This is a genomic window from Stenotrophomonas sp. NPDC047960, assembly GCF_043204395.1.
Classification (GTDB): domain Bacteria; phylum Pseudomonadota; class Gammaproteobacteria; order Xanthomonadales; family Xanthomonadaceae; genus Stenotrophomonas.
This window is the reverse complement of the sequence record NZ_JBIDBX010000001.1, coordinates 387,624-443,462: the sequence shown is the minus strand read 5'-3', so window position 1 is coordinate 443,462 and position 55,839 is coordinate 387,624. Positions and strand designations below refer to the sequence as shown.

General features: G+C 66.6%; 49 protein-coding genes and 1 tRNA gene (2 of these 50 running past the window's edge). 19 read left to right on the top strand and 31 right to left on the bottom strand.

The features are described 5' to 3' along the window. On the bottom strand, nucleotides 1-927 hold the 5' portion of the coding sequence (locus tag ACGFZ3_RS02275) for an OsmC family protein (RefSeq protein ID WP_392915837.1). The gene continues 264 nt to the left of window position 1, outside the view; only the first 927 of its 1,191 coding nucleotides appear in the window; the start codon lies at nucleotides 925-927; the stop codon falls past the left edge of the window. A gap of 174 nt (nucleotides 928-1,101) precedes the next feature. Here ACGFZ3_RS02275 and ACGFZ3_RS02270 point away from each other — a divergent pair, with 174 nt between their 5' ends. The 4 genes from ACGFZ3_RS02270 to katG all read left to right on the top strand — a co-directional run bounded on the left by ACGFZ3_RS02270 (nucleotide 1,102) and on the right by katG (nucleotide 7,565). Beyond that, nucleotides 1,102-1,506: a barstar family protein gene (locus ACGFZ3_RS02270; protein ID WP_392915834.1), complete on the top strand. Its 405-nt coding sequence runs from the start codon at nucleotides 1,102-1,104 to the stop codon at nucleotides 1,504-1,506. Nucleotides 1,507-1,816: 310 nt separating this feature from the next. Continuing rightward, a complete protein-coding gene (gene mutS / locus ACGFZ3_RS02265; RefSeq protein WP_392917538.1) occupies nucleotides 1,817-4,372 on the top strand; it encodes a DNA mismatch repair protein MutS in 2,556 nt (851 codons plus the stop codon). Nucleotides 4,373-4,558: 186 nt separating this feature from the next. Beyond that, a complete protein-coding gene (locus ACGFZ3_RS02260) occupies nucleotides 4,559-5,158 on the top strand; it encodes a DUF937 domain-containing protein (protein WP_392915831.1) in 600 nt (199 codons plus the stop codon). A 169-nt stretch (nucleotides 5,159-5,327) separates the two neighbouring features. Further along, entirely contained in the window at nucleotides 5,328-7,565 is a 2,238-nt protein-coding gene (gene katG / locus ACGFZ3_RS02255; RefSeq protein ID WP_392915829.1) for a catalase/peroxidase HPI, read from the top strand. 96 nt (nucleotides 7,566-7,661) lie between these two features. Here the strand turns inward: katG and ACGFZ3_RS02250 are convergent, their stop codons facing one another. Next, nucleotides 7,662-8,072, bottom strand: coding sequence for an RNA-binding S4 domain-containing protein (locus ACGFZ3_RS02250; protein WP_392915825.1), 411 nt, complete (start codon nucleotides 8,070-8,072; stop codon nucleotides 7,662-7,664). A gap of 9 nt (nucleotides 8,073-8,081) precedes the next feature. Then, nucleotides 8,082-8,336, bottom strand: a complete 255-nt coding sequence (locus ACGFZ3_RS02245; protein WP_392915822.1) for a hypothetical protein — start codon at nucleotides 8,334-8,336, stop codon at nucleotides 8,082-8,084. A gap of 64 nt (nucleotides 8,337-8,400) precedes the next feature. Here ACGFZ3_RS02245 and ACGFZ3_RS02240 point away from each other — a divergent pair, with 64 nt between their 5' ends. Next, a complete protein-coding gene (locus ACGFZ3_RS02240) occupies nucleotides 8,401-9,855 on the top strand; it encodes an MATE family efflux transporter (RefSeq protein WP_392915820.1) in 1,455 nt (484 codons plus the stop codon). A gap of 187 nt (nucleotides 9,856-10,042) precedes the next feature. Here ACGFZ3_RS02240 and rplS read toward each other — a convergent pair whose 3' ends face one another. From rplS to ffh, 7 genes are all read right to left on the bottom strand, one after another. After that, nucleotides 10,043-10,450: a 50S ribosomal protein L19 gene (rplS, locus tag ACGFZ3_RS02235; protein WP_339445816.1), complete on the bottom strand. Its 408-nt coding sequence runs from the start codon at nucleotides 10,448-10,450 to the stop codon at nucleotides 10,043-10,045. Nucleotides 10,451-10,688: 238 nt separating this feature from the next. Then, the gene (gene trmD, locus ACGFZ3_RS02230; protein WP_392915815.1) at nucleotides 10,689-11,432 is read right to left on the bottom strand and encodes a tRNA (guanosine(37)-N1)-methyltransferase TrmD; all 744 of its coding nucleotides are present in this window, start codon (nucleotides 11,430-11,432) and stop codon (nucleotides 10,689-10,691) included. Between the two features lie 3 nt (nucleotides 11,433-11,435). Continuing rightward, complete coding sequence (gene rimM, locus ACGFZ3_RS02225) at nucleotides 11,436-11,948, bottom strand: ribosome maturation factor RimM (RefSeq protein ID WP_392915811.1); 513 nt, start codon at nucleotides 11,946-11,948, stop codon at nucleotides 11,436-11,438. A 42-nt stretch (nucleotides 11,949-11,990) separates the two neighbouring features. Then, on the bottom strand, nucleotides 11,991-12,251 hold the full coding sequence (rpsP, locus tag ACGFZ3_RS02220) for a 30S ribosomal protein S16 (protein ID WP_068850278.1): 261 nt from the start codon (nucleotides 12,249-12,251) through the stop codon (nucleotides 11,991-11,993). A gap of 236 nt (nucleotides 12,252-12,487) precedes the next feature. Further along, a complete protein-coding gene (locus ACGFZ3_RS02215; protein WP_392915807.1) occupies nucleotides 12,488-13,273 on the bottom strand; it encodes an aminotransferase class IV in 786 nt (261 codons plus the stop codon). Then, the gene (locus ACGFZ3_RS02210; RefSeq protein WP_392915805.1) at nucleotides 13,270-14,346 is read right to left on the bottom strand and encodes an NAD(P)H-dependent flavin oxidoreductase; all 1,077 of its coding nucleotides are present in this window, start codon (nucleotides 14,344-14,346) and stop codon (nucleotides 13,270-13,272) included. Before ACGFZ3_RS02210 ends, ACGFZ3_RS02215 begins: the two co-directional genes overlap by 4 nt. A gap of 97 nt (nucleotides 14,347-14,443) precedes the next feature. Next, entirely contained in the window at nucleotides 14,444-15,823 is a 1,380-nt protein-coding gene (gene ffh, locus ACGFZ3_RS02205) for a signal recognition particle protein (RefSeq protein ID WP_392915802.1), read from the bottom strand. Between the two features lie 96 nt (nucleotides 15,824-15,919). Here ffh and ACGFZ3_RS02200 point away from each other — a divergent pair, with 96 nt between their 5' ends. Continuing rightward, the gene (locus ACGFZ3_RS02200) at nucleotides 15,920-16,714 is read left to right on the top strand and encodes an inner membrane protein YpjD (protein WP_392915799.1); all 795 of its coding nucleotides are present in this window, start codon (nucleotides 15,920-15,922) and stop codon (nucleotides 16,712-16,714) included. Between the two features lie 30 nt (nucleotides 16,715-16,744). On the opposite strand, the gene ACGFZ3_RS02195 is transcribed toward ACGFZ3_RS02200, so the two are convergent. The 3 genes from ACGFZ3_RS02195 to radA form a co-directional block, all read right to left on the bottom strand. Further along, entirely contained in the window at nucleotides 16,745-19,051 is a 2,307-nt protein-coding gene (locus tag ACGFZ3_RS02195; RefSeq protein ID WP_392915796.1) for a hypothetical protein, read from the bottom strand. Nucleotides 19,052-19,096: 45 nt separating this feature from the next. Then, nucleotides 19,097-20,953 (bottom strand): ATP-binding protein, encoded by a 1,857-nt coding sequence (locus ACGFZ3_RS02190; protein WP_392915793.1) that lies wholly within the window; start codon nucleotides 20,951-20,953, stop codon nucleotides 19,097-19,099. A gap of 85 nt (nucleotides 20,954-21,038) precedes the next feature. Beyond that, on the bottom strand, nucleotides 21,039-22,415 hold the full coding sequence (gene radA, locus ACGFZ3_RS02185; RefSeq protein WP_392915791.1) for a DNA repair protein RadA: 1,377 nt from the start codon (nucleotides 22,413-22,415) through the stop codon (nucleotides 21,039-21,041). Nucleotides 22,416-22,586: 171 nt separating this feature from the next. Here radA and ACGFZ3_RS02180 point away from each other — a divergent pair, with 171 nt between their 5' ends. After that, the gene (locus tag ACGFZ3_RS02180; RefSeq protein ID WP_392915789.1) at nucleotides 22,587-24,644 is read left to right on the top strand and encodes a putative bifunctional diguanylate cyclase/phosphodiesterase; all 2,058 of its coding nucleotides are present in this window, start codon (nucleotides 22,587-22,589) and stop codon (nucleotides 24,642-24,644) included. 97 nt (nucleotides 24,645-24,741) lie between these two features. Here ACGFZ3_RS02180 and cyoD read toward each other — a convergent pair whose 3' ends face one another. Genes cyoD through cyoA form a run of 4 tightly spaced genes read right to left on the bottom strand, consistent with a single transcriptional unit; the run spans nucleotide 24,742 to nucleotide 28,779 of the window. After that, entirely contained in the window at nucleotides 24,742-25,092 is a 351-nt protein-coding gene (cyoD, locus tag ACGFZ3_RS02175; RefSeq protein WP_282245983.1) for a cytochrome o ubiquinol oxidase subunit IV, read from the bottom strand. Beyond that, on the bottom strand, nucleotides 25,092-25,733 hold the full coding sequence (gene cyoC / locus ACGFZ3_RS02170; protein WP_392915785.1) for a cytochrome o ubiquinol oxidase subunit III: 642 nt from the start codon (nucleotides 25,731-25,733) through the stop codon (nucleotides 25,092-25,094). The genes cyoD and cyoC overlap by 1 nt, the downstream gene beginning before the upstream one ends. Beyond that, nucleotides 25,730-27,733 (bottom strand): cytochrome o ubiquinol oxidase subunit I, encoded by a 2,004-nt coding sequence (gene cyoB / locus ACGFZ3_RS02165; RefSeq protein WP_392915782.1) that lies wholly within the window; start codon nucleotides 27,731-27,733, stop codon nucleotides 25,730-25,732. The genes cyoC and cyoB overlap by 4 nt, the downstream gene beginning before the upstream one ends. Before the next feature lie 2 nt (nucleotides 27,734-27,735). After that, nucleotides 27,736-28,779, bottom strand: a complete 1,044-nt coding sequence (gene cyoA / locus ACGFZ3_RS02160; protein WP_392915779.1) for a ubiquinol oxidase subunit II — start codon at nucleotides 28,777-28,779, stop codon at nucleotides 27,736-27,738. 896 nt (nucleotides 28,780-29,675) lie between these two features. Between cyoA and ACGFZ3_RS02155 the strand changes: the two genes are divergently transcribed. Further along, the gene (locus tag ACGFZ3_RS02155) at nucleotides 29,676-30,008 is read left to right on the top strand and encodes a SymE family type I addiction module toxin (RefSeq protein WP_392915776.1); all 333 of its coding nucleotides are present in this window, start codon (nucleotides 29,676-29,678) and stop codon (nucleotides 30,006-30,008) included. 13 nt (nucleotides 30,009-30,021) lie between these two features. Here the strand turns inward: ACGFZ3_RS02155 and ACGFZ3_RS02150 are convergent, their stop codons facing one another. Next, entirely contained in the window at nucleotides 30,022-31,026 is a 1,005-nt protein-coding gene (locus tag ACGFZ3_RS02150) for a 2-hydroxyacid dehydrogenase (RefSeq protein WP_392915773.1), read from the bottom strand. Nucleotides 31,027-31,147: 121 nt separating this feature from the next. Between ACGFZ3_RS02150 and ACGFZ3_RS02145 the strand changes: the two genes are divergently transcribed. Next, the gene (locus ACGFZ3_RS02145; protein WP_392915770.1) at nucleotides 31,148-31,453 is read left to right on the top strand and encodes a hypothetical protein; all 306 of its coding nucleotides are present in this window, start codon (nucleotides 31,148-31,150) and stop codon (nucleotides 31,451-31,453) included. 399 nt (nucleotides 31,454-31,852) lie between these two features. On the opposite strand, the gene ACGFZ3_RS02140 is transcribed toward ACGFZ3_RS02145, so the two are convergent. Further along, a tRNA-Thr gene (locus ACGFZ3_RS02140) sits at nucleotides 31,853-31,928 on the bottom strand. 112 nt (nucleotides 31,929-32,040) lie between these two features. On the opposite strand from ACGFZ3_RS02140, the gene treA reads away from it, so the two are divergent. Then, complete coding sequence (gene treA / locus ACGFZ3_RS02135) at nucleotides 32,041-33,663, top strand: alpha,alpha-trehalase TreA (protein WP_392915768.1); 1,623 nt, start codon at nucleotides 32,041-32,043, stop codon at nucleotides 33,661-33,663. Between the two features lie 138 nt (nucleotides 33,664-33,801). On the opposite strand, the gene ACGFZ3_RS02130 is transcribed toward treA, so the two are convergent. The 7 genes from ACGFZ3_RS02130 to murJ form a co-directional block, all read right to left on the bottom strand. Further along, nucleotides 33,802-34,497 (bottom strand): lysoplasmalogenase, encoded by a 696-nt coding sequence (locus ACGFZ3_RS02130; protein WP_392915765.1) that lies wholly within the window; start codon nucleotides 34,495-34,497, stop codon nucleotides 33,802-33,804. After that, nucleotides 34,494-36,377, bottom strand: a complete 1,884-nt coding sequence (locus ACGFZ3_RS02125; protein WP_392915762.1) for a M61 family metallopeptidase — start codon at nucleotides 36,375-36,377, stop codon at nucleotides 34,494-34,496. The genes ACGFZ3_RS02130 and ACGFZ3_RS02125 overlap by 4 nt, the downstream gene beginning before the upstream one ends. Nucleotides 36,378-36,720: 343 nt before the next feature. Then, on the bottom strand, nucleotides 36,721-37,671 hold the full coding sequence (ispH, locus tag ACGFZ3_RS02120; RefSeq protein ID WP_392915759.1) for a 4-hydroxy-3-methylbut-2-enyl diphosphate reductase: 951 nt from the start codon (nucleotides 37,669-37,671) through the stop codon (nucleotides 36,721-36,723). 53 nt (nucleotides 37,672-37,724) lie between these two features. After that, nucleotides 37,725-38,231: a signal peptidase II gene (gene lspA, locus ACGFZ3_RS02115; RefSeq protein WP_392915757.1), complete on the bottom strand. Its 507-nt coding sequence runs from the start codon at nucleotides 38,229-38,231 to the stop codon at nucleotides 37,725-37,727. After that, nucleotides 38,231-41,062 (bottom strand): isoleucine--tRNA ligase, encoded by a 2,832-nt coding sequence (gene ileS / locus ACGFZ3_RS02110; RefSeq protein ID WP_392915754.1) that lies wholly within the window; start codon nucleotides 41,060-41,062, stop codon nucleotides 38,231-38,233. Before ileS ends, lspA begins: the two co-directional genes overlap by 1 nt. Beyond that, nucleotides 41,059-42,006 (bottom strand): bifunctional riboflavin kinase/FAD synthetase, encoded by a 948-nt coding sequence (locus tag ACGFZ3_RS02105; RefSeq protein WP_392915752.1) that lies wholly within the window; start codon nucleotides 42,004-42,006, stop codon nucleotides 41,059-41,061. Before ACGFZ3_RS02105 ends, ileS begins: the two co-directional genes overlap by 4 nt. A gap of 75 nt (nucleotides 42,007-42,081) precedes the next feature. Further along, entirely contained in the window at nucleotides 42,082-43,686 is a 1,605-nt protein-coding gene (murJ, locus tag ACGFZ3_RS02100) for a murein biosynthesis integral membrane protein MurJ (RefSeq protein ID WP_392917535.1), read from the bottom strand. A gap of 116 nt (nucleotides 43,687-43,802) precedes the next feature. Between murJ and rpsT the strand changes: the two genes are divergently transcribed. After that, on the top strand, nucleotides 43,803-44,072 hold the full coding sequence (gene rpsT, locus ACGFZ3_RS02095) for a 30S ribosomal protein S20 (RefSeq protein WP_017354922.1): 270 nt from the start codon (nucleotides 43,803-43,805) through the stop codon (nucleotides 44,070-44,072). A gap of 142 nt (nucleotides 44,073-44,214) precedes the next feature. Here the strand turns inward: rpsT and cgtA are convergent, their stop codons facing one another. The 3 genes from cgtA to rplU form a co-directional block, all read right to left on the bottom strand. Then, a complete protein-coding gene (gene cgtA / locus ACGFZ3_RS02090) occupies nucleotides 44,215-45,264 on the bottom strand; it encodes an Obg family GTPase CgtA (RefSeq protein WP_392915748.1) in 1,050 nt (349 codons plus the stop codon). 140 nt (nucleotides 45,265-45,404) lie between these two features. Beyond that, entirely contained in the window at nucleotides 45,405-45,665 is a 261-nt protein-coding gene (gene rpmA, locus ACGFZ3_RS02085; protein WP_019184517.1) for a 50S ribosomal protein L27, read from the bottom strand. A 15-nt stretch (nucleotides 45,666-45,680) separates the two neighbouring features. Beyond that, the gene (rplU, locus tag ACGFZ3_RS02080) at nucleotides 45,681-45,998 is read right to left on the bottom strand and encodes a 50S ribosomal protein L21 (protein ID WP_392915743.1); all 318 of its coding nucleotides are present in this window, start codon (nucleotides 45,996-45,998) and stop codon (nucleotides 45,681-45,683) included. Between the two features lie 266 nt (nucleotides 45,999-46,264). On the opposite strand from rplU, the gene uvrA reads away from it, so the two are divergent. Both uvrA and ACGFZ3_RS02070 read left to right on the top strand, forming a co-directional pair. Next, on the top strand, nucleotides 46,265-49,270 hold the full coding sequence (gene uvrA / locus ACGFZ3_RS02075; protein WP_392915740.1) for an excinuclease ABC subunit UvrA: 3,006 nt from the start codon (nucleotides 46,265-46,267) through the stop codon (nucleotides 49,268-49,270). Continuing rightward, entirely contained in the window at nucleotides 49,270-49,677 is a 408-nt protein-coding gene (locus tag ACGFZ3_RS02070; protein WP_392915737.1) for an acyl-CoA thioesterase, read from the top strand. Before uvrA ends, ACGFZ3_RS02070 begins: the two co-directional genes overlap by 1 nt. 278 nt (nucleotides 49,678-49,955) lie before the next feature. On the opposite strand, the gene ACGFZ3_RS02065 is transcribed toward ACGFZ3_RS02070, so the two are convergent. Next, nucleotides 49,956-50,414 (bottom strand): copper chaperone PCu(A)C, encoded by a 459-nt coding sequence (locus ACGFZ3_RS02065; protein ID WP_392915734.1) that lies wholly within the window; start codon nucleotides 50,412-50,414, stop codon nucleotides 49,956-49,958. Nucleotides 50,415-50,448: 34 nt separating this feature from the next. Between ACGFZ3_RS02065 and ACGFZ3_RS02060 the strand changes: the two genes are divergently transcribed. The 4 genes from ACGFZ3_RS02060 (at nucleotide 50,449) to ACGFZ3_RS02045 (ending at nucleotide 54,116) form a co-directional block, all read left to right on the top strand. After that, nucleotides 50,449-51,228 (top strand): enoyl-CoA hydratase/isomerase family protein, encoded by a 780-nt coding sequence (locus tag ACGFZ3_RS02060; protein WP_392915731.1) that lies wholly within the window; start codon nucleotides 50,449-50,451, stop codon nucleotides 51,226-51,228. A 188-nt stretch (nucleotides 51,229-51,416) separates the two neighbouring features. Then, entirely contained in the window at nucleotides 51,417-52,325 is a 909-nt protein-coding gene (gene tesB, locus ACGFZ3_RS02055; protein WP_068850178.1) for an acyl-CoA thioesterase II, read from the top strand. A 6-nt stretch (nucleotides 52,326-52,331) separates the two neighbouring features. Beyond that, nucleotides 52,332-52,841 (top strand): putative signal transducing protein, encoded by a 510-nt coding sequence (locus tag ACGFZ3_RS02050; RefSeq protein WP_392915727.1) that lies wholly within the window; start codon nucleotides 52,332-52,334, stop codon nucleotides 52,839-52,841. Nucleotides 52,842-52,901: 60 nt separating this feature from the next. Continuing rightward, nucleotides 52,902-54,116: an RNA polymerase sigma factor gene (locus tag ACGFZ3_RS02045; protein ID WP_392915724.1), complete on the top strand. Its 1,215-nt coding sequence runs from the start codon at nucleotides 52,902-52,904 to the stop codon at nucleotides 54,114-54,116. A gap of 66 nt (nucleotides 54,117-54,182) precedes the next feature. Here ACGFZ3_RS02045 and ACGFZ3_RS02040 read toward each other — a convergent pair whose 3' ends face one another. Further along, complete coding sequence (locus ACGFZ3_RS02040) at nucleotides 54,183-54,764, bottom strand: EF-hand domain-containing protein (protein WP_392915721.1); 582 nt, start codon at nucleotides 54,762-54,764, stop codon at nucleotides 54,183-54,185. Nucleotides 54,765-54,919: 155 nt separating this feature from the next. On the opposite strand from ACGFZ3_RS02040, the gene ACGFZ3_RS02035 reads away from it, so the two are divergent. Both ACGFZ3_RS02035 and ACGFZ3_RS02030 read left to right on the top strand, forming a co-directional pair. Further along, on the top strand, nucleotides 54,920-55,675 hold the full coding sequence (locus ACGFZ3_RS02035; protein ID WP_392915718.1) for an arginyltransferase: 756 nt from the start codon (nucleotides 54,920-54,922) through the stop codon (nucleotides 55,673-55,675). A 37-nt stretch (nucleotides 55,676-55,712) separates the two neighbouring features. Then, nucleotides 55,713-55,839 carry the 5' end (the start) of an endonuclease/exonuclease/phosphatase family protein gene (locus ACGFZ3_RS02030; protein WP_392915715.1) on the top strand. It continues 1,079 nt past the right edge of the window, so the window shows 127 of its 1,206 coding nt (coding positions 1-127); the start codon lies at nucleotides 55,713-55,715; the stop codon falls past the right edge of the window.

Sequence of the window (55,839 nt, the reverse complement as noted above, 5' to 3'; positions counted from 1 at the left end):
AGCCTGCACTTCAAAGATGTGGGTCAGGCAGGTACCCGTCACGCCGAGCAGGTGTTCCTCAACCGTCGGGGCAAGGCCGTAGCCCAGCAGTCCCGGCGCGCTGTCGTGCAGCTGCTGGTGGTAACCGTCCCTGCCCAGGAACACCCGACGCAGCCCGGTTCGCGGCTCAACGTGGGCGCGGGCAACCAGGGTGTCCGGCTCGGCCGGCCTGGCTTTGCCCGCACCGGGCTTCACCTGCCGGGCCAGCACGGCCGGGCGCTTCTCCTCGGTGATGAAGTCGCGCAGGCCCGGCGGCAACTTCGGATCACGCTCGGCCGCGCTGTGGATGTACTCCACATCCGCATGGCTGACTTGTTGCGGACGGGTGACCAGGTCGATGGCCGAGGAGTTCTCATGCACCGCCCGCTTGAGCGCCTGCAGCTGCGCATCGGTGGCCGGCGAATTGATATAGGCCACATAGGAGAGATTGTTGGGGTAAGCGAGGGTCTCGCTCTTGCGCTCGGGGATGCTGGTGAACACCACGTCCAGGCCATCCAGCGGCACACCCTGCACCGCCGCCTGCACGATGTACTCATCCGCCACCGCGCTGGCCAGCGTTCCTACCAGCGAATCCCAGGAGCCCGCGCCAAGGTTGTAGCCGGCGTAGTTGCGGCCACTGTCGCTGATGTACTGGAATTCGCCGGTGGGCCCGATGCGCAGGCGGCGAACGCCGGAGCGGCTTTCGGCGGTGACCTTGGCATGGATCACGGTAGGCGTGCCGGGCCTGGCCGACTGGGCTTCGATGGCGTCGCGCTTGGCTGCGAGGTAAGTGCGCAGCGGCGAGGCCTGGTCCTCAGCCGAGGAAACCAGCGGCGCCAGCAGCAGCATGGCGCACAATGCGGTGGTGCCGATTACCTTGAACGGCGTCGTGCAGCGTGCGATGGACATGGGCGAACGGCCTCCGGAGTAGTCCGTGAATGGAAGCCCACTCTTTCATGTCGCATCGCCGCATTTAAATAACCGTTGGCAATTCCCATATACATGCCCGACGCCGCCGCGATTCGACGGGTGGGTGCCACTGCTAGAGTCGTGTGCTGACCAGGAATAGAGGGAAAGGACTGAATGGCCACCACCGATCCACTGGTACTGGTGCTGCAAGGCAGTGCGGTAACTGACATCCCCAGCTTCTACGCCGAGATCAACCGGGTCTTCATGGCCAACGAGGATTGGGAGCTCGGGCACAGCCTGGATGCACTGGATGACATGTTGTACGGCGGCTATGGCGTATTGGCCGGGCACGAAAGCGCGACGGTCATCTGGCAGGACATCGAGCACACCCGCAGCGCGCTGGGAGGGGAGACCACCCGCGCATGGCTGCAGGCGAAGCTGGATGCAGAAGGCACGTTCAACGTACGCACGATCGCCGCTCAGCTCGAGGCGCTCGATGCCGGCGAAGGCCAGACCTACTTCCAGATTGTCATGGAGATTTTTGCGGCGCATCCCCGAATCCAGCTGGAAGGTCGCTGAGCCTCCCTGGCCGAAGGGCCCCGATGGGTAGGGTCGATTCCCAAACGACTGCTCGTAGACGAGCAACGCGCGGTGGCGCATGGACGCGACCGGAGGAACGGTTCCGTTCAAGGTCATGCGTTACCGGGCGTGGATTTACCATCGGCAGTCGTCTTGCGACCGACCCTACCCTTCAGTCAGCCAACCGTTTAGGTGCGCAGGCCGCAGCCGCAGCTGCGGCCCTCCCCTACAATGGGGAGTCCGGCCTGCCCAAGGCCCCGCCACCGATGGACCCCGCGTGACCCAGAAGCCCCCTGAACACACACCGTTGATGAAGCAGTTCTTTGCCGCCAAGGCTGGCTATCCGGACCTGCTGCTGTTCTTCCGCATGGGCGACTTCTACGAGCTGTTCTACGACGACGCCCGCAAAGCGGCCCGGCTGCTGGATATCACTCTGACCCAGCGCGGCAGCTCCGGTGGCGCGCCGATCCCGATGGCCGGCGTTCCGGTGCATGCCTACGAGGGCTACCTGGCGCGGCTGGTAGCGCTGGGCGAGTCGGTGGCCATCTGCGAGCAGATCGGCGATCCGGCGCTGGCCAAGGGCCTGGTCGAGCGCAAGGTGGTGCGCATCGTCACCCCCGGTACCGTCACCGATGAGGCGCTGCTGGATGAGCGCCGCGATACCCTGCTGATGGCGCTGTCGCGCGGAAAGCACGGTTACGGCATGGCCTGGGCCGACCTGGCCGGCGGCCGTTTCCTGGTCAACGAGGTCGATTCCGACGACGCGCTGGAAGCCGAGCTGGCCCGACTTGAGCCGGCCGAGCTGCTGGTGCCGGATGAAGAGAACTGGCCGGAATTCCTCAAGCAGCGCAGCGGCATCCGCCGCCGCGCACCCTGGCTGTTCGATGCCGACAGCGGTCGCCGCCAGCTGCTCGCGTTCTTCAAGCTGCATGACCTGACCGGCTTCGGCATCGACGATAAGCCACGCGCCACCGCTGCGGCCGGCGCCCTGCTGGGGTATGTCGAAGAAACCCAGAAACAGCGCCTGCCGCACCTGACCTCGATTTCAATCGAAACGGCGAGCGAGGCGATCGCGATGAACGCGGCCACCCGCCGCCATCTCGAGCTGGATACGCGCGTGGACGGCGATACCCGCAACACGCTGCTGGGGGTGCTCGATACCACCGTCACTCCCATGGGCGGCCGCCTGTTGCGCCGCTGGCTGCATCGCCCGTTGCGCCTGCGCGAGGTTCTGGTGCAGCGCCACGATGCGGTGGCCACGCTGATCGACCGCGGCGCGGACAGCGATCTGCGCGACGCGTTCCGGGCGCTGGGCGATCTGGAACGCATTCTCACCCGGGTGGCGCTGCGTTCGGCGCGCCCGCGCGATTTCTCCACGCTGCGTGATGGCCTGGGCCTGCTGCCGGACGTACGTGCGGTGCTGGCGCCGCTGGACTCCCCGCGCCTGGTGACACTGCGCGAGTCTCTGGGCTCGCACGACGAATGCGCACACCTGCTGGCCTCGGCCATCGCCCCTTCGCCGCCGATGAAGCTCAGCGACGGCGGCGTGATCGCCGAAGGCTACGACGCCGAGTTGGACGAGCTGCGCCGACTGTCGACCCATGCCGATCAGTTCCTGATCGACCTGGAGCAGCGCGAACGTGCCAGCAGCGGCATCGCCACGCTGAAGGTGGGCTACAACCGCGTGCACGGCTACTACATCGAAATCAGCAAGGGCCAGAGCGACAGGGCGCCCGTGCATTACACCCGCCGCCAGACCCTGACCAATGCCGAGCGCTACATCACGGAAGAACTGAAAACGTTCGAAGACAAGGTACTGTCCGCGCGGGAACGTTCGCTGTCACGCGAAAAGCTGCTGTACGAACAGCTGCTTGATACGCTGGCGGGCGAGCTGGAACCGCTCAAGCAGTGCGCCGCCGCGCTCAGCGAACTGGACGTGCTGGCCGGCTTCGCCGAACGCGCGCAGGCGCTGGACTGGGCGCGCCCGGAGTTGGACACCGCCCCGTGCCTGCGCATCGAGCGCGGCCGCCACCCGGTGGTGGAAGCGGTGCGCGAGCAGCCGTTCGAACCCAACGACCTGGACCTGCATCCGGACCGTCGCATGCTGGTGATCACCGGCCCGAACATGGGCGGTAAATCCACCTACATGCGGCAGAACGCGCTGATCGTGCTGCTGGCCCACATCGGCAGCTTCGTGCCGGCCAGCCGCGCGGTGATCGGCCCGATCGACCGTATCCTGACCCGCATCGGCGCCGGAGACGACCTGGCGCGCGGGCAATCGACCTTCATGGTCGAGATGAGCGAGACCAGCTACATCCTGCACCACGCCACGGCACAGTCGCTGGTGTTGATGGACGAGATCGGCCGCGGCACCTCCACCTACGACGGCCTGGCCCTGGCCGATGCGGTGGCCCGCCACCTGGCGTACGAGAACCGCTGCTACACGCTGTTTGCCACCCACTACTTCGAGCTCACCGCGCTGGCCGACGAGCAGCATCAAGGCGGCACCAGCGGCATCGCCAACGTGCACCTTGACGCGGTGGAGCACGGCGAAACACTGGTGTTCATGCACGCGGTGAAGGACGGCCCGGCCAACCGCAGCTTCGGGCTGCAGGTGGCCGCCCTGGCCGGCCTGCCCCGCGCCACGGTGGCCCAGGCCCGGCGCCGGCTGGCTGAGCTGGAGCAGCGCGGCGGCGAGACCGTGGCGGCCACCATGGCGCCCCAGGCGCTGGATGCGCCCCAGCAGTTCGGGCTGTTCACCACGCCCTCCAGCAAGGCGCAGGAGGCGTTGGCGGCGCTTGATCCGGATGAGCTGACCCCGAAGCAGGCGCTGGAGGCGCTGTACCGGCTTAAAGCGCTGGTGTAGTTGGCGCCGGTCACGACCAACGGTCGTGACCTACCGGGTTCGCGGGGGTCGGGTGGGCCGAATCTGCGGTTGCGCCCGACCGTTGATCGGGCGACCGGCGCGGCCGGGCGCGTGAAGCCTTCGCATTCCCTTCGTGCACGCGGCGTTATGCTCCGCCGGTCCCATCCCGGGTCGAAGGAGTCGATCGTGAACACGAATTCGCTCACCGCATCCCTTTTCTCGCAGTTGCAGGGCACTGGCGTCCAGCAGGTCTCCCGGCAGCTCGGCCTGGACCCCAACCAGGCCACCCAGGCGGTCAGCGCCGCCCTGCCCCTGTTGATGGGCGCGCTGGGCAGCAACGCCAGCCAGCCGCAGGGCGCGCAGTCGCTGCTCAATGCGCTCCAGAAAGATCATCTCGGCGGCAGCGGCGGTGGTTTCGACCTCGGCGGAATCCTGGGGGCCGTGCTGGGCGGCGGCGGCGGAGGTGCGGCCACCAACGGCGCGGGCATCCTCGGCCACGTTTTTGGCGGCCAGACCAATCAGGCGGCCCAGGTGCTGGGCAACAAGACCGGCCTCGACAGTGGCCGCGCCGGCCAGCTGTTGGCAATCCTTGCGCCCATTGTCATGTCGTTCCTCGCCCAGCGGTTTGCCCAGCAGGGCAACGCAAACGAGCTCGGCCAAGCGCTGGGCGCCGAAGCACCACTGGCGGCTGCCGGGGGCATTGGCGGCCTGCTCAACGCGTTCGACCAGGATGGCGACGGCCAATTCGGCCTCGGCGATGTCATGGGCATTCTCGGCAAGCGCTGACCTGCCCGGGCGCCTGCCTCATGACCGTCGCCCATCGATAGTCCATCCCTATCAATTCGGTCAATTCAATTGAATTTACCAACCGCAGAAGGGCGCATAGGGTAGTCGGGCTGCCCTCGCGTCTTCACGCGGGGCCCATTCCACATTCGCCAGTCCACAGGTGCTACCCATGAAAAGCGAAGCGAAGTGCCCGTTCAACCACGCCCTTGTCGGCGATGCCACCACCAACCGCGACTGGTGGCCCAACCAGCTCCGCGTGGACCTGCTCAACCAGCACTCCTCGCGGTCGCACCCACTGGGCGCTGACTTCGATTACGCCCAGGCGTTCTCCAAGCTGGACTACGCCGCGCTCAAGGCCGACCTCACCGCGCTGATGACCGATTCGCAGGACTGGTGGCCGGCCGACTTCGGCCACTACGGTGGCCTGTTCGTGCGCATGGCCTGGCACAGCGCCGGCACCTACCGCATCGGTGACGGTCGCGGCGGCGGCGGCCGGGGCCAGCAGCGCTTCGCTCCGCTCAACAGCTGGCCGGACAACGTCAGCCTGGACAAGGCGCGCCGCCTGCTGTGGCCGATCAAGCAGAAGTACGGCCAGGCCATTTCCTGGGCCGACCTGCTGATCCTCACCGGCAACGTCGCATTGGAATCGATGGGCTTCAAGACGCTCGGCTTTGCCGGCGGCCGCCCCGATACCTGGGAACCGGACCAGGACGTGTACTGGGGCCGCGAAACCACCTGGCTGGGCGGCGATGTGCGCTACGCGCACGGCTCCGAAGGCGTGGTCGAAGACCATGGCGTGCTGGTGTCCGATGACGACGCCGACGGTGACATCCACTCGCGCAACCTCGAAAATCCGCTGGCCGCCGTGCAGATGGGCCTGATCTACGTGAACCCCGAAGGCCCGGATGGCAACCCGGACCCGGTCAAGGCCGCCATCGACATCCGCGACACCTTCGGCCGCATGGCCATGGATGACGAGGAAACCGTGGCCCTGATCGCCGGTGGCCACAGCTTCGGCAAGACCCACGGCGCCGGCCCGGCCGACAACGTGGACGTGGAACCCGAAGCGGCTGGCCTTGAACACCAGGGCCTGGGCTGGGCCAACAGGTTCCGCAGCGGCAAGGGCGGCGACACCATCACCAGCGGCCTGGAAGTGACCTGGACGCGCACCCCGGCGCAGTGGAGCCACGACTTCTTTGAGATCCTGTTCGGCAACGAATGGGAACTGACCAAGAGCCCGGCCGGCGCCCACCAGTGGGTGGCCAAGAACGCCGATGCCGTAATTCCCGACGCGCACGACCCGTCGAAGAAGCACCGCCCGACCATGCTCACCACCGACCTGTCGCTGCGCATGGATCCGGCCTATGAAAAGATCTCACGGCGCTTCCTGGAAAATCCGCAGCTGTTCGCCGATGCCTTCGCGCGTGCATGGTTCAAGCTGACCCATCGCGACATGGGGCCGCGTGCCCGCTATCTGGGTCCGGAAGTACCGGCCGAAACCTTCATCTGGCAGGACCCGGTGCCGGACGCGCCGAAGACGCAGGTCAGCGCGGGCGACGTGGCCGCACTGAAGCAGCAGATCGCGGCTGCCGGGTTGAGCGTGGCCGAGCTGGTCTCGACAGCTTGGGCCTCGGCCTCCACCTTCCGCGGTTCGGATAAACGCGGTGGTGCCAACGGCGCGCGCATCCGCCTGGCCCCGCAGAAGGACTGGGCAGTGAACCAGCCCAGACAGCTGGCCAAGGTGCTGGCAGCGCTGGAGCAGATCCAGACCGGCTTCACGGGTGAGGGTGGCGCGCAGGTGTCGCTGGCCGATCTGATCGTGCTGGCCGGCAATGTCGGCGTGGAGCAGGCCGCCAAGGCCGGTGGCCATGACATCAGCGTGCCGTTCACCCCGGGGCGTACCGATGCCAGCCAGGACCAGACCGACGTCGAATCGTTTGCAGTGCTGGAGCCGTATGCCGATGGCTTCCGCAACTACGTGAAGGGCCGCTACAGCGTGCCGGCCGAGGCACTGCTGATCGACAAGGCGCAGCTGCTGACCCTGACCGGGCCGGAGCTGACCGCGCTGGTGGGCGGGCTGCGCGTGCTGGGTGCGAACGTGGACGGCAACACCCAGGGCGTGCTGACCGATCGCCCGGGTACCCTGAGCAACGACTTCTTCGTCAACCTGCTGGACATGCGCACGCAGTGGAAGGCCAGCGGCGATGGTTACGAGGGCGTCGACCGCAACGGCGGCGGCAAGCGCTGGACCGGCAGCCGTGCCGACTTGGTCTTCGGCTCCAACTCGGTGCTGCGTGCGGTGGCCGAGGTGTATGCCAGCGCCGATGGCGAGAAGAAGTTCGTGCACGACTTCGTTGCCGCCTGGGCACGGGTGATGGAGCTGGACCGGTACGACCTGCACCGGTGATGCGGATCTGCATGGCGCACGACCAACGGTCGTGCGCTACCCGCGTCAATCGGGTCGGTTCGTCGGTAGGTACCCACCGTTGGTGGGTACGTTCCTTCAGATCGCGTCGATATCGCCCAGCGCGCGGATCAACCGCCGCGCGCGTTTGTCGGGGCGGTGCTCCGGCGGCTGGTAGCCATTCTTCGCGGCCGCACGCTGCGCGCGCAGCTCGGCGCGGCGCGCGCGGGAGGCTTCGCTTTCCTCATACAGTTGCTGCGCCACCGGCGCCGGGCCACGCAGGTCGCTCAATCCGCGCACCTGCACGTCATAGACTTCGTCGCCGCGGCTGATCTGCAGCTGCTCGCCCACGCGCACGGCGCGCGAGGACTTCGGGCGCTGCCCGGCCACGTCCACCTTGCCTGTTTCCACCGCCTGCTTGGCCAGGCTGCGGGTCTTGAAGAAGCGTGCGGCCCACAGCCACACATCCAGCCGCACGGCGGCAGGCTCGAGCGTTTTTGTTTCAATCATGCGGTGGGTTCAGCTCCCCGGCTCAGCCGGTCGTCGGTTCAGCGGTTGCGGCGCCGACGGATTGCCACGGCACCCGGTGCCACCGATCAGCACGGGTACCCCCGCATCCAGATCGCGGCGCTGGCTGCCGACCTGGCATTCCGGTCGGTCCATCGGCCGTACCTGCGCATCGCGCAGGCGGTCGTCTGTAGTCGAACATGCGGGCAGCAGCGCGGCAATCAAGAGTGCCGCGAGTGCGGGGATGAACCGGTCAGGTGTACGCATCGCGATATCCCGGTTACGGGGTTGGTGCTAGTGTGCCGCTCTCCGGGCTTGATCTCCAGAGCACATGGCCAAAGCGCCGCTTGACCTGACTACCGGCCCGATCGGGCGCAATCTGTTCCTGTTTGCCCTACCGATCCTGGCGGGCAACATTGCCCAGTCGTTGAACGGCTCGGTGAATGCGGTGTGGGTGGGCCGCTTCCTCGGCGAGGCAGCGCTGACTGCTACCGCCAACGCCAACAACATCATGTTCTTCCTGATCGGTTCGGTGTTCGGCATCGGCATGGCCGCCACCATCCTGATCGGACAGGCCATGGGCGCCAGGGACATCCCGCAGGCGCGGCGGGTGATGGGCACCAGTGCCACCTTCTTCATCGGGTTGTCGGTGGTGATCGCCATCGCCGGCTGGTGGCTGTCGCACCCGCTGCTGGCGGCGATGGGCACGCCGGCCGCGTCACTTCCGCTGGCCGAGGCCTACCTGCGCATCATCTTCCTGGCGATGCCTACGCTGTACGCGTTCGCCTTCCTCAGTTCGGCGCTCCGCGGCGTCGGCGATTCACGCACGCCGTTCCGCTTCCTGCTGCTGTCGGTGGTGCTGGATATCGGCTTCAACCCGCTGCTGATCTTCGGCATCGGGCCGTTCCCGAAGCTGGGCATCGCCGGTGCGGCGTGGGCCACGCTGATCGCGCAGACGCTGTCGCTGATCGGCCTGCTCTGGTACATGCGCAACAAGCGCCATGTGCTGTGGCTGGGCCGCAAGGACATGCGACTGTTCAGGATCGACACCGAGATCCTGCGCGCACTGGTGGTCAAAGGCGTGCCGATGGGCCTGCAGATGGTGCTGATTTCGCTGTCGATGATCATGATGATGACCATGGTCAACAGCTACGGCACCGACACCGCCGCAGCCTATGGTGCGTCGCTGCAGCTGTGGACGTATGTGCAGATGCCGGCCATGGCGATCGGTGCGGCGTGTTCGTCGATGGCGGCGCAGAACGTGGGCGCGGGCAACTGGTCGCGGGTGCGGGGTACCGCGCGCAGCGGCGTGCTGTACAACTTCCTGCTGACCGGTGTGCTTATCCTGCCGCTGATCCTGCTGGACCGTTACTCGCTGGCGCTGTTCCTGCCCAGCGGCAGCGAAGCGCTGGACGTGGCGCGCCACCTCAACCACATCGCGGTATGGTCATTCCTGTTCTTCGGGGTGAACTTCGTCATTTCCGGCGTGGTGCGCTCCACCGGTGCGGTGATACCGCCGCTGCTGATCCTGGCGGCATCGCTGTGGGGCATCCGGGTGCCATTCGCCGAACTGCTGCAGGATCGCCTCGGTGCGGACGCGGTGTGGTGGAGTTTCCCGGTGAGTTCGTTCTGCGCGATGCTGATGTCGCTGGCGTATTACCGCTGGGGCGGCTGGCGCAAGGCGCGCATGCTGCCGAGCCGCCGCGAGGAAATGGCCGCGCCGGCGGAGATTCCCGCATCGCCGCCCTCGCCGGTTGCCGATCCGGATCCGCACCCAACGCGGTAGAGCCCGCCCTGCGCGGCTGCGACGGCCAGCAGGCGCTCATGGCGCCGCACGAAGAGCAGCCACGCAGGGCGTGGCTCTACGAGCAATTCGATCAATTTGCATACATCCGGAAACGCAAACGGCCACCCGAAGGTGGCCGTCTGGTGGGGTAGGTACCGACCGTTGGTCGGTACACCACTCCAGAAGATTACTGGGCAGCCTTGGCAGCCAGGCGGGCGACCTTGGCCTGCGCAGCAGCGGCCAGATCTTCCTTGATGCGGGCAGCCTTGCCTTCCAGGCCACGCAGGTAGTACAGCTTGCCGGCGCGGACCTTACCACGACGCTTCACTTCGACCGAGTCGATGATGGCGCTGTGGGTCTGGAAGACGCGCTCGACGCCGTAGCCGTGCGAGATCTTGCGGACGGTGAACGCGGAGTTCAGGCCAGCGTTCTTGGTGCCGATCACGACGCCTTCGTACGCCTGGACGCGCTCACGGTTGCCTTCCTTCACCTTCACGTTCACGACAATGGTGTCGCCCTGGCTGAACTTCGGCAGCTCACGGGTGATCTGGGCGGATTCGAAGTCCGAGAGGATGGATTTGTTCAGCTTGCTCATGGGTGCACCGATTGTGTTCGTTCGGGTGGGCGTGTCGTTTCGACAACGTAGGCTCATGCAGTCACCGGACTGTGCTGCACGTTTTTTGTAGGGTTTCCACCGCCAGGCGTGAAAGGCCTGATGGGAATCCGCAATTCTAACCAGTTTCTGCATGTGATGCCAGTCCGGTAGCGCCGGCCGTTGGCCGGCCCACGGACCGCCAGGGCCGGCCAGCGGCCGGCGCTACCACATGCCGGCGTTACGGCAGTTCGGCCCGCGCCTGGTCCAGCAGGATCCGGTCGGCCTTGGACAGGCTGGCCTCGTCGAGCAGGTCCGGGCGGCGCAGCCAGGTCCGCAGCAGCGACTGCTGGCGGCGCCAGCGGGCGATGGCCGCGTGGTTGCCCGAGCGCAGCACGTCCGGGACATCGCCCCATTCATGGTGTGCCGGCTGGCTGAAGTGCGGGCAATCCAGCAGCCCCTGCGGGCCTTCGAAACTGTCCTGGGCGGCAGACTCGGCGTCGTTCAAGGCGCCTTCCTGCAGCCGGGTAACGGCATCCACGATCACCGCCGCACCCAGCTCACCGCCGGACAGGACGTAATCGCCAATCGAGATTTCCTCGCTGACCTCAGCCGCCAGGAAGCGCTCGTCCACGCCTTCGTAGCGCCCGCACAGCAGGATCATGCGCGGCAGCGCGGCCAGTTCCCTGACCTTGGCCTGGGTCAGCGGCTTGCCCTGCGGGCTGAGGTAGATCACCGGGGCCGGCGCCGGGTCGGCAGCCTTGGCCGCAGCCAGACAGGCCCGCAGGGGCTCGATCAGCATCACCATGCCCGGTCCACCACCGAACGGACGGTCGTCCACGCGGCGATAGTTGCCCTCGGCGTAGTCACGCGGATTCCAGCCATGCAGGTCCAGCAGGCCGCGTTCAGCGGCACGGCCGACCACGCCGAGCGCGGCCGACTGCGCCATGAACTCCGGGAACAAGGTGATGACGTCAATGCGCACCGGTCAGAACTCCGGGTCCCAGTCAACGATCACCAGGTTGGCCTCGAAATCCACCGATTTCACGAAGTCCGGCTGCACGAACGGGATCATCCGCTCGCGGTCACCCTGTACCACCACCACGTCGTTGGAGCCGGTCGAGAACAGGTGCGACACCCGGCCCAGTTCGACGCCCTCAACGGTGCGCACCTGCAGGCCTTCCAGATCGACCCAGTAATACTCGTCGGCCTTCGGCGGCGGCAGCGCGCTGCGTGCTACATAGACTTCGGTCCCGTACATCGACTCGACCACGTCGCGGTCGGTGACACCGGGAAACACCGCTACCAGATGCTTGCCGGACTGACGTCCGCGCGCGCCGGCGAGGGTGCTCTCCTGGCCGGCGGGCGAGCGCAGGATCCAGGGCTGATAGTTGAAGATGGCGGTACGCGGCTCGGTCCAGGACTCGAGCTTCATCTCGCCTCGCACACCAAAAGCGCCGACAATCCTGCCCAGCAGGATGCGGCGCTCGGTATCTTTCATCTGTATATGCCGACGGGCCGCGCCAGGCGCGGCCCTTCAGGATCAGGCCGCAGCGGCCTGGGCCTTGGTCGCTTCCTTGTACAGGTTGCGAACCTTGTCGGTCAGCTGGGCGCCGTTGGCGACCCATGCGTCGACCTTCGGGATATCCAGCACGATGCGGGCTTCGGCGCCCTGGGCAACCGGGTTGTAGTAACCCACGCGCTCGATGTTGCGGCCGTCACGCGCGCTGCGCGAGTCGGTCACGATGATGTGGTAGAACGGACGCTTCTTGGCGCCGCCGCGGGTCAGTCGGATCTTGACCATGGTGTTGCTTCCTCTGTTGCCCAGTCGCCAGGATGGCGCGGTAAGCCGGCGATTATAGCGGCGGGGTCGGGGCATTCCAAGCCCAGCGGGGGCTGTGAAGATGAACGGGGGCTTCAGGCGTCGCCTGGGCCGCCGCACGACCAACGGTCGTGCGCTACCGGGGGCGCCATTGCCCGATGTGGTGCCGGGCGTGCCATTGCCCGGTTTGGTAGGGCACGACCGTTGGTCGTGCCGCCTTACGCCAGAGGCTGCCACCCCTGCCCGCCCAACGTGGCCAACGCCTTCTGCGCCAATGCCTCGGATTCCGGGAACCGGTGATCATCAATGCTGGCTATTGGCCATACACCGGAGGCGTTGAGGCCGATGGCGGCATCGAACCCGCCCAGCTGCTCCAGGCTCACCGCCTCCAGTGTCGGTGCCCCGCCCCACCCCGCCTGCAGCAGGCGCTCATGGGTGCCGCGCAGCGCCGGTGCCTGTGGCCACACCACCTCGCCGTTGCGCGCGAACGCCACGTTCCAGGTGGTGCCTTCACTGACCCGCCCCTGCGCATCCACGAACAGCGCATCGTCGAAACCGGCCTGCAGCGCCTGGCGTCGATGCTGGAACAACGCAAAGGTGCCTACATGTTTGAGGTGCGGCAGCTCGCGCTGGTAGCGCACGCTGCACACGCGTCGCGGTGATGAAGGGGCCGATGCCGGCGGCGCCACCGCGACCAGCACGTCCACCGGTACCGGCTGCAGCGGCTGGCGGAAATCGAACGCGCGGGAAAACACCGTTACCCGCAGCGAGGCATCGACCATGCCTTCGGCCTGCAGCGCGGCGTGCATCCAGGCCTGCACCTGCGTGCCATCCAGCGTGCTGCCGAACAGTTCCCCGGTGCCCTGGCGCAAGCGCCGCAGGTGCAGGTCCAACCCCTGCACCGCACCGCCGCGCACCTGCAGGGAGCTGAAATGACCGTAGTTGACCAGTGCGCCGGCCAGTTCGTCGGCGCTGGCGCGATGGCCGTTGCAGTACACGCTCATCCCAGCAACCCGCGCGCGTCGGCCCACAGCGTCCGCAGCACGTCGGCCGCCGGCGTGTCGGGCGCCATCCAGGCCGATTGCCCGGCCCACGCCTGCATCGCGTCGATGCGGTGTTCGCGGTTGGCGTGGGCGCGCATCGGCGCGGTCAGGCCGCGCTGCACCGGGTACGGGCGCGGAGGCGGTGCGGATGGGTCGGCGGCTGCTCGTACATACGGCGTGGCAAGCCCACGGCCGAGCCGGCCGCTGAAGGCGCGGGTCGGCCAGGTGTCTTCCGGTTCGGCGGCAGCCAGTGCCTGCGACCAGGCCGGATCGATCGCGCATTCGGGCGTGCGCAGGAAGGCGGTGCCGATCTGCACTGCGCTGGCACCGAGCATCAGCGCGGCGGCGATGCCGCGGCCGTCGGCGATGCCACCTGCGGCGATCACCGGCACCTGCAGGCGGTCGGCCAGGCGCGGCACCAACGCGAACAACCCGACCAGCTGGCGTTCGGCCGCCGCCGGGTCGAAGGCGCCACGATGGCCGCCGGCCTCAAAGCCCTGCGCGACCACCGCATCGGCACCGGCCGCTTCGGCAGCCAGTGCTTCGGCCAGGGTGGTGGCGCAGGCGAACCAGGCGATGCCGGCGTCCTTCAGGCGCCGCACCTGGACGGCGTTGAAGACGCCCATGATGGTGGAGGCGACCGCAGGTTGCGCGGCGATGAGCGCATCGAACTGCGCGTCGAAATCGGCCGGACCGGCATCGGCCGCGTCTATCGGTACCTCAGGGCCCCACTGCGCGAGAAACGCACGGGTGGCGGCTTCGGCGGCGGGATCACGCACGGGCGCAGGGTCCGGGATCCACACATTGACCTGCGCCGGGCCGGAGGACTGGGCGCGGAAGGCGTCCATCCAGGCCACGATGTCCTGCGGCTGCGAAAGGACCGCGCCCATCGCACCCATGCTGCCGTGGTTGGCCAGCACGGCCGACAGCCTCACCGGGCAGGCGCCGGCCATCGGGGCCAGCAGGATGGGGGACTGCAATGAAAAACGCCGACAGAAGCTGTCGGCGCGTTCAAGGATTCGCGGGTCGGTCATGCGGGGCGCACCTTGGGGTCGACCTTTACAGTCTACGCCGGGTGCTGCGTGGACACGCATGGCGTGTCCCTACGTATTATCGCCGCATGGCGCGGGCTCAGCGGAACGGAAGGCCGCCGCGGCCGCCCATGGCGCCCATCATGCCCTTCATGCTGCGCATCATGCCCTTCATGCCGCCGCCGGCCATCTTGCTCATCATCTTTTCCATCTGCTGATACTGCTTCATCAGCTTGTTGACATCGGCCGGGGTCAGCCCGGAACCGCGCGCGATGCGGGCGCGGCGCGAGCCGTTGAGCAGGCCCGGGTTGCGGCGTTCCTTCTTGGTCATCGAATTGATGATGGCGATCATGCGCGGCACTTCCTTGCCCTGGCTGACCTGCTGCTTGAGGTGCTCGGGAATCTGGCCCAGGCCCGGCAGCTTGTCCATCAGCCCGCCGATGCCGCCCATGTTCTGCATCTGCTCAAGCTGGTCGCGCATGTCGTTCAGGTCGAACTTCTTGCCCTTGGCCACCTTCTCGGCCAGCTTCTGCGCCTTGTCCTTGTCGACCTGCTGCTCGACCTGCTCCACCAGCGACAGCACGTCGCCCATGTCCAGGATGCGGCTGGCGATACGGTCCGGGTGGAACACATCCAGGCCGTCCGGCTTTTCGCTGACGCCGACGAACTTGATCGGCTTGCCGGTGATGTAGCGCACACTCAGCGCTGCACCGCCACGGGCGTCACCGTCGGTCTTGGTCAGCACCACGCCGGTGAGCGGCAACGCCTCACCGAAGGCCTTGGCGGTATTGGCCGCGTCCTGGCCGGTCATGGCATCGACCACGAACAGGGTTTCGGCCGGGTTCACCGCCGCGTGCAGGGCCTTGATCTCGGCCATCATCGCGTCGTCGATGGCCAGGCGGCCGGCGGTATCGACCAGCAGCACGTCCACGAACGACCTGCGTGCATCATCAATGGCCGCGCGCACGATGGCTTCCGGCTTCTGGTCGGCGCTGGACGGGAAGAACAGCACACCCACCTGGTCGGCCAGGGTCTTGAGCTGCTCGATCGCGGCCGGACGGTAGACGTCAGCCGACACCACCATCACCTTCTTCTTGCGCTTTTCCTTCAGGTGCTTGGCCAGCTTGCCCACCGTGGTGGTCTTGCCCGCACCCTGCAGGCCCGCCATCAGGATGATGGCCGGGGCCGGCACGTTGAGGTTCAGGTCGGAAGCAGCCGAGCCCATCACGGCGGTCAGCTCGTCGCGCACGACCTTGATCAGCGCCTGGCCCGGGGTCAGCGACTTGAGCACTTCCTGGCCCACCGCGCGCACCTTGATGCGCTCGACCAGGGCCTGCACGACCGGCAGGGCGACGTCGGCTTCCAGCAGCGCGATGCGCACCTCACGGGTGGCCTCGCGGATGTTTTCCTCGGTGAGGCGACCGCGGCCACGCAGCCGCTCGATGGTGCCGGAGAGGCGCTGGGTCAGGGACTCGAACATGGAGGCAACCTGTTCAGAACGAAAGACAATGAGACGTACAGTATAGCGGGTCTGCTGCACTCCCCTGAGGGGCCGGGGGTATGCGAAACTGACACGATGACAATCGTTCTCATCGCCACCCTGCTCTACCTTGCCGCCACCGCCCTGCTGGTGCGCGCGGTGGTGCGCGATGACGCCAACCGCTTGCCGATCTGGCTATGGCCGGCGGTGCCGGCGATGGTCCTGCACGGCAGCTACCACGCGCTGGTGGCCCTGCACACCAGCGGCGGGCCGGACATGCACTTCTTCGCCGCGCTGTCGCTGGTGGGGCTGGGCATGGCCTGGCTGACGTCGCTGGTGGCCGCGCGCGGTCGGATGGCAGCACTGGGCGTACTGGTCTTTCCGATGGCTGCGGCGGTGCTGTGTGTCTACCACGGCCATGGGCATGCTCCGAGCCGTCCGCTGGGCTGGCAGCTGTCGACGCACGCCTGGATGGCGCTGCTGGCCTACGCCACCCTGAGCGTGGCCGCGCTGCTGGCGATCATGCTGTGGCTGCAGGAACGCGCCCTGCGCCGCCGCGATTTCCGGCCGTGGCTGCGCGCCCTGCCGCCATTGGCCGACCTGGAAGCGCTGCTGTTCCGGGTGATCGCGGTGGGGTTTGCACTGTTGACCCTGACCCTGGTCACCGGCGTGCTGTTTGTCGACGACCTGCTTGCACAGAAGCTGGTGCACAAGACCGTGCTGAGCGTGTTGTCCTGGATCGTGTTCGGCACCCTGCTGATCGGCCGCCGCCGGTATGGCTGGCGCGGCGCCAAGGCGGTGCACTGGACGCTGACCGCGATGGCGCTGCTGCTGCTGGCGTTCTTCGGCAGCCAGTTCGTGATCGAACTGGTGTTCGGGCGCGCACGCTAGCCGATAGCGGCGGCGCGCCCGGTCCAGTGCTCAGAGACCGTAACGCGTTATCACGTCAAGGTGCCGCTGCTCGTCCTGGCCACAGGCCTCGGCAAGGCGCAGCCAACACATCCGATGCGGCCACTCCGCCGTTGCCTCCAGCAGGAACTGGTGCAGTGCCAGCGGTGGCTCGTCCAGTGGCTGGGCCACGGTGAACAGCACCCCCGGCTGGGGCACCGCATCCCCTTCGCTGTCGGTGAGCTGATAGTCATCGGCGCTGTGGGCCCACACTTTCCAGCCTCGTGCCTTGACCGCGTCGGAGAAGATGGCCCATGCATCTTCCCCCGGGTGCACGCCGTCGACCAGCCAGCTCGCCGCATGGCCACCGCTCTCGAGCAGATGGACTTCGGCATGGGTCGGCATGAAGCGGCTGCGCTCCGCCTCGTCTTCGGGAACGGGGTGCACCAGCTCGGCATCGAACACCACCCAGTCGTCGACCCGCTGGCGGCGGTGGGCCGGCGCGTTCTCCACGATGCGTGCCGTCACCGGGCCGGTGCGCCGCGCGTAGTATTCGATCGGCTCGCCAGAATCCATGCAACGGATGATCACCCAGCCGAAGTCCTCTTCGACAGGCCCCTGCGTGCTCTCCAGCTGCATGCCGATGGCGGCCGCCGACGCGCGCACGGCCTCCCAGTCGCGCGCGGCGCTGGCCGCGGTCATGTGGTCCCAGTGCGCACTGCGCGGTTCCTCCAGCACTTCGGTGAGGTGGCGGTACTGCGTGGCAGCGTCCTGGAAGCGGTGCATGGCCATCAGCGCCATCGCCAGCAGGTTGCGCGCGCCGTGCGATCCCGGCGAGGCCACAAGCAATGCCGAGCAGGCGTGCTCCAGCGCGGTCCAATCGGACAGCTTGTGGGCCATCTGCGCCTGGCACCACAGTGCGAATACCGGCACCTGCGGCTGGTAGTGCCGCACCAGCCGGTCAAGCCCGGCCTGGTCGCCGCGCTGCACCAGCAGCCGCATCAACGAGTAGGCCGGCGCAGCATCCTGGTGCGCATGGCGATCAACGAACGCCCACAGCAACGCAATGGCTTCATCCTCGGCCCCGCAGGCATTGAGCGCCGATGCAGCCACGTCCAGCATCTCCGCATCGTCGGGCCGTGCCGCCACCCCCTGCAGCAGCCACTGCGCTTCGCGCTCCGGATCACGCCCTTCCCCGTTCCCGCCCTGCTCGACCAGCCAGCCCAGCAGGGCTTCGGCGGGCACGGGCAAGGCGGGTGCTGCAGGGGCGGCACCGATGCGTGCGGCCATCGCCGCCACGGCCTGCGCGGCGCCGCGGTCCTGGCGCAGCCTGCCCAGGTGTTCCCGGGCCAGCGCCAGGTGGCGTTGCGCGGTCCACACCGCGCCACGCTGCAGCGCCATGTCCACGCACAACCCCGCGATCTCGATCACGAAACGGTGCGCGCCGACCTCGGCGTAGTGCGCCAGCGTCGCGCTGAGCCGCCGGCCCAGGTCCCAACTGTTGCGCTCGGGCGCGTTGCGTACCAGCAGCGCCACCGTGTGTGCCCACATGCGGCGGTAGTTGGGCGACACCTGGTGCCAGGGCACCAGCGCTTCCAGCGCCTCGTCATCGCGCCCCAGCTGGGCCAATGCCCACGCGCGCGACAGTCTGCGCGGCACGGTGCAGTTGGCCGGCTCGGACTCGCGCTCGGCATCCACCTCGGCCTGGCGCTGCTCGATCAGCGTCAGTGCCTCGGCGGCGCGGCCGCTGGCAAGAAGGATCTTGATGCGCATTTCCGGAAAGCTGTCGTAGACCTTGCGGCCATGTGCCAGCACGGCGCCGGCCTGCACGTCCAGATAGTCCAGCGCGCCCTGCGGGTTGCCATCGTCAAGCAGGGCGTCGGCCTTTTCGCAGCTCAGGCACTGGAAGCACGCCCAGCTCGGGTCGATCCGCGCCAGCGTTTCCTCGCACACTTCCACACGTTCAGGCACCCAGCCCGGACCATCGATGTTGCCGTAGCAGGCGGCCAGGTCTTGGGTGACGCACACGGACTGCGGGCACTCCACGGTATCGGCGCGGTGCGCGCGCTCGAACAGCGCCACTGCGTCACCCAGCGCCGATTCGCCTTCCAGCCGGTTGCCGACCCGATTGCGCATCTCCCAGTGGCCGACGAACACTTCCAGCCATGGATTGCCCAGCGTTTTGCCGAGCGCACGCGCTTCGGGCAGCAATGCATCGACGCGATCCATGCGCAGCTCGCAGACCTCGTCGGTCAGCCGGGTCAGCAGCTGCGCGCTCTGCGCCTGCCCTGCCTCACCCAGATCGTCCTGCAGTTTTTCCACCCAGTTCCAGATATCCATGCGGTAATGCCGTCCTTTGTCGCCTGATGTTGTAGAAGGGAAGTGTCAGCGCGGCTGCAGCATCTGCTGCAGCGCATCGGCGATGTCGCCGAAGGCGCGATTGAGATCGCCGCTGGCCATGCCGCCGTCCTGCGTGCGCCCCTGGGCGCTGACGATCACCTTCAGCGAGCGGAGCAGGCGTGCTGCGGCCTCGGCCTGCGGGTTGCCGGCACGCATCGCGGCCAGCAGGGCGTGCACGGCGGGGTTGTCCAGGTTGAGGTACAGGCGCGAGGGTGCGCGCGCGGCGATGCGGGCGGTGAACTGACGTGCGAGCCGCAGCGCCGCCATCGAAACACGCTTGTCGTTCTCGTCGTCTTCCAGGCGCCGCTTCAGTTCGGCCTCGCGATCGGGCACCACTACCACCGGCAGCGCGGCCGGGCTGAAATGCGCCGGCAGCAGCTGTTCGCCGTCGCCTAGGTGCGTCCGCAGCCAGGCCAGCTCGGCCTCGGGCAGGGTGTCGGTACGGAACAGCGCGCGATTGCCCTTTTCGGTACCCAGCTCCACCAGGCGCATGCCCTTGGCCTGGGTCCAGCGTCGGAGGAAAGGGACCACCGCGTACCGGTTGCCATGCGCCACCGGTACGCCCATCGCACGGAACAGCATTTCCTCGAAACCACCGCCGCTGTCCAGGATCACGTGCACCGCACCGCGCGACGGCAGTTCGCTGGCCTTGATGTCGCCGTGCGAGCTTGGCACGCGCACGTGTTCGAGCAGCAGCTGGAACAGGCGGTCGTCGCAGAGCGACGCCCCCAGCAGTGCCTCGTTGTGTCGGGCCAGGATGCGCCGCCACGCTTCGGGCTGCTGCCGTGCAATGTCCACCAGCCCGTCAATGAGCGCCTCGCTCAAAGCATGCTGGACCGCGTTGTAGGTTTCATCACGCTGCAGGTCCTCCCGGCTCGCGGTGGGGGTGAGCCGGCCGGATTCGATCACCCCGCCGATGAAACCGGCCCACGGCGGCAGCAGGTCGCGCGCGTCGTCATCGAGCAGCATCCCGCGCACGAATACGGACAGGTTGCGGTTGTCGCTGGTGCCGTAGGTCGCGCCGTCCTGCACCCACAGCAGCCCGACCGCATCGCTGCCGCCTTCGGCGCGCAACGGCATGCAGGCGATCGGCTCGAAGCTGCGCTCGAAGTGCGCAGCAAACTCCAGCGCGCGCCGCTGCGCCTGCAGCGGATGCAGGACCACGCCGGCCTGCGGTCGCCACGGCGGCGGCTCGGGGTTGATCGCCTGTGCATCCTGGCCGACGTGGATCGGTTCGCCCAGCAGCGCGCAGTAACGGCCAAGGATCTCGCGCAGGTTCTGCTCCTGCGCCAGGTGCACGTAACTGCCATGCAGTTCAAGAACCACCTCGGTTCCCACCGCGCGCGCAGGGATTGGCGACACCGTGTACTGCTCGGCGTTGCTGGATACGTAGCAATGGCCCAGGCCGGGCTGCTGGTAGGAGGTGGTCCGCACGGTCACCCGGCGCGCCAGCACGAACGCGGAGAGGAAGCCCAGCCCGAACATCCCGATCAGGCCTTCATCGTCTTCACCCGCCTGGCGCAGGCCGCGGGTATAGCCCACCCCGACGGTGGCCAGGTAATCGTGGATTTCCTGCTGGGTCAGGCCAGCACCGGTATCGATGATCCTTACGATGCCGTTGACGGCATCGCCGTGCACTTCGATCCGGCCCGCCTCGTCCCAGCCAGCCTGCTCAAGGCGCCGCCGCACCAGTGAATCGTGCGCGTTCTGTACCAGTTCGCGCAGGGCCACCACGGGGGTGGAATACAGGTGCTTGCCAAGTACCGTCATCAATCCATTGAGGTCGACACCGGCGCGGCGGATCTCGCTGGCGCCCTGTGCCTCCAGGGAAGTCTCGTGCATGTAATCGTTTTCTCCGTCAGGAACGGAAAACTACCACAGCGTGGCCGCGCATTGCCTGCGCGGCGGCGCACTGGAAACGCCGGATTCAGATGGCGTCGATGGCCTCGGACAGGCGCTCTACCGCGATGACCTCCATGCCTTTCACGCTGCCGGTCTTGGGTGCATTGGCCTTGGGCACGATGGCACGCTTGAAGCCGTGCGTGGCCGCTTCGCGAAGGCGGTCCTCGCCGTTCGGTACCGGGCGGATCTCGCCGGACAGGCCCACTTCGCCAAAGGCAATCGTCTTCTCCGCCAGCGGGCGGTCCTGCAGCGAGGACAACACCGCCAGCAGCACCGGCAGGTCCACTGCGGTTTCCTGCACGCGGATGCCGCCCACCACGTTGACGAACACGTCCTGGTCGCCCACCAGTACCCCGCCGTGTCGATGCAGTACCGCCAGCAGCATCGCCAGGCGGTTCTGTTCCAGCCCCACCGCCACGCGGCGCGGATTCGACAGCGGCGAGGCATCCACCAGCGCCTGCACTTCCACCAGCAACGGCCGGGTGCCTTCGCGGGTGACCATCACGCAGCTGCCCGGCTGCCGGGTGCTGCCGCCGGACAGGAAGATCGCCGAGGGATTGGACACTTCCTTCAATCCCTTCTCGCCCATCGCGAACACGCCCAGCTCGTTCACCGCGCCGAAGCGGTTCTTGAACGCGCGCAACAGCCGGAAGCGGCTGCCGCTCTCGCCTTCGAAATACAGCACCGCATCGACCATGTGCTCGAGCACGCGCGGGCCGGCAATGCCGCCTTCCTTCGTCACATGCCCCACCAGGAACACGGCCGTGCCGGTTTCCTTGGCAAAGCGCACCAGCCGCGCCGCGCTTTCCCGCACCTGGCTTACCGAGCCGGGCGCGGCGGTGAGCGATTCGGTCCACAGGGTCTGCACCGAATCGGCCACGATCAGCTTCGGCCGCGCCGCGCTGGCGTGCTGCAGGATGGCCTCGACCTGGGTTTCGGCGAGTGCGTTGACGTTGTCCAGCGGCAGGTCCAGCCGCACCGCGCGGCCGGCCACCTGCGACAGCGACTCTTCGCCGGTGATGTACAGCACCGGCAGCGTGGCGGCCATTTTCGCCACCGCCTGCAGCAGCAGGGTCGACTTGCCGATGCCCGGGTCACCGCCGACCAGCACCACCGCGCCCTCGACCAGGCCGCCCCCCAGCACGCGGTCGAATTCGCCGATGCCGGTGCTTACCCGGAGGTGCTCGGTCTGCTGCACGTCCTTGAGCGCCATGATCTTCGGCGCATCGACCTTACCGGCCCAGCCCGAACGGCGCGCGGCCGGTGACTTGGTGGCCGCCGCGCTTTCCAGCGTGAACTCGCTCAGCACGTTCCAGGCGCCGCACTCGGTGCACTGCCCCTGCCACTTGCTGTATTCCGCGCCGCATTCGCTGCACACGTAGGCGGTAAGCCGCTTGCCCATGTCAAATCCAATTCATCGTCTGTCGGGCAGGATAGCCGAGCCGCGTCGCAGCAACCGAGACCTGCGCCCGACCGCCCGCTGAACGCCCCCGCTCAACCTTGTGCCGCCCCGGCCGATACCGTGGCGGGCGCACGCGCCTTTTCCCTTCCCCACGTCACCCCAGGCTTCTACATGACCGGCACCTACAGCCAGAGTCTCGTCTTCTTCTCGCTGCTGGTTGCCATCCTCGCTTCGTATACCGCGCTGGACATGGCCGGTCGGCTGGCCAGCACCGAAGGCCGCGTGGCCCGCTGGTGGCTGGCCGGAGGCGCTGCCGCCATGGGCCTGGGCATCTGGTCCATGCATTTCGTGGGCATGCTTGCTTTCCACCTGCCGATCCCGGTCGGCTACGACCTCGCCATTACGCTCTATTCGCTGGCCGCGTCGGTAGGCGCATCGGCCTATGCGCTGTGGCTGGTGTCGCGCCCGGAACTGCCGTGGCCGCGCCTGGTGGCGGGCGCGGTGCTGATGGGGCTGGGCATCGCCTGCATGCACTACCTGGGCATGGCCGCGATGCGGATGCAGCCTGGCATCGACTACGACCCGCTGTGGTTCACCGCTTCGCTGCTCATTGCCATCGTCGCGGCCGGCGCCGCCTTGTGGATCGCCTTCCGGCTGCGCACCCAGCAGCGCCGTACCGGGCTGCTGCGCGGGGTAGCCTCGCTGGTGATGGGCCTCGCCATCGTGGGCATGCATTACACCGGCATGGCCGCCGCCAACTTCCCGGAAGGCAGCATCTGCGGCGCCGTGTACGCCAATGGGCTGGATACCAAGTGGCTGGCGGTGCTGGTCATCGTCACCACCCTGGCCACGCTGGGCATCGCGCTGATCGCCTCGCTGTTCGACCGCCAGATGCGAACCCGCACCGGCCTGCTGGCCGATTCGCTGGCCCAGGCCAACGAAAAGCTGCTGCAGGCCGCGCTGCACGACCCGCTCACCCAGCTGCCCAACCGCATGCTGCTGCAGGACCGCATCGAACAGACCATCGAAAAAGCCAGGCGGCGCAACTTCAGCTTCGCGGTGATGTTCTGCGACCTGGACGGCTTCAAGGCCATCAACGATGCCTACGGCCACCAGCTCGGCGACAAGCTGCTCATCGAAGTAAGCCAGCGCGTCAGCGGGCTGCTGCGCGCGCAGGACACCTTTGCCCGGCTGGGCGGCGATGAGTTCGTCATCGTGTTCCAGCTGGACGTGCCCGAGGATGCAGCCGTGGTAGCCGAGCGCATCATCGCCAGCGTGGGCGAGCCGTTCGAGATCGACACGCTGGAACTGCAGGTGACCGCCAGCCTGGGCATAGCGCTTTACCCCACCGATGCCACTACCGAACGTGAGCTGATGGCGCACGCCGATGCGGCCATGTACCACACCAAGGACTCGGGACGGAACGGCTATACGTTCTTCACCGAAGCGATGCACGTGAGCGCCAACCGCCAGCTCAAGCTGCTGCAGGAACTGCGCCGGGCGGTGCAGCGCGATGAAATGGTGCTGCACTACCAGCCGAAGTTCCGCGCCGATGGCGGCGGGTTGATCGGCGCCGAGGCGCTGGTGCGTTGGCAGCACCCCGAACTGGGCCTGCTGGGGCCGGATACCTTCATTCCGATTGCCGAGCGCAGCGGGCTGATCCTGCCCCTGGGCGACTGGGTGCTGGACCAGGCCTGCGCGCAGCTGCGGCAGTGGCATGACGCCGGGCACGCGGGGTGGTCGATGGCGGTGAACCTGTCGCCGCTGCAGTTCGCCTCGGCGTCGCTGCTGGAGACAGTAAAGAAAACCCTGCAGCGCCACGATCTGGCCCCGCACCACCTCACCCTGGAAGTGACTGAAACCACGGCCATGCAGGATGTGGAAGCCAGCCTGCAGATCCTGCACGGGCTGACCGCGATGGGGGTGAACATCTCCATCGATGACTTCGGCACGGGCTATTCCAGCCTGCTGTACCTCAAGCGCATGCCGGCCACCGAACTGAAGATCGACCGCGCGTTCGTGCGTGACCTGGAGGACAACGCCGAAGATGCGGCGATTGTGTCCTCGATCATCGCGCTGGGGCGTTCGCTGCAGCTGCAGATCGTGGCCGAAGGGGTGGAAACGGCCGGCCAGCGCGATTATCTAAACGCCATGGGCTGCGACCTCCTGCAGGGCTACCACCTGGGCAAGCCGGTGGCCGCCGACGAGTTCCTGCGCAACGCCGCATAGCCGGCAGCGGTAGGGTCGGTCATCGTGCTGGAACGACTGACAAACAAAAAGGCCGCCCCTTGGGGCGGCCTTTCTGCGTGCATGCGGTCGGTGGACCTCAATGCATCATGTGCACGTTCATGTTGTGCATCACCCACAGCGTGCCGGCGACGATGATGCCGATCACCACCACGGTGAAGGCCGCCGCGCTGACGTTCCAGCGCTGTTCCGACGAACGGTTCAGGTGCAGGAAGAAGATCAGGTGCACGAAGATCTGCAGGATGGCCGCCACCACGATGATGACGCCCGTGGTGAAGACCGGCAGGCCGCCCTTCATCACCGCCCAGAAGGGAATGATGGTGAGCACCGCAGCCAACAGGAAACCGACCAGGTAGGACTTGACGCTGCCGTGGCTTTCGCCGGCGGCGCCATGACCGTGGTCGTGTGCGTGATTGTCATGTGCGGCCATTACAGCGCTCCCTTCAGGTAGACGACGGAGAACACGCCGATCCAGATCAGGTCCAGGAAGTGCCAGAACAGGCTCAGGCACGCCATGCGGGTCTTGTTGGTCGGGGTCAGGCCGTTCTGCTTGATCTGGATGAACATGATCAGCAGCCACAGCAGGCCGGCGCTTACGTGCAGGCCGTGGGTGCCGACCAGCGCGAAGAACGCCGACAGGAACGCGCTGTGGCCCGGACCGTAGCCCTCATGGATGAGGTGGTTGAACTCCCACACTTCCATGACCATGAAGCCGAAGCCCAGCAGCCAGGTCAGGCCCAGCCACAGGTACATCTGGCCAACCTTGTGCTTGTGCAGCGCGATCATGCCCAGGCCGAAGGTCAGCGAGGACACCAGCAGCAGCGTGGTTTCCCACGCTACGAAGGTCAGGTCGAACAGGTCCTTCGGACCCGGGCCACCGTTGGTGCCGCCGGCCAGCACGATATAGGTCGCGAACAGGCTGGCGAAGATGAGGCAGTCGCTCATCAGGTACACCCAGAAACCGAAGACGGTGTTCTCGCCGGTGTCGTGGTGTTCGTGGTCGTCATGGCCATGGGCCGCCGCGTGTGCGGCGTGCCCGTGGTTCACGTTGTTGGCGATAGTGCTGCTCATGCCTGCAACTCCGATTTCACCAGACCCTGCGCCTGCAGGTGACGGCGGTGCTCATTTTCGATCCGCTCCACTTCGGCAGCCGGCACGTAGTAATCCACGTCCTTGTCGAAGGTGCGCCAGATGAAGGTGCCGATCATGCCGATCATGCCAACGATGGCCAGCCACCAGATGTGCCAGATCATCGCGAAGCCGAACACCAGGCTGAAGGCGCCGATCACCACACCGGTACCGGTGTTGCGCGGCATGTGGATGTCGGTGTACCTGGCCGGGCGCTCCCACGCCTCACCACGCTGCTTGCGTTCCCAGAAGTCGTCCAGCTCGGTGACCTTGGGCAGCGAACCGAAGTTGTAGAACGACGGCGGCGAAGAGGTTTCCCACTCCAGCGTACGGGCATCCCACGGATCACCGGTCAGGTCGGCGGTCTTCTTGCGGTCGCGGATGGACACGGCCACCTGGATGATCTGGCACAGGATGCCGGCGCCGATGATGAACGCACCGACCATCGCAATGACCAGCAGCGGCTGGTATTCCGGGTTCGGGTAGCTCTGCATGCGGCGGGTCATGCCCATGAAGCCCAGGATGTACAGCGGCATGAAGGCCACATAGAAACCGATGAACCAGCACCAGAACGCGCGCTTGCCCCAGGCCTCGTTGAGGCGGAAGCCGAACATCTTCGGCCACCAGTAGGTAATGCCGGCGAACATGCCGAACACCACGCCGCCGATGATGACGTTATGGAAGTGGGCGATCAGGAACAGGCTGTTGTGCAGCACGAAGTCGATGGCCGGGATCGCCAGCATCACGCCGGTCATGCCGCCGATGGTGAAGGTGACCATGAAGCCGATCGTCCACAGCACCGGGCTGGTGAACTGCACGCGGCCGCGGAACATGGTGAACAGCCAGTTGAAGATCTTCACGCCGGTGGGAATGGAGATGATCATCGTCGTGATGCCGAAGAAGGCATTGACGTTGGCACCCGAACCCATGGTGAAGAAGTGGTGCAGCCACACGATGAAGGACAGCACGCCGATGGTGGCCGTGGCGTACACCATGCCCTTGTAGCCGAACAGCGCCTTGCGCGAGAACGTGGCGATCACTTCGGAGAACACGCCGAAGGCCGGCAGCACCAGGATATAGACTTCCGGGTGACCCCAGATCCAGATCAGGTTGATGTACAGCATGGCGTTGCCGCCACCGTCATTGGTGAAGAAGTGCGTGCCCAGGTAACGGTCCAGGGTCAGCAGCACCAGGGTGACGGTCAGCACCGGGAAGGCGGCGATGATCAGCACGTTGGTGACCAGCGCGGTCCAGGTGAACACCGGCATGTGCATCAGCTTCATGCCCGGGGTACGCATCTTCAGGATGGTAATGAAGAAGTTGATACCGCTCAGTGTCGTACCTAGACCTGCTACCTGCAGGCCCCAGATGTAGTAATCGACACCTACCCCTGGACTGAACTCCTTGCCCGACAACGGCGGGAAGGCCAGCCAGCCGGTCTGCGCGAATTCACCCACGCCCAGCGAGATCATCACCAGGCCCGCTCCCGCCACGAACAGCCAGAAGCTGAGCGAGTTGACGAACGGGAAGGCCACGTCGCGTGCGCCGATCTGCAGCGGCACCACCACGTTCATCAGGCCGGTGATCAGCGGCATCGCCACGAAGAAGATCATGATCACGCCATGCGCGGTGAAGATCTGGTCGTAGTGGTGCGGCGGCAGGAAGCCTTCGGCGCCGTTGGCGGCGATGGCCTGCTGGGTACGCATCATGATGGCGTCGGCAAAGCCGCGCAGCAGCATGACGAAGGCGACGATGAGGTACATCACGCCGATCTTCTTGTGGTCGACTGAAGTGAACCACTCCTTCCAGAGATAGCCCCAAAGCTTGAACTTGGTGATCAGGGCCAGCACGAGCAGGCCACCGATCCCCGCGCCAACCAGCGTGGAGATGATGATCGGGTCGTGCGGGATGTCAGCGAATGTCAGTTTGCCCAACGGATTCATGCTTATTCTCCCGAGCCTGCGTGGCCGGCGTGACCGGCGGCGGCGTGCTCGTCTGCAGTGTGTTCGGCATGGTCGGCCGGCATGTCATGGGCACCGGCCGGCATCTCGTGGCCTTCGTGGCTTTCGCCCGCAGCGCCGTGCGACATGCCCTTGTGATCCATGGCCTTGTGGTCCATGCCGTAGTGCTGGTTGTCACCCATGTGGCGGGCAACGACCCAGTCGAACAGACCGGTTTCAGTGGTACCGAAGTAGGTCACCGGGTGCCAGTCGTGGTTCTTGTCGGCCACCAGCGCGCCAAAGGCAGCCTGGTCCATCGGGGTGCTCTGCGCACGCACCTTGGCCAGCCATGCCTGGTATTCGGCTTCGGTCACCGAGTTGGCGTCGAAATGCATCTTGCTGAAGCCCGCGCCGCTGTAGTGCGAGGACATGCCCGGGAACGTACCGGTCTCGTTGGCGATCAGATGGAGCTTGGTCTCCATGCCGGTCATCGAGTAGATCATGCTGCCCAGGTGCGGGATGAAGAAGGCATTCATCACCGAATCGGACGTGATCTTGAAGTTCAGCGGGGTGTTCACCGGGAAGGTGATTTCGTTGACCGTCGCGATGTTCTCTTCCGGGTAGATGAACAACCACTTCCAATCCAGCGAAATGGCTTCAATCACCACCGGCTTGGTCTGCGAGTCCAGCGGACGGTACGGATCCAGCGAGTGCGACGAACGCCAGGTCAGCACGGCCAGCACCAGCACGATCATGCACGGGATCGACCAGACGACCACTTCGATCGCGGTGGAATGCGACCACTTCGGCTCATAACGGGCCTTGGTGTTGGAGGCGCGGTACTTCCAGGCGAACGCCAGGGTCATGATGATGACCGGCACGACGACCAGCAGCATCAGCACGGTGGCCGTGATCAGAAGGGTCTTCTGATCGTGGCCGACCTGGCCCTTCGGGGCCAGAATGGCCGAGCTGCAGCCCGTCATGAACACGGACAACGCGAACAGCAGGCCCGGGCGCAGCCAGCGCCCAAGGGATTTCAACGGAATCATCGGTCGATCCAATTGCGTAGGGAATGCCTTCTCAAGCGCGCCCCTCCGGCCAAGGCCGGGTGTACCGGTCCCAGGGGAGCGGCACGGAGGACGTTCATGTCAGCCCCGTAATTTTATGCCGTCACGCACCATTTAAGAAGGGCATTGACAATGATCTGGCGCAGGAAAGGCCCGGAAACGGCTGCGACACGTTGTCGCACTGCGCGCGCACTGCCCGGATCGGCACATCAAGAACGTCATGTATAGACATGAATCGTTCACGGCGGCGATCGGCGCCACCGGCCCAGCCCGCCTGCCCGACCCACTCGAACCCGCCCTCGCGCGCACTCGGGTACACCCCGGACGAACACCGGACCGCCGGGCCGGGCACGGGCACACGGTCGCCGGACACCGGGCCGCCTGGCGCCGTAGGGTCGGTTCCCAAACGACTGCCCTCGCACCACCCACACCCGGTAACGCATGAACCCCGATCAAAACCGCTCTTGATCTCACCCGCCCCACCCGCCATTCCGCGCCCACCGGACCGATTACGACGCCCCGAAACGCCCTCAAACCAAATGATGCACGTCGGCGAAAAACAATTTTTGTGCCTTTGCTCACACACAAACGACGCATTTCCCGCACTTCCGTGCCGCACCCGACACCAGTAGATAAAGCCTACTGAAATCGCGAACCCAACAGACACAATCGATTTCGCTTCTTCGTCGTCCGCGGGCAAGGTTCTCCCCGGAGCTCAAAACTCCGGTGAGCCAAAATTGAGGATGTCCCATGTCGGGAGGGTGGCTAATACAAGACCCCTCACGGGGGAATACACCCGCCGTCTGGCTTGCACGGTTTTGACCTCCCGACGCCCTCGCCCTGACCGGCGAGGGCCATTCCCTGTTGGAGGAGCGAAGATGAAACCCAAACCCGTCCAGTGGCCCGAAGACGACGAAGAAGTCATCCTGCAGCTACCCCGCTGCGCACCCAGCTACACCCCCAGCTACCACCACAACGTACGCGCCGTGCCCCAGCTGGACGAGCACGACCGCGACCGCTTCGGCCCCTACCCCATGGTCACCCTGCGCGGCGCCTGGCTGCGCAGGTTCGGCTTCGAGGTAGGTGTGCACGTACGAATCGAAGCCACTCCCGGCCAGATTCTCCTGCGCCCGCTGTGGAACGACGACCCGCCCGTCCGCGAGAGTGCCAAGAAACCCGTCGTGCGCTATGCAGAAGTGGAAGACCGGTAGTGTTCGATCAGCTTCAGCCAGCAACCACCCTGTTCTGGCATTCCGCCCCGCTGGCGAAATCGCGCAGGTTGCGCAGGGTGATGCTGCAGATCTCCTGCAGCGCTTCCACAGTGAAGAACCCCTGGTGCCCGGTGACCAGCACATTCGGGAAAGTCATCAGGCGCTGGAAGAGATCATCATCGATGATCTCGCCAGACAGATCCTGGAAGAACAGCGCGCTTTCCTGCTCGTACACATCAATGGCCAAGTGGCCAAGATGCCGCGACTTCAGCGCGCGCACCACCGCATCGGTGTTGACCAGCGCGCCGCGCGAGGTATTGACCAGCATCGCGCCGGGCTTCATCAACCCCAGCGATTCCTCGTTGATGAGGTGATGGGTCTGTGGGGTAAGCGGGCAATGCAGGGAGACGATATCCGAGCGGGCCAGCAGCGTTTCCAGCGATACGCTTTCGCCGAAGGCATCGAATGCCGGTGACGGATACGGATCGAAGCCCAGCACCGTGCAGCCCATGCCATGCAGGATGCGCGCCGTGGCCAGCCCGATCTTGCCGGTGCCCACGATGCCCGCCGTCTTGCCATGCAGGGTGCGGCCCAGCAGGCCATCCAGCATGAAGTTACCCTCGCGCACCCGGTTATAGGCGCGGTGGGTGTGCCGGTTGAGCGTCATGATCAGCGCCAGTGCATGCTCGGCCACGGCCTCGGGCGAGTACGCCGGCACCCGGGCGACGAACAGGCCCAGCTTGCCGGCGGTGGCGATATCCACGTTGTTGAAGCCGGCGCAGCGCAGCAGTACCGCGCGTACGCCCAGTGCGTGCAGGGCATTCAGCACCGGCGCGTCCAGGCGGTCGTTGACGAATACGCAGACCGCGTCGAAGCCCTGGGCCAGCCCCACCGTGGAGGCATCCAGCGCCACATCGAAATAGGCGAACTCGAAGCCCTGTTCCGTATGGTCGCGCGCATTGGCTTCCTCAAGGAAGCGACGGTCGTAAGGACGAGCGCTGAAGACGGCGGTTTTCATGGGCGAGCCTCTGCGGGTACGCCCAGACAGTAACCCGATGGCTGGCGTAGCACCAAACCGGCCATTGAAGTGCCTCCACCTGCCCCCACTGCTTCATCACCGCCCTTGGGAAGCCCCCCCGATGCCGAAGATCTCCAGAGCAAAGCTGCTGGCCGCCACCACCGCAGTGCTGGTTCTGCTGCTCGCCTGCAATCTTGAGCTGCTGCCACTGGCGCTACTGGTGGACGCCATCGGGCTGGACGTCCTGGCGCTGCTGCTGGGCGCGCAATTGGTGGCTGGGCTGCCTTGGCTGCGGGCACACGCGGCGGCAGCCTTGCGCATCACCGGCCTCGCCGGGGGAGCGATGGCTGCCGGATTCATGGGTGGTTACCTGCGGCAACTGGTGTTCTGGAATCGGCTGGCAACGGCACGCCCCCGCAGGCGCTAGCCCGGCGCCTGACCTCAAACGAGGGTCGGATACGTTCAGCCATCCAATCACTCCCTGAAGACGCCCGTGTGGGGCATACCATCCACAGCGTCCAATCGTGCATGTACAACCTCACCTTTCCGCCAAGGGCACGCATCAGCAACTGTCGCGTTCCCACTCCATTACTTGCCTGAGCGGCGCCGTGAATTCACGAAGAGGACGACGGCAACGACGACTGCAACGGGAACCGCCAGCATGATGAGCAGGATCAGCCAGTGCCAGATTGAGAAGCTTCCCATGTGGTCATGTCCCTTTGAAGTAGCGACCAACCTTATAGCTGTCTCGACCGGTTGAGAACAGTCACCTGCGCAATCGGCACAAACAATAAGCCCCGACCAAGGCCGGGGCTTTTGCTGAAACTGGTGCCGGAAATAGGAATCGAACCTACGACCTACGCATTACGAATGCGCCGCTCTACCAACTGAGCTATTCCGGCTGAGCAGGCAATTCTAAGGGGAGCGGCCGGGCGGGTCAATTGGCGGCCCCGCCGCACCCTTTGTTGACGCTCCCGCCCCTACAGTCGGGCTGTTGCCGCCTGGAAACCGCCCATGAACCCACGTCTCCGCCTGGCCGGCCTGCTGCTGGGGTCGCTACTCTATTCCGCCTCCGCCGGTGCCCAGGCGCCCGCCCAGGCCCCACAGCCGCCGGACCAGCAGTGGCAGCCCCTGTTCCAGCAGGTGCAGCGCGCCCACCTGTTCAAGGACCAGAAGACGTTCGCCGATGCGGTGCCGGCTCTGGATGCCGACGCGCTGTTGGCGGAATGGGGTCAGGCCCAGGCGCAGCCCGGCTACACCCTGCCCGCCTTCGTGACCACGCACTTCACCGTTCCCCCGGAGTCAGCCGCCTACGTGCCACCCGCCGGGGAAACCCTGCGCGCGCATATCGAGGGGCTGTGGCCGGTGCTGACCCGGACCACCGACACCGTGGACCCGCGCGGTTCGCTGCTGCCGCTGCCCAAGCCGTATGTGGTGCCGGGCGGGCGCTTCCGCGAGGTGTACTACTGGGACAGCTACTTCACCCTGCTGGGCCTGGCCTCCAGCGGGCGCTGGCAGCAGGTGCGCGACATGGTGGACAACTTCGCCTGGCAGCTGGACCAGTACGGGCATATTCCCAATGGCAACCGCAGCTACTACCTGAGCCGGTCGCAGCCGCCGTTCTTCAGTTTGATGGTGGATCTGCTGGCTACGCATGAAGGAGATGAGGCGTATCGCCGGTATCTGCCGCAGCTGCGCACCGAGCATGCGTTCTGGATGCGTGGGGCGGAAGGGTTGGCGCCGGGTGCGGCCAGTGAGCGTGTGGTGCGGATGAATGATGGGAGCCTGCTCAACCGGTACTGGGATGCGCGGGCGGTGCCGCGCACCGAGTCGTGGACGGATGATCTGGCTACGGCGGCGACGGTTCCGGATCGGGCGCCGTCGCAGGTGTATCGCGATCTGCGCGCTGGTGCGGAATCGGGGTGGGATTTCAGTTCGCGGTGGCTGGTGCATCCGGCGGAGCTGGGGAGTATCCACACCACGGAGATCGTGCCGGTGGATCTGAACAGCCTGCTGTTCCATCTGGAGACGACGATTGCGCGGGCGGGTCGTGCGGCGGGGGAACGTTCGGCGGCGCGGGATTTCGCGCGGAAGGCGGAGCAGCGCAAGCGCGCGATCAATGCGCTGCTGTGGGATGAGCGGCAGGGGTGGTATGCGGATCGGGATCTGGAGCGTGGTTCGCCCCGCCCTGCGCTTACGGCTGCGGCGTTGTTTCCGTTGTGGCTGGAGGTGGCGAGCCCGGTGCAGGCGCGGCGTACGGCCGAAGCGGTGCAGACGCAATTGGTGCGTGCGGGTGGGTTGTTGACCACCACCGAGAACACCGGGCAGCAGTGGGATGCGCCGAATGGGTGGGCGCCGTTGCAGTGGGTGGCGGTGGATGGGTTGCAGCGGTACCGGCAGGATGCGTTGGCGCGGCAGATTGGCGTGCGGTTCCTGCGGACGGTGCAGACGGTGTATGACCGTGAGGGGAAGTTGGTGGAGAAGTATGTGGTGGATGGCTCGGCCGGGGGTGGCGGTGGTGGTGAGTACCCGTTGCAGGATGGGTTTGGGTGGAGCAATGGGGTGGCGTTGGCGTTGTTGGATCGGTTGTGTGATGAAGGGAAGCGGTGCGAATCGGCGGGGGATGTTGGGCAGTGATCACGCGAAGAGCGCATCTCCGGCCTGGGTCATGCGTTACAGCAGTGATTGGCGAAGTCGGCAGTCGTTTGGGAACCGACCCTACCAGCCGTGCCATGCAGGCAGCCCCAGAGCCGGCCCCGCCACGCGCGTGCGCCGTTATCGGACCGAGCGGGCTATGCAGTATTGCGCTGCGTAGTAGGTGCTTAGTACGTACAGGGTTGCGGCTGGGAGGCCGCCGCCGAAGCGGTCCCAGGCGAGTACGGAGTCGCTGATGACGAACAGGACTGCGCCGGTTGCGGCCCAGCGGGCGCTTGTGGGCGCGGAGGGGATTGCTGCGTTCTTCACCCACGCGCGCGCCAGGGCGAGTGTGGCCATCAGTGCGAGCACTACTACGTAAACCACTACCGGGATGCGCAGGTCGTTGGGGAGCAGCGGCCATAGACCGGCCAGGTTGATGCCGGCGAATACTGCGAGCACTGCGGCCGCGAACCGCAGGCCCCGCCCTGCCCTGAAGCCTGCGCGGAAGGCGACGATGTAGCAGAGGTGTGCGAGCAGGAAGGCGATCAGCCCGGGTACGAAGGCGTCGAATGGCAGCATCAGGGCGATGTCGCCGAGGCAGGAGAACGCCATGCCGAGGAGGATGGCGGTGGAGTATGCGCGGGGGCCGGCAGATTCCGAGGTTGTCGGCCAGGGGCCGGCATTACGGCGGTGTTGCAGGATGATTCCCGCTATCAACAGTGTGGTCAGCGGCTTGGCGATCCAGTGCAGCCAGCGGCCGTCGCCATCCAGCGACGCGCCGATGATGGCGGCTAGCGCCGCCAGCACAATCGGCACGTCGCGGCGCAGGTTCATCGCGCCTTCCACAACTCGGCGAGGCGGTCGGGCTTGCCGGCGATGCGCTGCAGCGAGGGGTACTGCAGGCCGCCGTGGTAATCGAGCTTTACCGTGTCGATGCGGTCGAAGTTGCGTACCAGCAGGGTCAGCGGGGCCTTGTCGGTCTTGGCGGCGGCCACGGCGTCCTTCAGGTCCTCGCCCTTGAACACGCGGCCGTTGAGCGCCAGCACGCTCATGCCCGGGGCCAGGCCGGCGTTGAAGGCGGGGCTGTCCCAGAGCACGTCGGTGATGGCGCCAGCCTCGGTGACGGCCACGCCCAGCGAGTACAGCAGGTTGGTGTTCTTGGCGCGGGTTTCCTGCGCCTTGTAGGCATCGTTCGGGGTGTCGGTGTAGACCAGCTTCCAGCCCGCGGCTTCCAGCCCGCCGGTGAGCGGGCCGTGGCCGTCCAGGCGCTCGCGCAGGAAGCCCGCCCAGTCGTACGGAGCGATGCCGTTCAAGGTGCTGACCACTTCATCGAACGTATACGGGTTCACGTTCCAGTCGCCGTCGTGCATGCCGAAGAAGGCCTTGGCAAAATCATCGATGCTGCGCTTGTTGCCGGTCAAGCCACGCAGCTTGCCGTCCACGTCCAGCCACACCATCTGCCCGCCGGAGTAGTAGTCCTCGCTCATCTGGTAGTTGCGGAACGCCAGGGCCCGGCGCTGGGCGATGGTGGGGTCGTTGGTGGTGTCCTGCAGGTTGCGCCAGGCCAGGCCGGGGCGGCCACGGTCATAGGTGGCTGCCACGTTCGCGAGCATGTCGCGGGTCTGGTCTGTGCTCCACAGGCCCGAGCGCGCGGCCAGCACATGGCCCCAGAACTGGGTCTGTCCTTCGTACAGCCACAGCAGGCTGTCGCCCATGGGCACGTTGAAGTTGGCGGTGGTCAGGTCGGCGCCACGGCGGTACTTGCCGTTCCAGGAGTGGTTGAATTCGTGCGGCAGCAGATCGCGGCCGAGCCAGGTCTTGTCCCAGTCGGTGAAGTAGCCGGTGTCACCGCTGTTCTCGCTGGAGCGCTGGTGCTCCAGGCCGATGCCGCCGAGCTTGCTGGTGAGCGCGAGCAGGAATTCGTAGCGGTCGAAGTGTCGGGCGCCGTAGAGCTTGTAGATCTGCTGCACCAGGGCGCGGTGCGCCTGCAGCTGTTCGGGCTTGGCCACCAGCGATTTGGCGTCGTCGGCGAACACGTTGAGGCGCACGGGCACCTTGGCGCCGGGGTCGAGGTCGAACTGCTGATAGTGGCGGCCGGCGAACAGCGGCGAGTCCACCAGGTGGTCGTAGCTGATCGGCTTGAACACCACGGTGTCGCCGTCGCGGCGCTCGGTATCCAGCGCGGTGGCGTAGGCCCAGCCTGGCGGCAGGGTGACGCTGGCCTGGGCCTGGATGTTGCGGGTGATCACGCCGGCCGGATACAGCGAGTTGGCGTTCCACTGCAGGTTGAGCATTTCCGGGGTCATCACCACGCGGCCCTGCCCTGCGCCCTGCGAGGAGAGGAAGTTGAAGTTGGCGACCACCTCACTGGCGCCCTGCGGCACGTCGACGGTGAAGGCGTACACGTTGTACGGGTCGCGCTTCCAGGCCAGCGGTTTGCCGTTGGCGGTGACCACCAGGCCGGCGAGTTTATCGATGGGGCCGCTGGGCGAATGCGCGCCGGGCAGCCATTGCGGGTACAGCAGGGTCAGCGGGCCCGGTTGGGCCGGGACGGTGGCCTTGACCTTGAAGATGCGGCGGCCGATGTCGCGTGCGTCCACGTCGATGCGCAGGGTGCCCGGGAAGGCGACGTCCTGCGGCGGTGGCGTCTGCGCGTGGGCACCGGTGGCGGTGGCGGCGAGAAGCACGGAGAGGACGGTGGCGCGCAGTTTCATCGGGGGGGATTCCGGCATTCGAATTGATCGATGCTAGACCTGCGTAGCGCACAGCCCCATGGCCAAAGGTCATGCCTTCGCCGCGTGGGGCGTTGTCATCGGCGGTCGATCGGGATGCGACCCTACCGCGCCATCGGACATGTTCCGTGCGTACCGACCAACGGTCGGTACCTACCGGCAGGTGACGACCGTTGGTCGTCACGTCGGTTCGGTAGGTGACGACCGTTGGTCGTCACGTCGGTTCGGTAGGTGACGACCGTTGGCCGTCACGTCGGTGCGGTAGGTGACGACCGTTGGCCGTCACGTCGGTGCGGTAGGTGACGACCGTTGGTCGTCACTCCGGTCAGGAGATGAGGCGCAGCCTCAGCTCCTTCGGCAATGCAAACACCATCGATTCGGGCTCGCCTTCAAGTTCGCCGACACTGCCTGCACCCAGTTCCTTCAGCCGCGCGATCACGCCATCCACCAGCACCTGCGGTGCGGAGGCGCCGGCGGTGAGGCCGATGTGCTTCTTGCCCAGCACCCAGGCCGGGTCGATCTCGTCGGCGCCGTCGATCAGGTACGACTCCACGCCATCACGGCGTGCCAGTTCGCTGAGGCGGTTGGAGTTGGAGCTGTTCGGCGAGCCCACCACCAGCACCAGGTCGCAGCGCTTGGCCAGGTCGCGCACGGCATCCTGGCGGTTCTGGGTGGCGTAGCAGATGTCATCGTTCTTCGGCCCCTGCATGGCCGGGAAGCGTGCACGCAGGGCGTCGATGATGCCGCGGGTGTCATCCACCGACAGCGTGGTCTGGGTGGTGTAGGCGAAGTTTTCCGGCTGGTCCAGCACCAGGGTGGCGACGTCTTCGACGTCTTCCACCAGGTAGATCGTGCCGGTACCACGCTCGCGGCTCCACTGGCCCATGGTGCCTTCCACTTCCGGGTGACCGGCGTGGCCGATCAGCACCACGTCGCGGCCGGCACGGCAGTGCCGCGCTACCTCCAGGTGCACCTTGGTCACCAGCGGGCAGGTGGCGTCGAACACCTTCAGTCCACGCCGCTCGGCTTCCTGGCGCACGGCCTGGGAAACGCCGTGGGCACTGAAGATGACGGTATTGCCATCGGGCACTTCGTCCAGCTCTTCGACGAAGATGGCGCCCCGGCGCTTGAGGTCATCGACCACGAACCGGTTGTGCACGACCTCGTGGCGCACGTAGATCGGCGCACCCAGGGTCTCGATCGCGCGTTTGACGATCTCGATCGCACGATCGACACCGGCACAGAAACCACGCGGATTGGCGAGCAACACATCCATCGGTCAGATACTCCGGCCGGCCGGGGCCGGTTGATACAGGGAACTGGAGGGAATTATCCCGCTTTTTTCTCGGTCTTGCCGTCGAACAGGCCAAACACCGCGATACCCACGGCGCCGACCACGATCGCCGCATCGGCGATGTTGAACGAGGGCCAGTAGTGCTCACCCACGTACCACTGGATGAAATCGACCACGTGGCCGTGCACCTGGCGGTCGATGACGTTGCCGATGGCCCCGCCGATCACCAGGGCGTACGGCACGGCGCTGCGCCAGTGGGCACGCGGGGTACGCGACAGCCAGAAGGCCATCAGGCCGCTGATGCCCACCGCCAGAGCGGTGAAGAACCACAGCTGCCAGCCACCGGCGTCGCTCAGGAAACTGAACGCTGCGCCGGTGTTGTAGGTGCGGTACCAGTTCCAGAAGCCATCGATGACGGCCACCGGCTGGTACTCGGGCAGGCTGGACAGCACCCAGGCCTTGCTCCACTGGTCAAGGCCGATGATGGCGGCCGACAGCAGCAGCCAGACCAGCGCGCTGGGACGCGGACGTGCGGCGCGCATCAGAACCACTTCCTGTCTTCGCCGGCACCGTCGACGTTGCTTGCGCAACGACCGCACAGTTCCGGGTGGGCGGCCACGCTGCCGATGTCGGCACGGTAGTGCCAGCAACGCACGCACTTCTGCTTGGTGGTCGGCTGGGCGCTGACGAACACTTCGTCGGTGGTCGCCGGGCGCACGCTGACATCGCCACTGATGAACAGGAAGCGCAGTTCCTCCGCCAGCGGCTGCCAGCGCGCAGCGGTTTCCTCGCTGGCGGCGACGGTGATCTCTGCTTCCAGCGCGGCACCGATCGCACCGTTGGCGCGCATCGGCTCGAGCACCTTGGCCACCTGCTCGCGCAGGGCCAGCAGCTGGTCAAAATCGGCGGCGTTGATCGCGGCATCGGCCGGCAGCGGCAGCAGGCCTTCGTACCACGTGGCAAACAGCACGTTTTCCTTGCGCTCGCCCGGCAGGTAGCCCCACAGCTCATCGGCGGTGAAGGTCAGGATCGGAGCGATCCAGCGGGTGAACGCCTCGGCGATGTGGTACATCGCGCTCTGCGCCGAACGGCGGCCGCGCGAGTCGGTCGGCATGGTGTACAGCCGGTCCTTGGTGACGTCCAGGTACAGCGAACCGAGGTCCACGCTGCAGAAGTTCAGCAGCAGCTGCACGATTTCGGCCATGTTGTAGCCGGTGTACGCCGCCTTGATCTTCTCCTGCACTTCCCAGGCGCGATGCACGATCCAGCGGTCCAGGGCGACCATGTCGGCCGGGGCCACCAGGTGCCGGGCCGGGTCGAAGCCGTCCAGGTTGCCGAGCAGGAAGCGCGCGGTGTTGCGCAGGCGACGGTAGGCGTCCGCGTTGCGCTTGAGGATTTCCTGCGACAGCGACATTTCGTTGCTGTAATCGGCCGAGGCGATCCACAGGCGCAGGATGTCCGCGCCCAGGGTCTTCATGATGTCCTGCGGCTCGATGCCGTTGCCCAGCGACTTGGACATCTTGCGGCCCTTCTCATCCACGGTGAAGCCGTGGGTGAGGCACTGCTTGTAGGGCGCGTGCCTGTCGATGGCCACGCCGGTGAGCAGCGAAGACTGGAACCAGCCGCGGTGCTGGTCGGAACCTTCCAGGTACAGGTCGGCCGGCTTGCCGAAACCACGTTCCAGCAGCACGCCTTCATGGGTAACGCCCGAGTCGAACCAGACATCGAGGATGTCGGTGACCTTCTCGTAATGCGCCGCTTCATCGCCCAGCAGTTCGGCCGCGTCCAGCGCGTACCAGACGTCGATGCCGCCGGCCTGCACGCGGTCGGCCACCTGCTGCATCAGCTCGACGGTGCGCGGGTGCGGTTCGCCGGTTTCGCGGTGGGTGAACAGTGCGATCGGCACGCCCCAGGTGCGCTGCCGGCTGATGCACCAGTCCGGGCGGCCATCGACCATGCTGCCGATGCGCGCCTTGCCCCAGCCCGGGAACCAGCCGACGTTGTCGATGGCGGCCATCGCATCGCTGCGCAGGTTGGCCTTGTCCATCGAGATGAACCACTGCGGGGTGGCGCGGAATACCACCGGGGTCTTGTGGCGCCAGCAATGCGGGTAGCTGTGCACGATTTCCACGAATGCCAGCAGCGCACCGGAATCGCGCAGCACGTCCACGATCAGCGGCTGCGCCTTCCACAGGTGCACGCCCGCCAGCACCACCTCGCCGGCCGGCGGGGTGGACGGCAGGTACACGCCACGGCCGTCGACCGGGTTGATCTGGGCGGCGGTGTAGTTGTCCATCAGCCCGTACTGCTGGCTGACCACGAAATCCTCCTGGCCGTGGCCGGGAGCGGTGTGCACCGCACCGGTACCGTCTTCATCGGACACATGCGCGCCGTTGAGCAGCGGGATGTCGCGCTGCGGGTAGAACGGATGGGCCAGCAGCAGGTTTTCCAGCGCGGCACCGGCGGCATGGCCGTGGGCGACTACGTCTTCCACGCCATAGCGGCGCAGGGCGCGCTCGGCCAGGCTGGCGGCGATCACGAGCCAGCGGCGCTTGCCGGCGTGGGCCGGGCCTTCGACCAGGGCGTACTGGATGTCCGCGCCCAGCGAGACCGCCAGCGAGGCCGGCAGCGTCCACGGGGTGGTGGTCCAGATCGGCACGGCGACCTCGACATCGGCCGGCAGGCTCACGCCGAAACGCGCGGCCAGCTGCGCCGGGTCGCGCGCCACGTAGGCCACGTCGATGGCCGGCGAGGTCTTGTCCTGGTATTCGATTTCCGCTTCGGCCAGCGCCGAGCCGCAGTCGAAGCACCAGTGCACCGGCTTGGCGCCGCGCACGATGTGGCCATTGGCGAAGATCTTGGACAGCGCGCGGATTTCATTGGCTTCGAAATCGAAGCTCAGGGTCTTGTACGGGTTGTCCCAATCGCCGATCACGCCCAGGCGCTTGAAGTCGCGGCGCTGCAGGTCGATCTGCTCTTCGGCGTACTCGCGGCACTTCTGGCGGAACGCGACGGCATCGAGCTTGACGCCGACCTTGCCCCACTTCTTTTCGACCGCGATTTCGATCGGCAGGCCGTGGCAGTCCCAACCGGGCACGTAGGGCGCATCGAAGCCGGCCAGGTAGCGCGACTTGACGATGATGTCCTTGAGGATCTTGTTGACCGCATGGCCCAGGTGGATCTGGCCATTGGCGTAGGGCGGGCCGTCGTGCAGCACGAACAGCGGGCGACCCTGCGCGTTTTCGCGCAGGCGGGCGTACAGGCCCTCGTCTTCCCAGCGCGACAGAATGCCCGGCTCGCGCTTGGGCAGGTCGCCGCGCATCGGGAATTCGGTTGCCGGCAGATGAAGGGTGGCTTTGTAGTCCTGGCTCACGCAGTGGCTCGCAATCTGTGTTCGGAAAGGATGTGACGGGCCTGATCGGCGTCACGGTGCATCTGGTCGGTCAATGCCGCCAGATCATGGAACTTCTCTTCGGCGCGCAGCTTGGCGACGAATTCAACCTGGATATGCCGACCGTACAGGTCGCCCTGGAAATCGAACAGGTGCGCTTCCAGCAGCGGCTCCACCCCGTCCACGGTCGGCCGGGTGCCGAAGCTGGACACCGATGGCCACGGCTGATCGAACACGCCGTGCACCCAGGTGGCATAGATGCCCGCCAGCGCCGGCGTTTTCGGGAAGCGCAGGTTGGCGGTGGGGAAGCCAAGGGTGCGCCCGAGCTGGCGCCCGCGCACTACCCTGCCCCCGATGGAATACGGGCGGCCCAGCAGGTCGGCGGCATGGGCGAAATCGCCTTCGCGCAGCCGCTGGCGGATGCGGGTGGCGGAAATGCGCTCGCCGTGGAAATCCACCGCTTCGATATCGCCGGCGGTAAAGCCACGTTCGGCCCCCATGGCCTGCAGCAGGGCCAGGTCGCCGCGACGGCGGTTGCCGAAGCAGAACTCCGGCCCGATCCACACTTCGCGCGCGCCCAGCCGATGGACCAGCAGCTGTTCGACGAACGCTTCGGCCGGCATGGCGGCCATGGCCGCGTCAAAACGAAGCAGGCCGATGGCGTCCACGCCGAAATCGCGCAGGAGCATGACCTTGTCGCGCGCCAGGGTCAGCCGCGGCGGCGGCTCGCCCTGGGCGAAGTATTCGCGCGGCAGCGGTTCGAACGCGACCGCCACGGCGGGAACGCCCAGCGCGCGGGCACGCGCGGCCGCATGCCGCACCAGCGCACGATGGCCAAGGTGCAGGCCGTCGAATGCGCCGATGCAGACCACGCTTCCGTGCGGGAACAACGGCCCGCCTTCGATGCTTCTGAACAACCTGGTCATCTACTGGGAATCCGGCCCGTCAGGACCGATGCATTGCAAGGGATAGCCATGAAGTATAGCCGGGGTGCCCACGGATCAATGCTCGCGCAGGTGACGCGGACGGAAGCCCATGGCGACCAGGGCCAGCAGGTAGGTCAGGCCGCCGCTGCCGACCAGCAGGGCGAGGTTGCCGATCCGGTGCCATTTGTCCATGTCGGTGAAGTCGGTCATCAGCTGCAGCAGGCCCAGCAGCACCGCCACCATGGCCGCGCAGGCCAGGCCCAGGCGGGTCACGTAGCCGCCCCAGCCGGCCTTGGGCTGGTACACGTCGGTCTTGCCCAGCCAGTACCAGAGCAGGCCAAGATTCAGGTAACTGGACAGCGCGCTGGCAATGCCCAGCGCCAGGTGCAGGCCCGGCTGTTTGCCCAGCGCCACCCACACGCCCTGCGCCTTCAGCGCCTCGGGCACCATCACGTGGTACAGCACGGCCAGCAGCAGGAAATTGAAGACCATGTTGGCCACCAGCGCGACCAGGCCGGCGCGGACCGGGGTGCGGGTGTCCTGGCGGGCGTAGAACGCCGGCAGCACCACCTTGAGCAGGGCGAAAGCCGGGAGCGCAAAGCTCAGGCCGTACACCGACAGCGCGGTCATGCGGGTGTCGAAGGCGGTGAACTGGCCGTGCTGGAAGATCGTGGCGATCAGCGGCTCGGCCAGCAGCATCAGGCCCAGCATGGCCGGTACGGCGATCAGCAGCGTGGTGCGCAGGCCCCAGTCCAGTGCACTGGAGAAGCCGGCCTTGTCAGTGCTTACGTGGTGGCGGGCCAGCGCCGGCAGGATCACCGTGCCCAGCGCCACCCCGAACACGCCCAGCGGCAGCTCCAGGAAGCGGTCGGCCAGCGACAGCCAGGACTGCGAACCGTCGGTCAGCTTGGCCGCGATCACGGTATCCAGCAGCAGGTTGATCTGGGCCACCGAGGAGCCGAACAGGGTGGGCACCATCAGGGTCAGCACCTTGCGCACCCCGGGATGGGTCCAGCCCCAGCGCGGCAGGGTCAGCAGGTTGATGCCCTTCAGCGAGGGCAGCTGGAACAGCAGCTGCAGCACGCCGGCGGCCAGCACCGCCCAGCCCAGCGCCAGGATCTGCTTTTCCGGGGTGCCGCCCAGCCGCGGCGCCAACCACAGCGCACCGGCGATCATGCACAGGTTGAGGATCACCGGCGTCAGCGCGGGCATGGCGAAGCGCTGGAAGCTGTTGAGCGCGCCGCCGGCCAGGGCGGTGAGCGAGACGAACAGCAGGAACGGGAAGGTCAGCCGGAACAGGTCCACCAGCAGGCCGTGCTTGGCCGGGTCGGTATCGACCCCGCTGGAAAACAGGGTGGCCAGCTGCGGGGCGAAGATCAGCGCCAGCGCGGTGACCAGCAACAACACCGCGCCCAGGGTGCCGGCCACGCGCGACATCAGCTCGCGCAGCTCCTCATGGGAACGGGTTTCCTTCACCTCCGTGAACACCGGCACGAAAGCGGTGGCGAACGAGCCCTCGGCGAACAGGCGGCGCAGGAAGTTGGGCACCCGGAAGGCCACCCAGAAGGCATCGGTCACCGCATTGGTGCCGAACGTGGTGGTGACGGCCAGGTCGCGGACCAGCCCCAGCACCCGCGAAATCATGGTCATGCTGCTGAAAGACAGCAGCCCGCGCAACATCCTTGGTGAACTCACCCGTGTTTCCTCTTGACAATTGACTTGACGTACATTTTTCGAGCCATCATACTTTCCAGCTTGCTGTTCCCATTACACCGATTTTTCAGGAAACCACCACTGTGGCCAATATCAAGTCCGCCAAGAAGCGCGCCAAGCAGACCGTCGTGCGCAACGCGCGCAATACGGCTCAGCGTTCGATGCTGCGCACCGCTGTCAAGAAGGTGATCAAGGCGCTGGACGCCAACGATGCCGCCGGCGCCGAGGCAGCCTTTGCCGTCGCCCAGCCGATCCTCGACCGTTTCAGCTCGCGTGGTCTGATCCACAAGAACAAGGCCGCTCGCCACAAGAGCCGCCTGACCGCCCGCATCAAGGCCCTCAAGGCCGCCTGATCCGGCGCAACGCCGCGCCTGGCGCGGCGTGCGGTACAAGAACCCGGCCCTGGCCGGGTTTTTTGCGTCCCCCCATCCATGGCGGGCGCCCCCACAGAAAAACCCGGCCGAAGCCGGGTTTCCCGAGGAAGCAACGTCAGCGTCAGAGCGCGTTGCGCGCATCCGCCTCGTCTTCCTTCTGGCGGTCGAAGAAGGCCATGATGTTGGTCATGATCGGCCAGGTGCCTTCACGGCCCAGCGCCGATACCAGATACCACGGCTGGGTCCAGCCCAGCTCGGCGATGATCTGCTCGGCGGCTGCCTTGGCCTCATCCTCGAACATCAGGTCAGCCTTGTTCAGGACCAGCCAGCGCGGCTTTTCCAGCAGCTCGGGGTCGTGCTTGGCCAGCTCGCGCTCGATCGCACGGACCTGCTCGATCGGCGAAATTTCCACGCCACCTTCCATCGGGGAGATGTCCACCAGGTGCAGCAGCAGGCGGGTGCGCTGCAGGTGGCGCAGGAACTGCGCGCCCAGGCCGGCGCCATCGGCGGCACCTTCGATAAGGCCGGGAATGTCAGCGATCACGAAGCTGCGGTAGTTCTCCACGCGCACCACGCCCAGGTTGGGGTAGAGCGTGGTGAACGGGTAATCGGCCACTTTGGGGGTGGCGGCGGACACGGCGCGGATCAGGGTGCTCTTGCCGGCATTGGGGAAGCCCAGCAGGCCCACGTCGGCCAGTAGCTTCAGCTCCAGCTTGAGCAGGCGCTCCTCGCCCTCCTCGCCCGGCAGCGACTGGCGCGGCGAACGGTTGGTGGAGCTCTTGAAGTGCATGTTGCCCAGGCCGCCCTTGCCGCCCTTGGCCACCAGCAGGATGTCGCCGTGCCGGGTCAGGTCACCGATCACTTCGTCGGTGGCCACGTTCATCACCACGGTGCCGACCGGCACGGTGATGATCAGGTCTTCGCCGCCCTTGCCGTAGGCCTGGCGGCCCATGCCGTTCTCGCCACGCTGCGCCTTGAAGATGCGCTCGTGACGGAAATCGACCAGGGTGTTGAGGTTTTCGTCGGCGCGTATATACACGCTGCCGCCATTGCCGCCGTCGCCACCGTCCGGGCCGCCCAGCGGAATGAACTTCTCGCGACGGAAACCGACGCAGCCGTTGCCGCCATTGCCGGCGGTAACCTGGATTTCTGCTTCGTCTACAAGTTTCATGATTCTGGATGCCAACTGGAGGCGGTGGGCAACGGGTGCGCCCGACCGCAGAGTCTAACGTGAAAAACAAAAACCCCGCCGGAGCGGGGCTTTCGTCAGCAGCCCCACGCCGGGGCGGGGGCGCCTGCGTATCGCGACGCTCAGGCTTCGGCGACGACGCTGACGGTACGACGCTTCTTCGGGCCCTTCACCGAGAACTCCACCTTGCCGTCGACCAGCGCGAACAGGGTGTGGTCACGGCCGAGGCCAACGCCGGTACCCGGGTGGAACTGGGTGCCGCGCTGACGCACGATGATGTTGCCGGCATCGATGGCCTGGCCACCGAAAATCTTGACGCCGAGGTACTTCGGGTTGGAGTCGCGACCGTTGCGCGATGAGCCTACGCCCTTTTTATGTGCCATGACTGCTTCTCCTTATTACTTGCTGCCACCGGCGATGCCGGTGATCTCGATTTCGGTGTAGTACTGACGGTGACCCTGGCGCTTCATGTGGTGCTTGCGGCGACGGAACTTGATGATCCGGACCTTGTCGGCACGACCCTGCGAAACGACCTTGGCGGTGACCGAAGCGCCGCTCAGAGCGTCGCCCAGCTTGATGCCGTCGCTGTCACCCAGCATCAGGATTTCTTCGAACTTGATCTCGTTGCCGACGTCGGCTTCGAGCTTTTCAACGCGGAGCGTTTCGCCCTGCGCCACGCGGTATTGCTTACCGCCGGTTACCAGTACTGCGTACATGACCAGACTTCCTCTGTAGTTATTGTGGTCTATGGACTGCTGCCATCGAGGGCAGACAGGAGCGGGATCTTAATGAATCCCCCCGGCCCGGGTCAACCCACCCCCTGCCTGGGGCGGCAATCGCCTGAACCCCGTTCAGGTTCAGGGGGCGCCGGTCTCAATAGATGAGACAAGGGGCTGGCAATGTCGCCGATTGCCCCCAAATCCCAAGCTCGGTAGGCTGACCGATTGCCGTCTCCGCTTGCCCCACTTTCAACGGATCCCCCATGGCGATGGATTTCATCCGCATCCGCGGCGCGCGGACGCACAATCTCAAGAACATCGATCTCGACCTTCCCCGCGACAAGCTTATTGTCATTACCGGCCTGTCTGGCTCGGGCAAGTCCTCGCTGGCGTTCGACACGATCTACGCCGAAGGCCAGCGCCGTTACGTGGAGTCGCTGTCGGCCTATGCCCGCCAGTTCCTGAGCGTGATGGAAAAGCCGGACCTGGACCATATCGAAGGCCTGTCGCCGGCGATCTCCATCGAGCAGAAGTCGACGTCGCACAACCCGCGTTCGACCGTCGGCACCATCACCGAGATCTACGACTACCTGCGCCTGCTGTACGCCCGCGTGGGCAGCCCGCGCTGCCCCGACCACGGCTACCCGCTGGAAGCGCAGACCGTGAGCCAGATGGTGGACCACGTGCTGACCCTGGACCCGGAACAGCGCTACATGCTGCTGGCGCCTGTGATCCGCGAGCGCAAGGGCGAGCACGCCCAGGTGTTCGACCAGCTTCGCGCACAGGGCTTCGTGCGCGTGCGGGTGGACGGTGCGCTGCATGAAATCGACGCGGTGCCGCCGTTGGCGCTGCGCCAGAAGCACACCATCGAAGCGGTGATCGACCGCTTCCGCCCGCGCGAGGACATCAAGCAGCGCCTGGCCGAGAGCTTTGAAACCGCGCTGAAGCTGGGCGACGGCATGGTGTCGGTGCAGTCGCTGGATGTAGAGGATGCCCCGGCCCACCTGTTCTCGTCCAAGTACAGCTGCCCGGTCTGCGATTACTCGCTGCCGGAGCTGGAACCGCGCCTGTTCTCGTTCAACTCGCCGGTGGGCGCCTGCCCGGGCTGCGATGGCCTGGGCATGGCCGAATTCTTCGATCCCTCGCGCGTGGTGGTGCACCCGGAGCTGTCGCTTTCGGCCGGTGCCGTGCGTGGCTGGGACCGCCGCAACGCGTACTACTTCCAGTTGATCGCCTCGCTGGCCAAGCACTACAAGTTCGACACCGATGCGCCGTGGCAGAGCCTGTCCGAACCGGTACGCAAGGCGGTGCTGTACGGCAGCGGCGATGAGACCATCACTTTCACCTACTTCACCGAGGCCGGTGGCCGGACCCAGCGCAAGCACCGCTTTGAGGGCATCATTCCCAACCTGGAACGCCGGTACAAGGAAACCGAATCGGCGGCAGTGCGGGAAGAGCTGGCCAAGTACATCAGCGAACGCAACTGCCCCGAGTGCAACGGCCAGCGCCTGAACCGTGCAGCCCGCAATGTGTTCGTGGCCGACCGCGCGCTGCCGGAACTGGTAGTGCTGCCGATCGACGAGGCGCTGAAGTTCTTCAGCGGCATGACCCTGCCCGGCTGGCGCGGCGAGATCGCCGGCAAGATCGTCAAGGAAATCGGCGAACGGCTGGGCTTCCTGGTCGACGTGGGCCTGGATTACCTCACCCTGGAGCGCAAGGCCGACACGCTGTCCGGTGGTGAAGCCCAGCGCATCCGCCTGGCCAGCCAGATCGGCGCCGGCCTGGTCGGGGTGATGTACGTGCTCGACGAGCCGTCCATCGGCCTGCACCAGCGCGATAACGAGCGCCTGTTGGGCACCCTTACCCGGCTGCGCGACCTGGGCAACACGGTGATCGTGGTCGAGCATGACGAAGACGCGATCCGGCTGGCCGACTACGTGCTGGACATCGGTCCGGGTGCGGGCGTGCACGGCGGCGAAATCGTCGGCCAGGGCACCCTGCAGGACATCCTCGACGCACCGCGTTCGCTCACCGGCCAGTACCTGTCCGGCAAGCGCGCGATCGAGATTCCCGCGCGCCGGCACAAGCCCAACCCGAAGATGACGCTGCACCTGCGTGGTGCAAGCGGCAACAACCTCAAGGGTGTGGACCTGGACATTCCGTCGGGCCTGTTGACCTGCATCACCGGCGTCTCCGGATCGGGCAAGTCGACGCTGATCAATGACACCCTGTTCTCGCTGGCCGCCAACGAGATCAACGGCTCGTCGCACCCGGTCGCGCCGTACAAGGAAGTGGAAGGACTGGACCTGTTCGACAAGGTGGTGGACATCGACCAGTCGCCGATCGGCCGCACCCCGCGTTCGAACCCGGCCACCTACACCGGCCTGTTCACTCCGCTGCGCGAGCTGTATGCGCAGGTTCCTGAGGCCCGTGCGCGCGGCTACTCGCCGGGCCGTTTCAGCTTCAACGTGCGGGGAGGCCGCTGCGAAGCGTGCCAGGGCGATGGCCTGATCAAGGTGGAGATGCACTTCCTGCCGGACGTGTACGTGCCCTGCGATGTGTGCCACGGCAAGCGCTACAACCGCGAAACGCTGGAGATCCTCTACAAGGGCTACAACATCAACGACGTGCTGCAGATGACCGTCGAAGATGCGTTGAAGCTGTTCGAACCGGTGCCGGGCATCGCGCGCAAGCTGGAAACGCTCGTGGATGTCGGCCTGAGCTACATCAAGCTGGGCCAGAGCGCGACCACGCTGTCCGGCGGTGAAGCGCAGCGCGTGAAGCTGTCCAAGGAACTCTCGCGCCGCGATACCGGGCGCACGCTGTACATCCTCGACGAGCCGACCACCGGCCTGCACTTCCACGACATCGAAGCGCTGCTGGGCGTGCTGCACAAGCTGCGCGACGAAGGCAACACGGTGGTGGTGATCGAGCACAACCTGGACGTGATCAAGACCGCGGACTGGATCGTCGACCTGGGGCCCGAAGGCGGCCACCGCGGCGGCACCATCCTGGTCACCGGCACGCCCGAAGACGTGGCCGCGCACCCGGCGTCGTACACCGGCCAGTTCCTGGCCAAGATGCTGCCCTCGGTCAGCGCGCGCCCTGAACGCCCGGCGGCGGTGGCCAACAAACCCGACGCCCGGCCGCCGCGCAAGGCCAAGCCGGAAAAGCCGGCCAAGGTCGCCAGGAAGGCGGTCGCCGCCACGCGTGCGGCGACCCCCAGCAAGACCAGCCCTGCCAAGACCACCAAGGCGAAGAAGAAGTAATGAGCAGCGAACACAAGATCCTGGCCCGCGTACCGATCAGCGTGCGCTGGCGCGACATGGACAGCATGGGCCACGTCAACAACGCCAAGTACATTTCCTACCTGGAAGAAGCGCGCGTGCGCTGGATGCTGGGCGTGGAAGGCGTATCGATGACCGACCGCATCGCCCCGGTGGTGGCCGCCACCAACGTCAACTACCGCCTGCCGATCGTGTGGCCAAACGACATCATTGTGGAGCTGTTTGTCGAACGCCTGGGCAACAGCAGCGTGACCATCGGCCACCGCATCGTGGACCAGAAGAACGACAGTACGCTGTATTCGGACGGCAACGTGGTAGTGGTGTGGATGGACACCCAGACCGGCAGGAGCGCCCCGCTGCCGGACGCCATCCGCAGCGCGTCCACCTGAACCCGACAGGCCGCCGATGAGGCGGCCTGTTTCGTTCAACGGCCCATTCCGTTCGAGGTCATGCCTCACCGCTCGTGGACGCGTTACGTGCAGTCGTCTGGGGAGCGACCCTACCGGCGGGTCCGCGTGCGACCGGGATCACAGAGGCGGCAGGTCCCCGCCCGACGGGATCACCGACGCGACAGGGCAATGACGCCGGTAGAGTCGGTTCCCGAACGACTGCACTGAACTCGTCTGCGTGCGACGAACGCATGACGCTTCCCCAAGGCCGACGCTGTTTACCGCGCTGGCGACCTTGGAGCGTCAGCACGGATGATCAGCATCGCATCGATCTTGCGGCCGTGTTCCAGGCTCAGGCGCAACGGCACTTCGCCGCCGTTTTTGAGCGGCACTTCCGGCTGCATCAACATCAGGTGCAGGCCGCCGGGTTTCAGCGCCACGCTCGCATTGGGCGCGATCGGCAAACGCTCCACCGCACGCATGCGGCTCACGCCGTTGACCAGCGTGGTTTCATGCAGCGACACCTCGCCGAACGCCTTGCTGCCCGCGGCCACCACGGTCACCGGCGCCTTGCAGCCGTTGTGGATCACGCCGTAGCCGGCCGCCATCGGCGCACTGCCCGGCGGCAACCGCACCCAGCCCTCGCGCACCGTCACACACGACGGCTCGGCCGCGGCGGCTGGAGCGTCGGCCGCACACATGGCCAACAATACGCACACGAATGGTTTGGTTATCATCGCCTCAGTTCCCTGCCCGCAACGAGATCGCAGCATGACGACGCTTATCGAGGTGATCAACCATGGCCCCATCCGCGAGCTGCGACTGGCGCGCCCGCCGGTCAATGCACTGGACACCGAGCTGTGCCGTCATCTGATCCATGCCATCAACCAGGCCATGGCCGATGACGTACACGGCATCGTGCTGTCGGGCAGCGAGCGCATTTTCAGCGCCGGCATGGACGTGCCGCACCTGCTCAGCCATGGCGAGGACCGGCACAAGCTGCTGGACAGCTGGCAGGCGTTCTTCGGCGCGGTGCGCACCCTGGCCGAAAGCCGCGTACCGGTGGTGGCGGCGCTGACCGGCCATGCGCCGGCCGGCGGCTGCGTGCTGGCGCTGTGCTGTGATTACCGGATCCTGGCGCGCAGCCCGGACCCGGCCCAGCCCACGGTGATCGGCCTGAACGAAGTGCAGGTGGGGCTGGTGGCGCCGGAAGGCATCCAGCGCCTGATGCGCCGGGTGGTCGGCCACCACCGCGCCTCCCAGCTGCTGATCGGCGGTGAGATGGTGCCGGCCGAACGCGCGCTGGAGATCGGCCTGGTGGATGAGCTGGCTGCCCCGGCCGACGTGGTGCCGCGCGCGGTAGCCTGGCTGGGCCGCCTGCTGAAGCTGCCGCGCCAGCCGATGCTGCTCACCCGCGCCATTGCCCGCGAAGACCTGCACGACGCCCTGCATGCCGACCTGATCCGGCTGGACCGGTTCGTCGAGGCCTGGTATGCCCCGGATGCGCAGCAGGCGTTGCAGGCGCTGGTAGCACGGCTGGGGAAAGCGTAAGCCAGGGCCACCCGACCAACGGTCGGGTGCTACCGGCCATGGGAGAGGTACCCGATCAACGGTCGGGTGCACCGGCGATGGGGTGGTGTCCGTGGTAGCGCCCGACCGTTGGTCGGGCGGCGGCGCACGGCGCCGGCGGTTGGCCACCACCGGTATAATTCCTGTCCGTCCCATCGCAGGCCGCCGCCTTGTCCCAGCCGCAAGAACCCGTCGTTTCCGAGCTGATCGACCTGCTCACGCTCGAGCGCCTGGAAGACAACCTGTTCCGGGGCCAGAGCCGTGACATCGGAACCAAGTACGTGTTCGGTGGCCAGGTGCTGGGCCAGGCCCTGTCGGCAGCGCAGGCCACCGTAGAGAACGGCCGGCATGTGCATTCGCTGCACGCCTATTTCCTGCGCGCCGGCAACATCGACCACCCGATCGTCTACGACGTGGACCGCACCCGCGATGGCGGCAGCTTCTCCGTGCGTCGGGTCACTGCAATCCAGCACGGCAAGGTGATCTTCTTCTGTGCTGCTTCGTTCCAGCAGGCCGAAAGCGGGGCCGAGCACCAGCACAAGATGCCTGAGGTGCCGCAGCCGGAAGACATCGAACCGAATCGCCCGCTGCCGCCTGAAGTGCTGGAGCGGCTGCCGATCAAGGTGCAGCGCTGGCTCTCACGCGGCGGCCCGTTCGAGTTCCGCCACGTATACCCGCGCGACGAACTGCACCCGCCCAAGCGCCCGCCCTACCACCAGGTGTGGCTGCGCCTGAATGAAACCGTGGGCGATGCGCCCGAACTGCACCAGGCGCTGCTGGCCTATGCGTCGGACTTCCACCTGCTGGGCACCGCGACCTTCCCGCACGGCATCAGTTATTACCAGCCGCACGTGCAGATGGCCTCGCTGGACCATGCGATCTGGTTCCACCGCCCGTTCCGTGCCGACGATTGGCTGCTCTATTCGCTGGACAGCCCCAGCGCACAGGATTCGCGCGGGTTGGCCCGTGGCCAGTTCTTCACCCGCAACGGCATACTGGTTGCCAGCACCGCGCAGGAAGGATTGATCCGCGTGGTGGATGACAGTGCCGCGGCCGCCGCCGTACCGGCCAAGGAATAAGTCGATATGCGTCAGATCTTCACCAGCCAGCGCGTGGAAACCGTGGAAGGCGTGGCCAAGCTGCTGCGCGATGCCGGCATCGAGGTGCGCATCACCAACGGCCGCTCGTACCACAGCAAGCGCGGCAGCCAGTTCAGTTACCTGGACACCAGCAAGGCCACCACCCACCCCACCCTATGGGTGGTGCACGCCGACGACCAGCCGCGTGCGCGTGAAATCCTGCGCGACGCCCGCCTGCTGGAAACCACCCGCCGCGACCACCCCACCGCCGAATTCGCCTTCCGCGACCAGGCTGCTGACATCGCCCCGCGCCGCAACTGGGCCTGGCGCATCCGCATCGGCCTGCTGCTGATCATCGCTGCCGTGGCGATGGTGGTGGTGATGCGCCACCGCGCGGCGCCCACGGTGGCACCGGCACCGGTGCAGCAGGCACAACCGCAGGCCCCGGCCACCCAACCGGCGCCGGAAGAGGAAGAGGTCCGCGTCCGGATCACGCCTCCGACGAACCAACCGTAAGCCCCGGTCACATTCCCCGCCCTACCCCGTCATGGTGTCACCACCCCGGGGACCGACGCCATGACCACGCTGCCGCTGACCGACACGCTGGACCGCGAACTGCCTGCCGCCGCCGGCGGTTGCCAGCAGTCGTACGGGCGCATCGTGCTGGCCTGCCAGAACACCGTGACCGCGATCGCGCTGGCGATCACCCGCGACGTGCAGGCCAGCGAGGACATCGCGCAGGAAGCCTTCATCAAGGGCTGGCAGCAGCTCAACCAGCTGCACAACCACGCCAGCTTCCTGCCCTGGCTGCGCCAGATCACCCGCAACCTGGCCCGCGACTGGCTGCGTGCCAACCGCGGCCGGCCGCTGTCGGGCGAGGCCGCCGAGATCGCGATCAGCATGGCCGCCGACCCCAGCCCCTCCGCGCCGGAGTACCTGCAGCGGGCAGAGGAGGAAGTGGCTGCCGGAGAGATCATCTCCGCGTTGCCCGAGGACAGCCGCGAGACGCTGCTGCTGTACTACCGCGAAGGCCAGAGCTCGCAGCAGGTGGCCAACCTGCTGGGGCTGAGCGATGCCGCCGTGCGCAAGCGCCTGTCGCGGGCGCGCGCCAGCGTACGCGGGGAAATGCTGCGCCGCTTCGGCGAGTTCGCGCGTGGCAGCGCGCCCAGCGCGGCCTTCGCGACCGCGGTGGTGTCGATGGTGATGGTGGCCGCACCGGGCACGGCAAGCGCGGCGATCCTGCTGGGCACCAGCGTGGGCGTGGGCAGCAGCAAGCTCGGCCTGGGCGGTGCCAGCCTGTCCGGCGGCGCGGCGATGGGCTCGCTGGGCGCGGCGGCCAGCCAGAGCCACCTGCTCGGCCCGGAGTTCAACTGGAGCATCGCCATCGTGGCGATGGCCGGCGGCGTGATCGGCAGCTACCTCGGTGGCCGCTACCTGCTCTGCTATACCCAGACACTGGCCGAGCGCGCGGCGGTGCATCGCTTCGTGCACTACAGCACGTTCACCGCGATGCTGGTCTGCGCGGCGGTGCTGGCGCTGACGGTGCTGAATGCACCGGTGTATCTGTCGCTGGCCGCGATGGTGCTGGGCACCGCCCTGGTGAACTACCAGATCCTGGTGCCGCTGCAACGGATCATGGCGCCGATGATCGCGCGTGATGCCGCACGCAAAGGACGCGCGGGACCCAGCTGGGTGTACCAGTCGATGTACGGACGGCCTGCTTTGCTGATCACCAACCTGGTGATCGTCGGCCTGATCGTGACCGTAGCCCGCGAGCGCGGGTTGATCTGACACATGAGAAAGCGCCGGTCGGTGACCGGCGCTTTTTTGGGTTGCCGGGCAGGGCCCGGCACAACGTTACTTTGCCTTCGGCGGCATCGGCGGCTTGTCGCCGCGGTGTTCCGCGCGCGGGCCACCGAACGGGCCCTTGGCCGCGTCGAACTCGGCCTTGCTGAGCTGGCCGTCCTTGTTGGTGTCAGCCGCGGCGAACCACGCGTCACGGTGCTGCTTCATGCCCAGCTCGCGGTCGGCCTTGTCCAGGTAGCCGTCCTTGTTGAGGTCCATCTGGTCGAACCGCGCGGCCAGCTTCGGGTCGGCCTTGGCTTCATCGCGGCTGATCCGGCCGTCCTTGTTCGCGTCCAGCTTTTCGAGGCGCTCATGCCCGCCACCCGGGCCACGCCCGTGACGCTTGCCATGCCAGCGCGGCAGTTCCTCGCGGGACAGCTTGCCGTCCTTGTTGGTGTCCAGGCTGTCGAACTTTTCGGCCAGGCGCGGCGCCTTGGCGGCCTCGGCACGGTCAACAAAACCGTCGCCATTGGTGTCCAGCGCCGCGCGGGCCGGCTTGGCGGGCGTGGCCGGGGTATCGGCGGCCACCGCCAGGCCGGCAGCGCCGGTGGTCATCAGCAGGGCCAGCAGCAGAAGGGGTCTGCGGTTGCGCATGGGTCACTCCGGTGTTTGGGGGATGCTTCGTGCGGTGCGTTGGCACCCACGGGAGAGAAAACGCGCCGGCGCCGGCGGCGTTGACAGCCCCACCGGCCGTGTTCATTCGCCAGACAGTCGCGGCACCTGCGACGCCCCGGCGCTATGCTGTGGACATGGCGATCCACACCGACCGCGACGACGAGCTGCGCCTGTTCCAGACCGGGGACCACCCCTGTGGCTACTGGCCGGAGCGGGCTGCGCGCGACCTGGTGCTGGACCCGCACGACCAGCGGCTGGGCACGCTGTACCCGATGGCGCTCAGCTGGGGCTTCCGCCGCTCCGGCGACCTGGTCTACCGCCCGCACTGCGCCAACTGCCATGCCTGCGTGTCGGTGCGGGTGCCGGTGGCCCGTTTCGCACCCGACCGCAGCCAGCGCCGCTGCCTGGCGCGCAACGACGACCTGGAAGTGCGCATCGTGGCTGCCGAACAGACCGATGAACAGTTCGCGCTGTACCACCGCTACCTCACCCACCGCCACGCGCAGGGCGGCATGGACGAACACGGCCCGCACGAGTTCGACCAGTTCCTGATCGGGCAGTGGTCGCAGGGCCGCTTCCTGGAAATCCGCGGGCCGTCCGAAGAGGGCCACCGGGGCCCGCTGCTGGCGGTTGCAGTCACCGATGTCACCCCGCAGGGGCTGTCGGCGGTGTACACCTTCTTCGACCCGGACCACGCCCACCGTGGACTGGGCACGTTCGCGATCCTGCAGCAGATCGCCTGGGCCCGGCGCGAGCAGCTGCCGCACCTGTACCTGGGCTACTGGATCCGCAACCATCGCAAGATGGACTACAAGCGCCGGTTCCGGCCGCTGGAGGCCTACGACGGCCGCCGCTGGCACGAGTTCGACGAGGCGCTGGACGGCATCTGACCCGCCATTGCAATGCGCGCCCGTGCAGAATAGCGGCATGAAAGCCCATCCCCTGATCCTTGCCCTGGGCCTGCTCTGCGGCGCCTGCGCCCAAACCCCGACCAAGACCGCCGCCATGCCGGAAGCCACCTCCGCGCCGCTGCGGATCGCCACCTACAACACCT

What these genes read in the sequence shown, in the direction of transcription:
- ACGFZ3_RS02250 (WP_392915825.1), bottom strand. Translation starts at nt 8,072, where the DNA reads ATGATTGAAACAAAAACGCTCGAGCCTGCCGCCGTGCGGCTGGATGTG.
- rplS (WP_339445816.1), bottom strand. Translation starts at nt 10,450, where the DNA reads ATGAGCAAGCTGAACAAATCCATCCTCTCGGACTTCGAATCCGCCCAG.
- ACGFZ3_RS02180 (WP_392915789.1), top strand. Translation starts at nt 22,587, where the DNA reads ATGACCGGCACCTACAGCCAGAGTCTCGTCTTCTTCTCGCTGCTGGTT.
- ACGFZ3_RS02245 (WP_392915822.1), bottom strand. Translation starts at nt 8,336, where the DNA reads ATGCGTACACCTGACCGGTTCATCCCCGCACTCGCGGCACTCTTGATT.
- ACGFZ3_RS02130 (WP_392915765.1), bottom strand. Translation starts at nt 34,497, where the DNA reads ATGAACCTGCGCCGCGACGTGCCGATTGTGCTGGCGGCGCTAGCCGCC.
- ACGFZ3_RS02065 (WP_392915734.1), bottom strand. Translation starts at nt 50,414, where the DNA reads ATGATAACCAAACCATTCGTGTGCGTATTGTTGGCCATGTGTGCGGCC.
- rplU (WP_392915743.1), bottom strand. Translation starts at nt 45,998, where the DNA reads ATGTACGCAGTACTGGTAACCGGCGGTAAGCAATACCGCGTGGCGCAG.
- rpmA (WP_019184517.1), bottom strand. Translation starts at nt 45,665, where the DNA reads ATGGCACATAAAAAGGGCGTAGGCTCATCGCGCAACGGTCGCGACTCC.
- ispH (WP_392915759.1), bottom strand. Translation starts at nt 37,671, where the DNA reads ATGGATGTGTTGCTCGCCAATCCGCGTGGTTTCTGTGCCGGTGTCGAT.
- ACGFZ3_RS02200 (WP_392915799.1), top strand. Translation starts at nt 15,920, where the DNA reads ATGACAATCGTTCTCATCGCCACCCTGCTCTACCTTGCCGCCACCGCC.
- cgtA (WP_392915748.1), bottom strand. Translation starts at nt 45,264, where the DNA reads ATGAAACTTGTAGACGAAGCAGAAATCCAGGTTACCGCCGGCAATGGC.
- murJ (WP_392917535.1), bottom strand. Translation starts at nt 43,686, where the DNA reads ATGTTGCGCGGGCTGCTGTCTTTCAGCAGCATGACCATGATTTCGCGG.
- ACGFZ3_RS02150 (WP_392915773.1), bottom strand. Translation starts at nt 31,026, where the DNA reads ATGAAAACCGCCGTCTTCAGCGCTCGTCCTTACGACCGTCGCTTCCTT.
- cyoC (WP_392915785.1), bottom strand. Translation starts at nt 25,733, where the DNA reads ATGAGCAGCACTATCGCCAACAACGTGAACCACGGGCACGCCGCACAC.
- ACGFZ3_RS02105 (WP_392915752.1), bottom strand. Translation starts at nt 42,006, where the DNA reads ATGACCAGGTTGTTCAGAAGCATCGAAGGCGGGCCGTTGTTCCCGCAC.
- ACGFZ3_RS02155 (WP_392915776.1), top strand. Translation starts at nt 29,676, where the DNA reads ATGAAACCCAAACCCGTCCAGTGGCCCGAAGACGACGAAGAAGTCATC.
- ACGFZ3_RS02035 (WP_392915718.1), top strand. Translation starts at nt 54,920, where the DNA reads ATGGCGATCCACACCGACCGCGACGACGAGCTGCGCCTGTTCCAGACC.
- ACGFZ3_RS02270 (WP_392915834.1), top strand. Translation starts at nt 1,102, where the DNA reads ATGGCCACCACCGATCCACTGGTACTGGTGCTGCAAGGCAGTGCGGTA.
- ACGFZ3_RS02070 (WP_392915737.1), top strand. Translation starts at nt 49,270, where the DNA reads ATGAGCAGCGAACACAAGATCCTGGCCCGCGTACCGATCAGCGTGCGC.
- treA (WP_392915768.1), top strand. Translation starts at nt 32,041, where the DNA reads ATGAACCCACGTCTCCGCCTGGCCGGCCTGCTGCTGGGGTCGCTACTC.
- uvrA (WP_392915740.1), top strand. Translation starts at nt 46,265, where the DNA reads ATGGCGATGGATTTCATCCGCATCCGCGGCGCGCGGACGCACAATCTC.
- cyoD (WP_282245983.1), bottom strand. Translation starts at nt 25,092, where the DNA reads ATGGCCGCACATGACAATCACGCACACGACCACGGTCATGGCGCCGCC.
- ACGFZ3_RS02190 (WP_392915793.1), bottom strand. Translation starts at nt 20,953, where the DNA reads ATGCACGAGACTTCCCTGGAGGCACAGGGCGCCAGCGAGATCCGCCGC.
- cyoB (WP_392915782.1), bottom strand. Translation starts at nt 27,733, where the DNA reads ATGAATCCGTTGGGCAAACTGACATTCGCTGACATCCCGCACGACCCG.
- ACGFZ3_RS02145 (WP_392915770.1), top strand. Translation starts at nt 31,148, where the DNA reads ATGCCGAAGATCTCCAGAGCAAAGCTGCTGGCCGCCACCACCGCAGTG.
- lspA (WP_392915757.1), bottom strand. Translation starts at nt 38,231, where the DNA reads ATGCGCGCCGCACGTCCGCGTCCCAGCGCGCTGGTCTGGCTGCTGCTG.
- rimM (WP_392915811.1), bottom strand. Translation starts at nt 11,948, where the DNA reads ATGAAAGATACCGAGCGCCGCATCCTGCTGGGCAGGATTGTCGGCGCT.
- ACGFZ3_RS02215 (WP_392915807.1), bottom strand. Translation starts at nt 13,273, where the DNA reads ATGAGCGTGTACTGCAACGGCCATCGCGCCAGCGCCGACGAACTGGCC.
- ACGFZ3_RS02195 (WP_392915796.1), bottom strand. Translation starts at nt 19,051, where the DNA reads ATGGATATCTGGAACTGGGTGGAAAAACTGCAGGACGATCTGGGTGAG.
- ACGFZ3_RS02060 (WP_392915731.1), top strand. Translation starts at nt 50,449, where the DNA reads ATGACGACGCTTATCGAGGTGATCAACCATGGCCCCATCCGCGAGCTG.
- ACGFZ3_RS02050 (WP_392915727.1), top strand. Translation starts at nt 52,332, where the DNA reads ATGCGTCAGATCTTCACCAGCCAGCGCGTGGAAACCGTGGAAGGCGTG.
- radA (WP_392915791.1), bottom strand. Translation starts at nt 22,415, where the DNA reads ATGGGCAAGCGGCTTACCGCCTACGTGTGCAGCGAATGCGGCGCGGAA.
- ffh (WP_392915802.1), bottom strand. Translation starts at nt 15,823, where the DNA reads ATGTTCGAGTCCCTGACCCAGCGCCTCTCCGGCACCATCGAGCGGCTG.
- mutS (WP_392917538.1), top strand. Translation starts at nt 1,817, where the DNA reads ATGAAGCAGTTCTTTGCCGCCAAGGCTGGCTATCCGGACCTGCTGCTG.
- ACGFZ3_RS02240 (WP_392915820.1), top strand. Translation starts at nt 8,401, where the DNA reads ATGGCCAAAGCGCCGCTTGACCTGACTACCGGCCCGATCGGGCGCAAT.
- katG (WP_392915829.1), top strand. Translation starts at nt 5,328, where the DNA reads ATGAAAAGCGAAGCGAAGTGCCCGTTCAACCACGCCCTTGTCGGCGAT.
- ACGFZ3_RS02210 (WP_392915805.1), bottom strand. Translation starts at nt 14,346, where the DNA reads ATGACCGACCCGCGAATCCTTGAACGCGCCGACAGCTTCTGTCGGCGT.
- cyoA (WP_392915779.1), bottom strand. Translation starts at nt 28,779, where the DNA reads ATGATTCCGTTGAAATCCCTTGGGCGCTGGCTGCGCCCGGGCCTGCTG.
- rpsP (WP_068850278.1), bottom strand. Translation starts at nt 12,251, where the DNA reads ATGGTCAAGATCCGACTGACCCGCGGCGGCGCCAAGAAGCGTCCGTTC.
- ACGFZ3_RS02045 (WP_392915724.1), top strand. Translation starts at nt 52,902, where the DNA reads ATGACCACGCTGCCGCTGACCGACACGCTGGACCGCGAACTGCCTGCC.
- ACGFZ3_RS02125 (WP_392915762.1), bottom strand. Translation starts at nt 36,377, where the DNA reads ATGAAACTGCGCGCCACCGTCCTCTCCGTGCTTCTCGCCGCCACCGCC.
- ACGFZ3_RS02040 (WP_392915721.1), bottom strand. Translation starts at nt 54,764, where the DNA reads ATGCGCAACCGCAGACCCCTTCTGCTGCTGGCCCTGCTGATGACCACC.